The organism is Kitasatospora sp. NPDC096140 (assembly GCF_040303045.1).
GTDB lineage: Bacteria > Actinomycetota > Actinomycetes > Streptomycetales > Streptomycetaceae > Kitasatospora.
Window position 1 is genome coordinate 69,353 of record NZ_JBEOUW010000028.1, and the last position, 46,055, is coordinate 115,407.

Genomic DNA, 46,055 nt, shown 5'->3' on the forward strand with positions numbered 1-46,055 from the left:
GCCTCCCCCCGGGGGGGGTGCCGGCCACTGGCGGCTGGCGACCCTTGCCGTCCGCCCGCTCGGTGCCGCCGAGCGGGCGGGCGATGAGGGTCGCCAGCCTGGAGCGCGAAGGGCCGCCGCCGCACGGACCGGCCAGAACGCGCCCCGCGAGTCCAGCGCTCGGCGTGGGTGGCGGCGCGCTCGACGTGGGCCTCGACGGCCTTGGCGGCGAGGCCGGGGTGGCGACCTGGAGGTCGATGCGCCAGCGGATGGACGCGCCTTCTGAAACGGTCCACCCGTTCGCGTACGGGTGGCTCGGATGCGTCTGCTCGCCTCGGCGGAGGGGCCCCTCGTGGCAGTACGACGGCTCTGGTGCCGGTTCGGGCGGTGGTCGGCGCGAGGCCGGGGCCTCGTCACCGGGTGGCGGCAGCCTCCGGGCGGCAGTGCCGGGAGGCCGCGCCCGGGCGCGTCACTCGACGGGGGCCTCATACCGGGCGGCGGCGGCCGCGGTGACGGAGGCTGGCTTGGACGTTGACTGCGTGTCGTGAGGATGGTGCCCGGGTGAGGGTGGTCGTTGATCTCAATCGTTGTCAGGGGTACGCGCAGTGCGCGTTCCTCGCGCCGGACGTCTTCAGGATGCACGGGGAGGAGGCACTGCTCTACGCCCCCCGGGCGGGGACTGAGCAGCGCGAGCGTCTCGCGCGGGCGGTCGCGGCGTGTCCGGTACAGGCGATCCTCGTCGACGCCGGGGACGAGGAGCAGAGCGCGTCAGTCGACGGTGAGGGCGTCGCCGGCCACGGAGGTGGTGGGCGGTGAACGGAGACGGGTGGCTGGAGCAGCTGCGGCGGGAGGGGCGCATCGTGATCGTGGGCGCCTCCCTCGCCGGGCTGAGGGCAGCGGAGACCCTGCGGGACGAGGGCTTCACGGGTTCGCTCACACTGATCGGCGACGAGCCGTGCGGCCCGTACGACCGGCCGCCGCTGTCGAAGCAGGTACTGCTGGGCATGGCGTCCGCCGAACACACTGCGTTGCCGCGACGGCGGGAGCTGGACGCGCACTGGCGGCTCGGCAACGCGGCGACCGGGCTGGACATGGCCGCGCGGCGGGTGAAGCTGGCCGACGGCGACGAGGTGGAGTACGACCGGCTGCTGATCACGACCGGGGTACGGGCCCGCCCCTGGCCGCACGCGGCCGAGGCCGCCCTGGACGGCGTGTTCGTGCTGCGCGGCCGCGACGACTCCGCCGCGCTGGAGCGCTGCCTGGCGGCGGGCCCGCGCCGGGTGCTGGTGATCGGGGCCGGGTTCACGGGTTCGGAGATCGCCTCGGCGTGCCGGGAGCGCGGTTTGGCCGTCACCGTCGCCGAGCGCGGGTCCGCGCCGCTGGTGGGCGCGCTGGGCGGGGTGATCGGCGAGGTGGCGACGCAGATGCACCTCGACGCCGGGGTCGACCTGCGGTGCTCGGTGACCGTCACCGCCCTGCAGGGCGACGCGGCGGGCCGGGTCCGCTCGGTCGCCCTGTCGGACGGTTCGACGGTCGACGCCGACGTCGTCGTCGTCTCGCTCGGCGCGATCCGCAACACCGACTGGCTCGCCGGTTCGGGGCTGGGCGCCGGTCCGCGCGGAATCGCCTGCGACGCCGGCTGCCGGGCGTTCGACGTGCGCGGCATCGTCACCGACGACGTGTTCGTGGCCGGCGACGTGGCGCGCGCGCCGCACCCGCTGTTCGGCTACCAGTTCCTCTCCCTGGAGCACTGGGGCAATGCCGTCGAACAGGCGAAGATCGCCGCGCACAACATGATCAGCGCCGCCCACGACCGGCGGCCCCACCTGTGGGTGCCGGCCTTCTGGTCGTCCCAGTTCGGGGTGAACATCAAGTCGGTCGGGGTGCCGTCGATGGGTGAGGAGATCATGGTCACCCAGGGCTCTCTCACCGGACGCCGCTTCACCGTGGTGTACGGGCACCAGGGGCGGGTGATCGGCGCGGTCACCTTCGACCACGGCCGCTGGCTCCCCTTCTACGAGGACCTGATCCAGCGCACCGCGCCCTTCCCGCCGCCGTTCCCGACCATGGACCTGCCCAAGGAGGGCGCAGGACCGCGCCCGGCCGGGTTCCCCGACCCGTCCGTGCCCACGCACGGCCCCACGGTCACCGTCAGCGGCTACTCCCCGGCCGACCGGACCGTCGCCTTCACCCCCGGCCGGGCCTGACCGGCGCCCGCCCGCCTGCCCCTGCGCCCGCCGCGTGCCGCCCGCCGCGTACCGCACGACGTGCGTGGTGACCCACCGACCCGAGGACCGCCGTGACCGACCTCTCGCTGTTGCAGCAGATCACCGACTACTCGAACCGCCACGACCCGTACCCGCTGTACGCCCGCCTGCGGGAGAAGCCGGTCCACCACGACGTGACCGGCCCGTACGCGGTCGGCGGTTACCATCTGGTGCGCGCCCTGCTCCACGATCCGCGGATCAGTTCCGAGCGCCGCTACCGGACAGTGCCGGACACGGCGGTGTCCGGGGAGCAGGGGGACGACACCGGCGGCGTGCTGCCGCCGAACTTCCTGCGGCTGGACCCGCCCGAGCACGACCGGCTGCGGGCCATCACCAACCGCCCCTTCGGCCCGCCGCACAGCCCGCACCGCGTCGACGGCATGCGCGGCGAACTGAAGACCATCGTCACCGACCTCATCGACGTCCTGGACGGCGACGAGATCGACCTGGTCGAGCGCTTCTCCTACCCGTTCCCGGTGACCGTGATCTGCCGCCTCCTGGGCATCCCCCGCGAGGACGAGAGCCGCTTCCACGGCTGGGCCGACACCCTCGTCGCCACCCTCGACCCGCTGCCCGGCCAGGACGCCACCGAGCGCGACCGCGCAGCCCAGCAGGCCCGGATCGAACTCGGCCTCTACCTGAACGGGCTGATCGAAGAACGCCGCAAGACGCCCGGCGACGACATGCTCTCCCAACTCGCCGCCGGCGACGGCCCCGAGGGACGGATGAGCAGCATGGAGGTGCTCAGCACCGCCGCCCTCCTGCTCATCGCCGGGCACGAGACCACCGTCAACCTGATCACCAACGGCATGCTCACCCTGCTGCGCCACCCGGAGGTGCTGGAGCGGCTGCGCGCCGACGCGCGGCTGGCGGTGCCGCTGGTGGAGGAGCTGCTGCGGTACGAGCCGCCGGTGCAGATGATCCCCAGCCGTACGCCGATCACCGACATCGAGGTGGCCGGCACAACCATCCCCAAGGGGGCTCCGCTCTGGCTGGTGGTGGCCGCAGGCAACCGCGACCCGAAGCGGTTCGCGGACCCGGACCGCTTCGATCCCGACCGGGTGGACATCCAGCACCTCGGCCTCGGCAGCGGCATCCACAGCTGCTTCGGCGCGCCGCTCGCCCGCCTGGAGGCGCAGCTGGCGCTGGCTGAGCTCGCCCGCCGGCTGGAGCGGCCGAGGCTGGTGGAGGACCCGCCGCCGTATCGCACCAACGCGGTGCTGCGCGGGCCCCGGCAGCTGCGGCTCGCGATCGACGGCGTGCGGCGCTGACGGGATGTCGGGCCCGACCGGCTGCTCATGGACGTCCTTCCGACCTGCCGCTGCCGGCACTCCGCAGCCACCTCGGGTCGCTCCCCGCCGCGGGTCCAGCGTGGTGAGCGTGCCTGATGCCGATGACGTCCGCCGTATCGCGCTGTGCCTCCCGGAGGACCTCATTCGCGGTGCGGTGCCCGAAGCATGAACGGGCGGAGTTGACCGCTGCCGAGCCGGAGAAGTTCCGGGTTCCCGCCCACGAGGCGTCATCCGCCTGGGTGCGCGTGCGGCTCGGAGTCCTGGAGGACGTGAACGAGTTGTACGACATCCTCGTGGACTCCTGGAAGCAGGCCGTACCGGACGGCCTCTTGGAGACCTGCCCTGGGCTGGGACCGGCGTCGGAGGGCCCGGACGAGCGAAGCCGGTGACCCGGCCGGACGGCCCACGCTCAACGTCCGCTGCGCCAACGCCAAGGAGGACTACGCCGAGACCGTCCGGCCGCGGGAGGCGTCCCCCACCAGCTGGCTGTCCGGCGGGACTGATGTGGAAGGACGCGGGAGCGGTCGGCCCCGACGACGTTACCCGCGCCCTGGTCTGCCTCATCGCGGCAGAGATCCGGCGGCTCCTGGCAGGCGGTTGTTCCCACGGTCCGTGTCCACCATGATGCTCCACTTGGCGCCGACAACGCCAGGCCGTCGCCCGACGCTGTCACTACCGACGAAGGCTGCACACGATCGAGGGGCGGTGCGCTGTGGACACTGCGGTCCTACCCGAACGGCACCGTGAAGCTCATCGACGGCTGCCCGGACGCCCTCGTACTGACCGCACCCAACACCTCCGGCGGCCAGGCCACCCTGCGGGCCTTCAACTCCTCCAACGCGGGGCAGGACTGGAAGGTCACCCAGAACAGCAGCGGCGCCTACACGATCACCAACCCCGCGAGCGGATACACCCTCGACAGCGCCTCCGTCACACCCGGCGCCGCCGTCATCGGCAACGCGGCCGGCAAGGCCAACAGCCAGAACTGGGCCGCCCTCAACTGACCGGCCCGGTGATCCGCGGACCCGTGGGGCGACTACCGGTCAACGGCCCTGACTCTGGGGGGCACCAGCGAAACCTTCATCGTGCCTGCCCAGAGCCCGCTGTCCGCCGACGTGGCCCTTGGAGGCCGTCTACCGCCGGACCCAGGCCATGAGCTCCTCAAGCGGACGCGCGATCAGGAGGAGATCAATGGCTCCCGGGGTCGGATCACTGGTGCCAGTACCGTAGCCGCCTTGCGCCAGGACGCGTTGTTCCGACGATCTTTGCCCCGAGCGGGTGTCGATGCCGAGAAGCCCCAGGGCTTCTCGGCGTTCAGCTGAAGATGGGCGGTCCCCATGCACATCACAGCGTTTCCTGCCTCGAAGACTGACCGTGCCTGTCAACACGTCGCCCACGAGAGTCCAGGATTCGCTGATCGGGAAAGCGGCGTTCGGCACCGGCGGACATCCGCCTGCCGGCTGTCCTTCCACCCTACGCCCCATCGCCGGGCCCATACCGAGAGCACGACACGGGACCAAGCCCTACCAGGAGCTCGGGCCTCCTCCGCGCAAGGGTCGTCTGGCCCGACAGTGCGGACATCCAGCTGGACTTACGGAGCGTGATCGACGCTCTCGAAGAGTACGGCAGCCCTGCACTGCCAAAGGCAACCTGAACCACCGCCCTGGGTCGAGACGAACGCTGCCCCGACTGGAAGGACGGGCTGGGCGTGCACAAACGGTACGTACGTCCGTTCTGGCACGCCCTGAAGCATGGTGAACCCGCCCGGGCCGGGCCCCTTGACCGTTCCGCCGTACGGCCGTGGCTGTGCGCTGCCGACCCGACCGGGTGTTCATGGCAGAAGTGCGTGATCCTGGATCTGAGTAGGCCATGCGGCCACGTCGTGGTCCATGCCGCCGACGCGGTGGCCGGCGGCTGACACTGCGGCCCGTCGTGCCTGAAATCGCGCGCCGAGACACGGGCGTACAGACGCGACCGGTGACCCGAGCGGAGGTCATGCGGCTGATGAACGGCATCGAGCACGAGTCGGCAGGAGCGAGGGACACGACCGAGGGCCGGGTCTTCACCGTCACCGGCGGCGACTGGGGCGAAGTGGTCGAGGCGGTCGACCGGGCCGACGACGAGCGCATCATCGTCAACATGGGCCCCCAGCACCCGTCCACCCACGGCGTGCTCCGGCTGATCCTGGAGATCGACGGAGAGACGGTGAAGGAGGCCCGCTGCGGCATCGGCTACCTCCACACCGGCATCGAGAAGAACATGGAGTTCCGCAACTGGGTCCAGGGCACCACCTTCGTGACCCGCATGGACTACCTGACCCCGCTGTTCAACGAGACCGCCTACTGCCTGGCGGTCGAGAAGCTGCTCGGGATCAGCGAGCAGGTTCCGGAGCGGGCGAGCGTGATCCGGGTGCTGATGATGGAGCTCAACCGGATCTCCTCGCACCTGGTGGCGCTGGCCGCCGGCGGGATGGAGATCGGCTCCACCACCCTGATGGTCTACGGCTTCCGGGACCGCGAGGTCGTCCTCGACATCTTCGAGCTGGTGACGGGCCTGCGCATGAACCACGGCTACGTTCGGCCTGGCGGCCTGGCGCAGGACCTGCCCCCGGGTGCGCCGGACCAGATCCGCGAGGGCGTGACGCTGCTGCGCTCGCGGATGCACGAGTACGACAAGCTCGCGACCAGGAACCCGGCCTTCAAGGCCCGGCTGGTCGACGTCGGCTTCCTGGACCTGGCCGGCTGCCTCGCCCTCGGCGCCACCGGCCCGATCCTGCGCGCCACCGGCCTGCCGCACGACCTGCGCAAGAGCGACCCGTACTGCGGCTACGAGGACTACGACTTCGAGGTCGCGATCGCGGACAGTGCCGACTCCTACGGCCGCTTCCTGATCCGGCTGGAGGAGATGAAGCAGTCGCTGCGGATCGTCGAACAGTGCTTGGACCGGCTGCGCCCGGGCCCGGTCATGGTGGCCGACAAGAAGATCGCCTGGCCCGCCCAACTGGCCGTCGGGCCGGACGGGTTGGGCAACTCCCTCGACCACATCCGCAAGATCATGGGCGAGTCCATGGAAGCGCTGATCCACCACTTCAAACTGGTGACGGAGGGCTTCCGCGTCCCCGTGGGACAGGCCTATGCGGCGGTCGAGTCCGCCAGGGGCGAATCGGGTGTGCACGTGGTCAGCGACGGCGGGACGCGCCCGTACCGGGTCCACTTCCGCGACCCGAGCTTCACCAACCTGCAGACCATGGCTGCGATGTGCGAGGGCGGGCAGGTCGCGGACGTCATCGTCTCGGTGGCGGGCATCGACCCGGTGATGGGGGGCGTGGACCGGTGAGAGCTGTCGCACCGCAGCCGCCGTCTGGGCGGCTGGAAGCAGGCGTGACGGCGAAGTCGGTTGCTTCGCGCCGATGGAGGGCTGTTCGTCAGGGCTTCTGGAGCGTCACCGGCCGGCTGCCAGGCGGCGCCGGACCGTTCTCCGCGTGGCACGGCAGGGGTAGCGGGCGCTGCCCTCGCCGCGACCGTCGGCACGGCCACCTGGCCTGGAGCGAACCGTCAGGCCTTCGGCGGGCGCTGCTGCCAGCGGAACGCCTGGCTGTCGTAGTAGTTCTGACTTTGCGTCAACTGGTCTCCGGGTCCCGGATGGTCGGCGGCGGGCCAGTGTTTCAGACCGAACAGCAGGCCGCTGGCGGCGTTGATCACCATGCCGTTGTCGCAGAGCGTCCACACCTGGTCCTTGCCTCCGTTCGCGCAGTTCTCCTGGACGAGCGGGGCACCGTCGGTCGTGCTGCCGCCGGTCCCGACGCACCGGCCGGTGCCGGTGTTCTTGATCTGCGCGCCGCCGGTGACGGGCAGCAGGATCCAGGTCTGCCCGGCGGTGCGGTTGCACGCGTGCTGGGTGAGGGCGCCGCCGGGGTCTGCCTGGGCGCACAGGCCGGTCATGCCGTTGACCATGGTCCGCGAGCCCGGCGGCGGGGTGGCGGCGGTGGCGGAAGGGATGACGGAGACGGAAGGGGTGACGGTGACGGGGGGCTGGGCCGGGGTGGGCAGGTCCTGGCTCGCGGGCACCTCCAGCGGCGCCTGGATCGGGGCGGCCGCCGGAGGATCGGCCTGCGCGGGAGTGTGCTCCGACGGTGGCGCGAGGGCGACGACGGCGAGAGCGGTCGCGCCCGCGACGGCCGTCGCCCAGGCCGCCTTGGTGGTGCCGGCGCGCGCGACGCCCGCCTTGGCGGCCGCCAGGTGGATCCCGTGCCCCGCCGCGGACGACCAGAGGGTGTGGGGGCTCCAGAGCAGGATGCCCGCGGGCAGGATCGCGCCGAGGCGGCCGTTGAGGTCGCGCAGGTCGCGTTCGGCGCGGGCGCAGTCGGCGCAGGACCGGAGGTGGCGGTCGAGGTCGCGGGCGGCCCGCTTGTCCGGTCGGCGTATCGAGGCGGCGAGCAGGGTGCCGAAGTGGCGGCACTCCTCGCCGGCGGCCTGGTCGAGGTGGGTGCGCAGGTAGGCTTCGCGCAGTCCTTCGCGGGCGCGGGCGACGAGGGAGCCGATGCCGCGGGCTGTGATGCCCAGGCGCCGGGCGGTCGCGGCGGCCGGCTCGTGTTCGACCAGGGCGTGCCACAGCACGGCCTGCCAGCGCTCGGGCAGTGAGCGGTAGGCGCGCAGGACGAGCGAACCCTCCTCGGCGGCGAGCACGGCGGCCTCGACGTCCTGGGCGGCGGGCAGGGTGTCGGCCCAGGCCTCGAAGTCGTCCGACAGTCGGGTGCGGGCGCCGTCGCGCGCCCAGTCCACCGCGGTGTGCCGGACACAGGTCAACAGGTAGGGGCGCCAGGCGTGTTCGGGCCCGCCGCCGGCGGTGACCGAGCGGTAGGTGCGGGCGAAGGCCTCGGAGGCCAGGTCGTGGGCGGTGGCGGCGTCCCGGCAGCACGTGCGGGCGTAGGCGAGGACGGCCGCGTGGTGACGGGCGAACACCTCGCCCATCACGTCCGGGACGGCCGGTCCAGCCGCGGCCGCCGGCTCGCGCAGCAATCGGGCGAGTTCGGCATCGGTCAGGTCGGTGAGATCCGTCCGAAAGGCCGTCGTCAGTACGCTCAACGCTCGCTCCGATCTGCTCGCCGAGGGGCGTTCGGGTGGGGGTGAGCGGCATCGTCGCCGCGGGGAGCCGGCGGTCGTCCCGGCCGGATAGCGGGCAAGTGTGCCACGCCCGTCGGGCCACCGGAGTCCGTGCGGCGGACACGCGGCCCGCGCGCGACGGCCCGGAGGCGCGGGACGGGCCGGCCGGGGGCGGGAGTCCTACGGAGCGGACGGTCGCCCTGTGGGCCTAGCCCTGCCTGGCTCATCCGTATACGGACCACTGGCGGGCGGGACCGACGGAAAGCCAGTCAGGTAAAGCCTTGGCAAAGTCGCGGGTCGTCGGGAGCCTGACTCGGTCTCGCCCTCAGGAACCGCGACACAGGAGGCACCACGTCATGACGACCAGTCGGCGCTCGTCCCACCGAGCCGAAGACCCGCGCACGGCAGCCCGCACGTCCCCGACCCACTCGACCGGCCGGCCCTCGGACACCGACCGGGAACCCGTCGGTGCCGCACGCCGCCCCCGGCGCGTGACGCCCGCCGTCCTCGCCGTCACCGCCGCGAGCGTTCTGACGCTCTCCACGACGGCCCTCACCACCCCGGCCGTGGCCGATCCCGGGCTGAAGAAGACCGACCGGCACGTCGTCGTCCTCGTCAACCTCGCCAACGCCCGCCTCGCGAACCCCGACGCTGACCGCGCGGACGCCCGCAGCCACTTCTTCGGCCAGACCGGATCCCTGACCTCGTACTACGCGGCCAACTCCGGAGGACTCCTCGGTGTGGTGCCCGCGAAGGACGACGGCGTCTTCGGGCCGTTCGACCTCGCCATGGACGGCTCCACCTGCGACACCGGCAAGATGGCCGAACTCGCCCGCAAGGCGCTGCCGTCCGACCTGGCCTACGACCACCTGTCGATCGTCATGCCGAGCAACAAGGCCTGCGACTGGTGGGGCCTCGGCTACCAGCCCGGAGCCGTGACCTGGTTCCAGGAGGGGGCGGTCAAGGATGTCGCCGCCATCGCCCACGAGATGGGCCACAACCTCGGCTTCGCCCACCAGGAACGCCAGGTGTGCACGCCGGGCAGCTTTACCTCCTGCACCGCCGACGGCTACAGCAGGCGGACGCCCATGGGCGCGGGCGGTGAGAAGAAGGGCCTCTCCGCTCCCGAACTGATCGCCCAGAAGTGGCTGCCGGAGCAGCAGATCACCACGCCCACCGCCACCGCCACTGTGCACCTCACACCACTGCACGCCGCCGCGAACACCGCGGGAGTGCGTGCCGTCGACCTCCCCCTCGGAAGCGGCGGCGACCGGATCGTCGTCGAGTACCGCACCCCCGACGCCGGCACCCCCGACCTCGACGTCGCGCAGGGCGTCGACGTCTACCGCGTGCCCGAGGGGAAGTACGACCACGCCGTCATGATCGGGAACGGCAAGCACGACGACAAGGCGACCACCGGCTCGTTCACCGGCACCGCGGCCCTCACCGACACCGCGACCGGCTTGTCCCTCAGCGTCACCGACGCGACCGCCACCGGAGCCGACGTCCAGATCCGGCTCGGCGCCGGCACCACCACCCCCAACCCCGGCCCCACCACGAGCGCCACACCGACCGGCCCCGGCTCCGCCCCGAGCGCCACCACCGCCAAGCCCGGCACCGGAACCACCCCGCCCCCGACCCGCACCGCCGTACCGACACCCACCCCCCAGGCGCCCTCCCCGTCCGCCGACGCGGGCGACGGCGCCGCCGACATCGGCACCACGGGCCTGCCGACCCCGCCCGCCGGCACCACCGCCGCCGGCCCCGACTCGCTCGCCCGCACCGGCGCCAAGGTCACCGTCCCCGCCCTCGCCGGCAGCGCGCTGATCCTGGCCGGCGGCACCACGGCGCTCCTCCTGCGCCGCCGCGCCCGGCAGCGCAGGCACTGACCGGGCCCCGCCCGCTCCGAGAAGACCGACGGCGGACCGCCGACCGGCCACGGCCCTCCGGGGCCAGCGGCCGCGGTCCGCCGTCGGGCCCCACGGCCGCCGCCCTGGCGGCCGCCGTCCCCGGCGAAGCGCCCCTTCGTCGGATCGGATCAGCAACCGCTCATCCCAGGATCGAGGCAGTCCGTGTCAGAACCAGCCGCCGACCTGCGCCCGGACACCGAGCACAGCCGCCGGTCGGCAGCCCGAACGCTCACGACCCGTCACCACGACGCCGTCCTCGCCTACGCGCGGCGGCTGTGCCGGCACGACCGGGCCGCGCACGACCGGGCCGCGCACGACCGGGCCGCGCACGACCGGGCCGCGCGCGAACTCGCCGACGAGGTGTTCGCCGTCACCCTCGACGCGGCACGCTCCGGGGCGGGCCTTCGACGACTCGCTCCAGTTGCCGCCGCCGATCCCGAAGAACGAGACGCCGATGCTGCCGCCGAACTGGACGACCTGCTGGCGTAGTTCGCCTGGGACGTGCCGTACTGCTCCTCGGGGGCGATCGCGTTCGCGACCTCGCTGATCGACCGGTTCTGGTCGGTCGTGGCGGACAGCGTGTCGGCCTCGGCGGTGGTCTCGGTGCCGGTGGCCTTGGTGGAACGCTGCCAGTCGACGACCGCGACCTCGGTGCTCTGGCCGGGCGCGAGCGCGAGGCCGTGCAGAAGCCGGCCTAACGTGACGCCCGGGGCCGACCAGCTCTGCTCCGTCGTGACGATCATGCCCTCGGCCGGGCGGTCGTGGAACGGCAGGTTCTCCTCACCGAGGCCGATCGCGCCGGTCAGCTTGCGCGCAGGCTTCGCCCCGGGGATGTCGGTGACCACGACCGAGCGGTAACGGACGCTCTCCGTGGGGTAGTTGCCTTTGGTGGGGAGCAGGTCCTTCGGCGTCGCGCCGTCGAGCGCCGCCTTGTCCACCTCGATCTTGGGCGACGCACTCGTCGGACCCGTCGTGTCGTCGTCGTACTCGTGGGAGCCGTAGCGCTTCCCGAGGTAGACGTTGGCGTGGTGGGGCCGCCAGGACGTGGAGCGCCTGACCCAAGGGCGAATGACGCCTTCCGGATGGGCACCCCGGCTCATCGTCGCCAGGCGCGTCGCCCGCCCCGCGGCTCCGCCCGCCCGGAGTGAAGGGGTCAGGGTGTGGCTCCGATGGGGACGGCCATGGCCGCGGCTTCGCTTGCGTCGGTGGGCAGCGTGGCTTCGGAACGGCGCAGGTCGAGCACGATGAGGACGGCTGCGGCGACCCCCAGGTAGACGAGCAGGGTGGTCAGTGCCTGGCCGGTGCCGTGGCCGTCGAAGTAGATCGTGTGGTGCAGCAGGATGTAGGCGTTGCGGGGCGGCAGGTAGGGTCCGAGGTCACGCCAGAACGCGGGCAGGTACGGCACTCCGGTGGCGCCGCCTGACGACGGGTTCCCGAACAGGATGATCACGACGATCGTCAGCAGGGTGCCGATGGGCCCGAGCAGCTTCTGCAGGATCGCGGCGACGAAGGCGACGACGGCGACGATCAGGGCGCAGATGGGCCAGGTGATCCAGAACTTGCTGCTGGGGAAGCCCTCCAGCCAGTAGCAGACGATCAGGTCGACGACCAGGCCGCTCACGACGGCGAAGCCGGCGAGCTGGGCGGCGCGCCAGCGGCCCGCGGCCCGGCCGGTCCGGGCCAGGAGCAGGGTGGAACTCATGTATCCGCCGATGAGCAGGGGGACCAGCATGAGTCCCTGGACCAGTCCGAACGGGTCCTTGGCCGCCAGCGGCGTCGGGGCGTACTGCTGGACCGTCAGCGGCTGGCCGGTGGCCTTCGCCGCTTCCTCGAACCGCACCGCGAGATCGAGCGGCGCCAGGTCGCTCATGGACGGCACCACGACCAGGGTCTGCGTGGTGCCCGTGGAGATCAGCGCGCCGAAGATCCGCGCTTCGTCCATGGCGGTCTTCGCGGCGGTTTCGTTCTCGTACTGGGTGACCTTCAGTGAGATGTTCTTCTGAGCTGCGGGCAGGACGGGCGAGGATCCGACGGCGCCGAACGGCAGGTCGGTGGCCTTGGGGGCGTGGCCCGCGCTCATGTAGGTGGTGGCGAACAGGCTTTGCATGACGGCGCAGATGCCCAGCGCCACGAGCATGCCGATCAGGGCCCGTCGGCGCCCTGGCGGGTCCGCCGCAGGGCCTGTCGCGGGGCCCGCCGGCGGGGGCGCCCCGGCGTCCTGGTGGCCGGCCCGCGCGGCCGCGCGGGCCGGGCGGATGCGCCCGTACCAGGCGATGACGGCGGTTCCGAGGAGGGCGTAGAGGAACAGGACGACGAGCGGGGTGGAGATGTTCCTCCCGCCGAAGTAGAGCACGTGGTTGATCAGGGTGATGGCGCTCTGCGCAGGGAAGACCACTCCGATGTTGCGCCAGTAGACGGGCAGCAGGTAGGTGCCGAGCCCGCCGGCCGGGGGTCCGCCGACCACGATGAACAGCACCGCCACGAGCATGGTGCCGATCTTGCCCACCATGGCCTGCAGCGCGGCAGCGGCCAGCGTCACCGCCGAGGTGATGAGCCAGAAACACGGGAGCAGTGGCCAGAAGTGGCTGCTGGAGTACGCACCGATCCCCAATCCGGCGATCAGGTCGGTCAGCAGGGCGCCCACCAGCGCGTACCCGACCAGGATGGCTGCGCGCCACGGCGCGGCGGCCACGCCGTGGGCCGCCTTGAAGACCAGCACGGCCGCCAGGTATCCGCCGATCAGCAGGGGGAGGAGCAACAGCGACCCCACTGCGCCGACCGGGTCGCTGGAGGCGAGCGGCGCGACGGTCTGCACCGTCAGCGGCCGGTCCAGTCTGCGTGCCGCCGCTTCGAACGCCGGCTCCAGTTCGGTCTGGGCGAAGAAGCTCTTCGCCGGGACGATGACCAGCGTGTCGCTCGAACCGTCGCTGATGTACCCGCCGTACAACTCGCCCCGGTCGGCTGCGTCCGTCACGGCCGACTGACTCGGGTAGGAGGTCAGGTCCAGTCCCAGCTTCGACGCCACTTCGGCGACGACGGGCGAGGGCGCTCCGGCCACGCCGAACGGCATGTTCCGCGGCACGAGCAGCTGCTGGGCACTGACGAGACACAGCACGAACAGGGCCTGGGCGACGAGCACCAGCCCCAACGTGAAGACGATCTTCGCAGTGACACTTCGCCCGTCCGCAGCCGAAGCAGCCCGAGCCGGTCGTTCCGCCATGCCTGTCCTCCCGCCGGGCATCGTCGAGGGCACCGAGGCAGACTCCTGCGCTCGCGACCGGCGTCCCTGTGTCCTGTGCCGTGGCTGTGGGAACCCGCGGGTATTCGCACCGGGGTGGGTCCCCCACGTCACGCAGTCGGCCTGCCTCGGCTCGGCGTGACTGAGGTGACGTCAGCCCGAGGCCCTTCCGAAGGCAATCACGACACATGCCCGATCAAGCGGCAACTCGGACGGCGCCCGACGGTGACGTGACGTGTCCGGCCTATCCGAGGCTGGGATCTGGACGGCTGGCGGGGCACCCACCGGTTCCCGCCTGAAAGTCAGGACCATGTCTGTGCATGCTCGGGGCATGGCAGGCCTGCACGCGATGCGCCAATCGGGGAAGGGCTCCTCTTGGGAGGGCGGACGGCGCCCCGCACCTACGTGACCTGATCACAGGAGATGTCGCAGCGGCATGCGGTGCGCAGCTGCCGCCCAGGTGAGCCGGTCGAGCGACAGGCTCGGGCTCGGCTGCTCGTCCCGGCCGGGTGACGCGCGTCACACCCGGCTCCTGTCAGCAATCGGGGCGCCGTCTCGTTCAAGGGGTCCGCGAACGAGACAGGAGCAACGCCATGAAGCACCGCATCGTCGTCCTCGGCGCCGGCTACGCCGGGGCCTTCGCGGCCGGTAACCTGGCCCGACGGCTCTCGCCCGCCGACACCGAGATCACCGTCGTCAACGCCGTGCCCGACTTCGTCGAGCGGATGCGGCTCCACCAGCTCGCGAGCGGCCAGGACGTCGCGTTCCGCAAGCTCGCCGACGTCTTCGCCGGCACCGGGGTACGGCTGCGCCTGGCGCGCGTCACCGGTATCGACCCCGAGCGCAGCGCCGTCGCCCTGACCGGCGAGGGCGGCGAGCTCGCGTACGACACGCTTCTTTACGCGCTCGGCAGCTCCGTGGCCGACCACGGCGTCCCCGGCGTGGCCGAGTACGCCTTCGACGTGACCGGCCTGTCCTCTGCGCTGCGCCTGCGCGAGCGCCTTGCCCGACTGGGCGCGGGCGGCACCGTGCTGGTCGTCGGCGAGGGGCTGACCGGCATCGAGACCGCCACCGAGTTCGCCGAGTCGCGGCCCGACCTCTCGGTCGCGCTCGTCGCCCGCGGCGGGCTGGGCGCCTGGCTCTCCCCGAAGGCCCGCCAGCACCTGCACCGGTCCTTCGACCGGCTGGGAATCGTCGTCCACGAGCACACCACTGTCCGGGCCGTCGAGCCTGCCCGGGCGATCACCGCCAACGGTAGGTCCGTCCCGGCCGACGTGACCGTGTGGGCGGCCGGGTTCGCCGTGCGCCCCATCGCCGCCGCCAGCGGCCTGGAGGTCGCCGAGACCGGCCAGGTCGTCGTCGACCGCACCATGCGCTCGATCTCGCACCCCGACGTCTACGCCGCCGGCGACTGCGCCTACGCGATCGGCGACAACGGCCGGCCGCTGCCGATGTCCTGCGCCTCGGCCGGTTTCACCACCATGCAGGCGACCGCCGCGATCATCGCGCGCCTGACGGACGCTGTGGTTCCGACCCTCGGACTGAAGTACTACGGCAACCACATCAGCCTGGGGCGGCGGGACGCCATCTTCCAGATGGTGGACGGGGACGTCCGGTCGAAGTCCTGGTACCTGGGCGGCCGGACCGCCGCGCGGCTCAAGGCGGGTGTTCTCACGGGGTCCGGGTGGAGCATCGCCCACCCGACCTTCGGCATGCCGAAGCGCCGCCGTCACCTGGCCACTGCGCCCGACCGGGCCGGGGTGAAGGGCGCCGCATAGGCTGCTCCGCATGGACAGCGCAGCCATCGATCGCTTCGAGGCCGGCCGGGCCCGGCTGGCCTCGTTGGCGTACCGTCTGCTCGGCTCGGCGGCCGACGCCGAGGACGCCGTGCAGGACGCGTTCCTGCGCTGGCAAGCCGCGGACCGGGAACGCATCGAGGTGCCGGAGGCGTGGCTGACCAAAATCGTCACCAACCTCTGCCTCGACCGGCTCCGCTCGGCGCAGGCCCGCCACGAGCGCGCGGCCGGCGACCGGCTGCCCGAGCCCCTCTTCGAGGGCGACCCGATGCTCGGCCCCGCCGCGACCTTCGAGCAACGCGAATCGGTGTCCCTGGCCGTCCTGACCCTCATGGAGCGCCTCGCGCCGGTCGAGCGGGCCGCCTACGTCCTGCGCGAGGCCTTCACCTACCCGCACGCCGAGATCGCCGGGATCCTCGGCATCAGCGAGTCGGCGAGTCAGCAGCACGTCCACCGGGCCCGGCGCCGGATCGCCGCCGAGCGCCGCGCCGGCGAGGAGGTGGACCGTGCGACGGCGCGACGGGTCGTCGAGGAGTTCCTCGCCGCCGCCGCATCGGGGCGCACCGAGCGGCTGGTGGCGATGCTCACCGCCGACGTGACCATGGTCTCGGACGGCGCCGGACTGGCGAAGCGGCTGCTGCGGTACCGCACACCCGAGCGCGTCGCCACCATCGTCCGGGCCGGCTTCAAGCCCACTCCCGCGAAGCTGCGGCTGGCCGGCGGCGCCCCCTCCTTCCACATCGCGCTGGTCAACGGCTCCCAGGCCGTCCTCGCCGTGGTCGACGACCGGGTCGTGGGCGCAGTGGCGTTCGAGCTCAGCGACGGCAAGGTCGCGTCCCTGTGCGGCATCGCCGCCGAGGACCGGCTGACGCGCCTCAACGAGGCCTGGCAGCAGCACCAACCCAACGCACCGGCCATCACCGCATGGTGATCCGCCGCCCGCCCGTACCCGCGCAGCTCAACATCAGGACGGGCGGAGCCCGTTCCGGCGCTTTGCACCTGATCGACCGGACGGGGTGTCCTAGTTGTTCAGATCGAACACCACCGTGACCGGCGCGTGGTCCGACCAGCGCTCGGCGTGGGTGTCGGCGCGCTCGACGTAGGCCTCGACGGCCTTGGCGGCGAGGCCCGGGGTGGCGACCTGGAGGTCGATCCGCCAGCGGATGGACGCCTTTTCTAAAAGAGTCCACTCGTTCGAGTGTGGGCTGTTCGAGGGTGCCCGCTGGCCTGGGCGGTAGGGGACCTCCTGTGAGCATCATGACGGTTTCGGCGCCGGTTCGGGCGGTGGTTGGTTCGCGTGTGTCGGACACGCACGGGGGATGAGGGCAAGGTCTCGCACCTGGTGCAGGTGGAGTCGGCGACCTGGCACGCGGTCTTGAAGGAGTGGGAGATCGTCGGGTCCTTCGAGGACCTGGACGTCTCCGCGGAGATCACGCCGTGGAAGCGCCCGGACCTGGGTCCGTGGCTGACCGAGCGCCAGGGGGAGTGGGCGCGATGGTGTGGGCCAAGGTCGACCGGGCGTTCCGCTCGGCCAAGGACAGCGCGGACCTCGCCCACTGGGCGGAGGAGAACCACAAGGTCCTGGTCTTCACCGACGACGGGATCACCCTGGACTACCGGGAGGGCCGCGAGTCGTCGTTCGGGAACGAGCTGGCCAAGACCTTCCTGATGCTGGCGTCGATCTTCGCGGAGATGGAGCTCAAGCGGATCAAGGCCCGTGTCACGGCCGCGCACAAGCACTTGCGGAAGACGGACCGATGAGCGGGCGGGCAGCCGCCGTACGGGTACCGGATCGTGGACCGGCCGGGTGGTGGGCGGACGCTGGGGCCGGACCCGGTCACCTCCGAGGCCGTCCGCTACATGGGCAAGCTCCTCGTGGAAGGCCAGAGCCAGTGGATGATCGCCACGGCCCTGGAGGCCGCTGGCTTCGACACACCCGCGACCCACGCGTACAAGAACCAGGGCGACACTTACACGGGCAAGCGCAAGACTGCCCCCTCGAACCACTGGAACCCGACCAGCGTGGGCAAGATCCTGCGGTCGCCGGCGACGATGGGCCTGAAACTGACCGGCCGCTCCGTGAAGGCGCGCAAGATCGCCCGCGACGCCAAGGGCCTGCCGATCCGGATGGCCAAGCCCCTCTTCACCGAGGAGGAGTGGGTCGCGGTCCAGGCGGCGATGGACGAGCGGGCGGTCACGAAGGAGCGCTCGAACGGCGCTTCGCCCTGGCTGTGCGTTGCGCACTGCGACCGCTGTGGCGATCGGTTCTACCGGCAGGTGAACCTCGCCAAGAACGGAAGATCTCGCTCCATGAAGTGCACGTCCGTCCAGTGCAGGCCGAGTACCTCACCGCGCCGCAGACCGGTTCCCAGGATCACCTCGAACAGGTCCCCAGATGGGCGGACTGCCATCAGTGACGGATGGCTACGGACAGACATCGCCATGTCCTTGCTGGGTGACCTGTCTCGACGGACCACAGCTGATTAGCATGCAGAGCATGATGTTATCCGACTTCTCTCAATCGCCTTTGCGGGCCGTGCTCTTCGCCGACGGGGTGTTCGGGCAGCTGGAGGGCAAGACCGCGCAGGGGGTGCTGCGCCACAGCTCGATCCTGGAGACCGTCGCGGTCATCGATCGATCGCTGGCACGAGGGTCCACCGGGACTGTGGTGGTCGGGACGGACATCCCGATCGTTGCCTCGCTGGACGAGGCCATGGGATTCCGGCCCGAAGCCCTGGTTGTGGCGCTGACGGAATCCGACTACGGCGAATGCGTGGATGGGCAGTTCCAGCATGCGCCGCGGGTACCGGGAGACATCCCGGAGTTCTGGTGGGAGCAGATCCACGCTGCGGTACGCGGCGGACTGCACGTCATATCCTGTCTCCATCTGCAACTGCTTGGCACCGACCTCGTGGATCTGCTCGCCGAAGGGCAGCGGATCGTCGACATCAGGCGCCCCTACGATGAACTGCCCAAGTACTCCGGGCGGACGCACCGTAGCCGTGCCCGGCTGCTGCACGTGGCGGGAAGTGACTGCGTCGTCGGGAAGCGGACAACCGCACTGCAGTTGCAGCATGCGGCCCGGTCGCGCGGCGTGGATACCGGTTACGTCGGCACCGGGCAGACCTGCCTGCTCGTAGGCTCCAGTGAGGGCGCGATCATTGACCGGACGCCGGTGTTTCAGGCGGCAGGTCTGGTGGAGCATCTGGTTCAAAAGGCAGATCCGCAGTACGACCTGCTGGTGATCAAGGGGCAGGCGTCCGTGCTGCACCCCGCGTTCGGCGGCCTGGCGACCGCAATCCTGCAGGGATCCCGGCCTGATGTCGTGGTTTTCGTGCACGACCCGCAGCGCAAGGTCCGGTACCACTGGGAGCATCTACCCGTCGCTGACCCTGAGGATGAGATCGCGCTGGTGGAACAGCTGGGCGGGGCTCCGGTGGTCGCGGTCGCGACCCGCGGCCAGGAGAACGTCAGGGCCCTGAGGTATCTGGGGCTGCCCGTTGCCGACATGCTGGTCGATGACGGTGCGGCGCAGTTGATCGACGCCGTGGAGTCCGTTCTGCTGAGGGCGGGCACCCCGCTTCACCGGACGGCGGCGCAGGGTTCGGATCGGGAGTTCTGATGACGGCGGTGGAGGTCGCCCTTGCGGCCAGGGCAGGCTTTGCCGAGTGCCCGACCTGGGACGTGGCGGCGGGCACCCTGTTGTGGGTCGACATGAGTGAGTGCGCCGTTCACCGGTTCGACCCGGCCGACGGGCGCGACACGGTGACGACGTTCGCCCAGCCGGTGGCGGCGGCGAAGCCCCGTGCCGACCGGGGGCTCGTGCTCAGCCTGAGGGACGGCGTTGCCGTGACCGATCGGGACGGAACGCTCCGGTGGCTCGTCGACTGGTCCGAGAGCGGAGTGCGCGGTAACGACGCGGGCGTCGACGACCGGGGCAGGCTGTGGGTCGGCACGATCGCCGGCGAGGCGAGCCCGGGATCGCTGTCCTGCCTGTCGCCGGACGGTCGGTTCGAGGCCGTGGCGACGGACCTCCGGATGAGCAATGGCATCGCCTGGAATCCGGAGGCGTGCCTGATGTACCACGTGGACACCCCGACCCGGCGCATCGACGTCCTCGATTACGACTCCGCGACGGGCCGTGCCACCAACCGGCGGATGTTCGCCGAGGTCACCGGTACGCCTGGAGTGCCGGATGGCCTGTGCGTCGATGCCGAGGGCGGGGTGTGGGTCGCACTGTTCCGCGGGGGCGCGGTGCGGCGCTACGCTCCGGACGGGCGCCTCGACCGGGAGATCGTGGTCCCCGCCTCGCTGACGACTTCCTGTACCTTCGGCGGGCCGGACCTGACCGACCTCTATGTGACGACGGCCCGCCGCGATCTGGGTCAGGTGGAACCCATGGCTGGGAACCTCTTTGTCGTCCCTGGCCTGGTGCAGGGTTGTCCGGCCACGCCGTTCGCCGGGTAGTCGGACGCCACGTCAGGGTGGCGGGCGGCGGGCACCGCCGTCCGCCACCCTGACGAGAGCGGTGGAATCCGTGATCAACGACTCACGCGGGCGTAGGCCTCGGAGACCTGCACCAGCCAGGCCACGTCGGCGGCGAAGTCCTGACTGCCCGGGCCGACGGGGGCGATGGGTGTCTCCGCCTCGGCCGGATCGTCGCACCGGTGGTGTGTCGCGAAGGCGGCTGCGATGAGCGGCGCCTCCTGCTCGGCCCGGCCCGCCTGTTCCGCCTGGCTGCTGCCGCCGACGGCGGCGGGTGGACGTACCAGGACGGCGTCCTTGCGGAGGGCCAGATAGCCGTCCCTGATCTCGATCACCCTGCGGTGCAGATGGAAGGACAGGTCGGAGACGGCGGTCAGGTCGCTGCCGGATGCGGGCTGCAGTGAGATCTCCGGATAAGCCCGCTGCAACGCCGACCAGAGCGGGCGAAGTCGGCGGTAGCTCCGGTAATCCGCACACCATTCGAGTGCCGCGGTCACGCGTGGACCCCACAGCAGGGCCGTCCACCCGACGATGTTCAGGACCATCCCTGCCGTGAGGTCGGTCCGCGAGACGTTCGCCCACCGCGTGGGGTGCCAGCCGTACGGGACGAGGAAGATGTCGGCGAACCTCATGGCTGGGTACACGAGTTCGAGGGCCGCCCCGCAGGCCGCGGTGCGCAGACCTCGCCGCACCCACGGGTCCCCACTCGGCCGGGCGTAGAACCAGCACGCCCGGGCCACGATCACTTTGCCGACGGCGAACGCGGAAAGGTAGGTGACGAGGTAGGCGATGAAGATGGGCTGGTCCCCGGGGTGCTCGAACGAGTTCCGGGGCTTCCCGTGCCTGGAGGCCAGGTAGTACAGCAGGGTCATCGCGATGGGTACGCAGCCCAGGGCGATCAACCGGCGACGGCAGCGGATGCGGGCCTCGGGTCGTGGATGGGTCCAGAGGATCAGCAGAATCTGCTGACAGGTGATCGCGGCGATGATCCACATCTGGACCCCCACATTGTACCAGGTCACGTACCCGAACAAGCCGCCGGTCCAGCGCGACGGTACGGACAGTGCGAGGTACATGCCCTGGCAGCCGAACGCGCCGCACATGGCGACGAGTGCCGGATCCCGCCGATAGCCGCGCAGCAGCGGGATCAGCGTCGAGGTGAAGGCGACCCAACAGGCCAACGAGCCCATCAGATACCGTAGATGGGTCACAACCTGCCCCCTCGACGCCAGTCGAGCGAGCCGTGGATGCGGCCCAGAGTGCTGTCGGGGTCGGGTTTCGAGCGCTTGGATTCCTCGTTCCGCAGGGCCCTGCCGAGGAGGAACGCCATGATCTCCGCTTCCTGCTCCTGTTCGTCCGAGAAGTTTTCACGGTGCATCAGGTCCTGGATCAGGGATGGATCCAGATCAGGGAACAGCAGCGCCCCGATGTCGGTCTCGATCGAGCCGGCGCGGCGGTGTCCGCAGATGAGGTGGGCCAACTCGTGGGCGACGATGTGCTCCTGGTGATGCTGGCTGGTGTTCTCCTCATGGACGATGTAGTCCGCGTCCGGGAAGGCGAGCAGGAGGCCGGACGGGGCTGCGGCTTCCAGCGGCATCGGGATCAGCCGGATGGGCCTGTTCCGTGTGGCGTTGAGGTGGGCGCACAAGGTGACCATGTCGTAGGCCTCGGGAAGCCCGAGGGAGGCAAGCCGCTCCTCACAGGCCCGGCGCAGGGCTTGCATGTCGTTCCCCCGATTGCGGTGTCCGCGCCAGAAGAGCACGGCCATGCTATTCCTCGGCATCCGGTGGCGCGTTGCGTTGCCGGCCCTGCTTTGGCGTGGCCGCGTGCAGCTTGCTGACCTCGCGGATGATCCGGGCCAGGGACTTGCGGCCCGCGTCGTCCATCCGCATCGCCCGGAGCGCGATGTCGCGAACTTGGGCGTCGCGCATGGCTGTGGTGATCGCGAGCTGGGAGTCGACCCGCTCGACCGTCTCCTCGTCGAAGAAGTAGGCCACGGGTACCCGGAAGAAGGCCGCGAGGGCTTCGAGATGACGCTTAGTCGGATTGTCGCGCTGACCGGTCCGCAGCTGCCAGACGTAGCTCTTCGAGAAGGTTCCGCCGTTCAACTCGCTGCAGCCGCGGGCGACTTCCTCATAGGTGTATTCGCGCCCGTCCTTCCGGATGTTGGTGAATAGCTTGTCGATCTTCTCGGCCAGTGAGGGCATCAAGGCTCCTTGCGTGCACCACGGTGAGCTGGCGCGGGGTAGGTGTTCATGCTAGTTGACAGCCTCCGGGCCCGCACCTAGGGTGCCAAGAGTGTCAACGGGTGCGAACGGAGCAACAGTTGACGTTCGCTCAGGTCGTACATGTGGAGCGGCCGAATCCGACGGGACGGGGGGTCAGGTAGTGCGCCACGATCTGCAGGCGGGTCCGCTCGGGACGCTGGTCGTCGAGCCCTGCGGATTCCGCAGAGCCGCCGACATCCCGGGATCGTCTGGCTGAACGACGGGCCGGCAGGCCCGTTCACCGTCTCGACGGGGAGCAGGGAACTGCCCGTCGATGTGTCCGGCCGACTGCCGGGCTTCCTTTGCGGAGGCTTCCGGGTGATCCCTCTTCGGCATCCCGACGTCGGTGCCACGGTGCGCACCAGGTCTGGTGCTCGGGCATCGCCGTGGTAGACCGCCTCGGGCGCTGGCCGACGAGCCTCTTGGCATGCACCTGAAATCGGGAGGAGATGGCATGCGCATCCGAATCCTGGAACCCTTCAGGGTCGAATCGAATGGAAGATCGATCGCACCGACGGCCGGCAAGCCGCGGCAGATCCTGGCCCTGCTGGCCCTCAACGCCGGGCAGACGGTCCGGGTCCACACGCTCATGGCCGAACTCTGGGCGACCGCTCCGCCGCAGAGCGCGCTCGCCACCCTCCAGAGCTACATCTCCCAGCTCCGCAGAGGACTGGACGTCGCGCTCGGCCCCGACGCGCCGCACCACGCCCCGGGCGTCATCGTCCGATGCCACGGCGGCTACCGGTTGGACATCGCGCTGACGGCCGTCGACGTCCACGAGCACCACCGACTGGTCGCCGTCGGCGATGCCCATTTCGCGACCGGGAACGACGTCGAGGCGGCGGCCGCATACTCGGCCGCGTTGGCCTTGTGGCAGTCTCCCGTCCTCGCGGGCGTGCCGTGCGGCAGGGTCCTGGAGGCCGAGCGGCGGCGCCTCGGGGTCGCCAGGATGGTCGCACTGGAGCGACGGATCGACACCGACCTGCGCCTGGGGCGGCATGCTGAGCTGTTGACCGAGCTCGCCGGGCTCCTCGACCGCCACCCGCTGCACGAAGCGCTGCATTCGCAGGCCATGGTCGCCCTGTACCGGTCCGGTCGACGAGCGGAGGCGCTGGGCGTCTACCGCAGGCTGAGCCGGCGCCTGGTCGAACATCTCGGGGTCGAACCGTCGCCGCAGCTCCAGCGCCTGTACCAGGCCATCATCACCGTCGACCCGACGCTGGTCGTCGCGGCCGGCCCTCGGCACACATCGACCTTCGACCTGTACGCGGCCTGAGTCGGGGAGCCGTCAGTTGTGGCAAGTGACGCGGCGCCAGCCACGCGTGAGCGTCCGTTTCTCTCCGCACACGGGAGCGTGACCCATGGAGTTCAGGCTGCTCGGGCCGGTGGAAGTGCTGCGTGACGGGCATTCGATCCCGCTTGGAGGCAGCAAGCCCAGAACGCTCCTGGCCGTTCTGCTCCTCGCGGAAGGACGGGCCGTGTCCGAGAGCCAGCTCAGCGCCGTGCTGTGGGACAGTCGCCCGCCCCGGACACGCCGGGCACAGATCCACACCTACGTATCCCGGCTGCGCAAGCTCCTCGGCCCCTGCGCCGACATCGTGCGCACCCGGACCGGGTACCTGTTGCGTTGCCCGGAGGGAACCCTCGACGTGGCGGAGTTCCGGCGGCGGGTCGGGCTGGGGTACGACGAGGCCCGCCGCGAGCGGCACGCGGAGGCCTCTGCGGAGCTGGCCGCGGCGCTGGCGATGTGGCGGGGTCCGGCCCTGGAGGGGACCACCGAGTTCCTGCTGGAGGAGGAACAGTCGCGGCTGGAGGAAACCCGGCTGGCGGCGCTGGAGGAGCGAATCGCCGCGGACCTCGCCCAGGGGCGGCACAGCCACGTCCTCGCGGAGCTCTACAAGCTGGTGGAGGAGCACACCACGCGCGAGCGGATGCGGGCCCACCTGATGACGGCGCTGTACCGCAGCGGCCGGCAGGCGGATGCACTGGAGGTCTACCAGCGCGGGCGTGATCGGCTGGCGGCGGCGGGCTTGCGTCCCGGGCCGGTCCTCGACAGGGTCTTCCATGCGATCCTCGCTGCCGACCTCGCCCTCGATGCCCGGCCGGTCGGCCCGCTGCACGCAGGGGCGCGGCGCGCAGACCGCCCGTGCCTCCTGCCCCCTGACACAGCCGACTTCACCGGTCGCACTACGCATGTGGAGCAGCTCGGCGCACGGCTGCGGTCGACGCACCCCGACACCCTGGTGATTTCGGGTGCCGTCGGCGTGGGCAAGAGCGCACTGGCCATCCACCTCGCTCACCGATGCCTGGACGCCTTCCCTGACGGTCTGATCTACGTCGACTTCGACGGCATGCTCCCGTACCGGGACCGGACCAGGGCCGCATTGGGCCACCTGATCGAGGCCCTCGACCCGAGCAAGGCGCTGCCGGATTCGATGGAGGCGCGCAGCGCGATCTACCGAACCGCCCTCGCCGGGAGCCGGGTCCTGGTGCTCATCGACGGAGCTGTCGATGAGGCTCAGGTACGGCCACTGCTGCCGGGCCCCGGGCCTGCACGGGCCTTGGTGACCGCGCGGGCCCGGCTGGCTGCGTTGGGCGAGACACACCGAACCGACTTGGTCGGCTTCACCCCGCAAGAGGCGTTGGAGTTGCTTGGCCGGATCGTCGGACCGCACCGGATCGCCGCCGAACCTGAGGCGGTGCAGCGGTTGCTGGCCTCGTGCGCGTACCTCCCGAGGGCGGTGCGCGCCGCCGGGGCCAGGCTGGTGGCACGCCCGCACTGGACGGTGGGTCAGCTCGCCGACCGGCTCGCCGACCCGTCCCGCAACCAGCTCGACGAACTACGGATAGCCGACCTGGACCTGCGGGAGTCGCTGGCCAGGGCCTACCGGGAGCTGCCCGCGGAGTCCCGGTGGGCGGTGACCCAGCTGGCCCTGTTGTGCCCGCCCCGGATCTCGGTACGCGAGGCGGCCATGGCCCTCGACCTGCCCGAGCGCGCGACGGAGGACCTACTGGAGGGCCTGGTCGAGGCCCGCGCCCTCGAACTCGTCCCCGGGGAGGACCCGGGCGGCGCCGGCTACGCCATCCCGAGATTCTTCGGGCTGTTCCTGGCCGAACGGCACGGCAAGGCGGCGGGAACGGCCTCGTCGGATCGCCTGGTGCAGGGTGGGCCACTGCGCCGTGTGGCTGGGTGAATGCGCAAGGCGCCGCGGCGCCGAGGGAAATCGCCCCGGCTCCTCCAGTCCCTGTATAGCGCCGGCCCCGCCGGATATAGCGAGGTTCGGCAACATGGCGGGAGACGGGGGCCGAAACAGAACATCGAGGTTGCGCTCAGTATGCGGTCCCGGGGTCAGAAGCTAATCCGGTGACAAAGCTGAGGTGGTCGAGTGCAATTCCGTTTGCTGGGGAATCTCGAAGCGACGCCGGCCATGGGCGGCGAACCACTGGTATTCGCGCCCAAGCTGCGCGCGGTACTGGCACTGCTGCTCATCTCCCGGGGACGAACCGTCCCCATCAGTCAGTTCGTCGAGGAAATATGGCTGGACCGGCCGCCCACCGCGGTCTCGGCCACGATGCAGACCTACATCTACCAGCTGCGCAAGTTGCTCGGGGCCGAGGGTGAGACGGGCGCGGCGAGCCTCGTCACGGACTCCGCGGGGTACGCCCTCAAGGGGTGCGCAGGGGACGTCGACGTGCACGTCTTCGAATCCTTCTTCGAGGAGGGCAAGGCGGCCCTGAAGGCGGGGGACCACGAGCAGGCCATCGAGTGCTTCAGCCGAGCGCTCGCGGTATGGCGCTCGACGGCGGCTCTGGCCGACGTGCCCAAGGGGGCCTGCCTGGAGGCGTTCGCCGTCCGGCTGGAGGAGGCACGGATGCAGGCGATCGAGCTGCGCATCGAGGCGTGCCTCCGGCTCGGCCGGGAACTGGACGTGCTGCCCGAACTGCGGGCGCTCGCCGTGAACCACCCGCTGCACGAAGGCCTGCACGGCCAGCTGATGCTGGCCCTGCACCGGGCCGGCCGGCGCCACGAGGCACTGGAGGCCTACCGGGCGTTGCGCGAGGAGTTGTCGCGGGAGCTCGGGCTGGAGCCCTGCGCGGCTCTCCAACGGCTTCACCGCTCGCTGCTTGCTGGTGACCTGGAGCCCGTTCGCACCGCTGGTGGGGTCGTTGCGGCGCCGTCCGTCGTACCAGCTCAACTTCCGCCTGAAATAACAGAGTTCTGCGGCAGAAAGGCGGAGCTGGCGCAGCTGGAGCAGCTCCTCACCGCCACCGGCGGGCCGGGTCCGAGGATTGCGGCGCTCAGTGGCATGGCCGGCGGCGGCAAGACCGCGCTCGTCGTGCATGCAGCGCACCGGGTGCGCCGACGCTACCCGGACGGGCAGTTCTTCGCGTGCTTCCAGGGCAACCTCGGCGTGCGCAGTGGCCGACCGCCGGACCCGTACTCGGTGATCGGTTCCTTCCTCCGCGGCATCGGCTTCCTGCCGCACCAGATCCCCGACGACCTGGCCGGCCGCAGCCAGCTGTTCCGCAGCTGGTGCGCGGACCGCAGCGTGCTGATCGTGCTGGACGACGTCTGCTCCGAGGAGCAGGTCTGGCCACTGCTGCCGGCCGGACCGCACTGCGCCGTCCTGGTCACCAGCCGTGCCCCGCTCTACGCGCTCGGCGGGGGCCGGGGCATCGAGGTCGGTACGCTGCCCGCTGCCGACGCGGTGGAGCTGCTGTCCCGGGTCTCCGGCTGTGCCTGGGACAGCCACGACCGGCCCATGGCCCGCCTGATCGCCGACAGATGCGAGCACCTGCCGCTGGCGGTTCGGGCGGTCGGCTCCCTGCTGGCTCAGCCCTCGCGACTGTCGCTGCGCCGGGCGGTGGACCGGCTGACGGATCGCCGCCAGCGGTTGCAACTGCTCCGCAGCGGCAACGCCGACCTGTGCGGACGGCTGGAGCACGCGTACGGGCGCCTCGACCCATTGGCGCGCCGCGTGCTGCGCAGTATGGCCGACGTCCCGGCTGAGGGGTTCACCGCAGGCGCGGTCGCGCGGCTGCTGGGGCTGGCCGAGTGCGAGGCCGAGGCTGCCCTGGAGCGGCTGTACGACGCCCGGTTCGTGGTGGCCCGGGCCGACCAGGGCGGCGCGGCGACGCAGTACGGCCTGATGGAGCTCGTGCGGCTGTTCGTCGACCAGCAGCAGGACGAGGAGGGCCTGCGGGCGGAGCTCGTCGACTGTGTGGCCGGCTCGGCGGTCTTCACCACCCCGTGAGGGTTCCTTCAGGGGGCCTTGGCACGCTCATTTCGGAAACACTCGTGGAAATCCAGAAAGCATCTCTGCTGACGGGAGGCTGGAGTGCGGGAATTTACCCTCGGGGACCTGGTGGATCTCACCCGGACCCACGCCGGTGAGTCGGAGGAGGGCGCGCTCGACGGTGACATCGTCGACGTCCTCTTCACTCACCTCGGTTATGACTCGGTTGCTTTGATGGAGGTTCTGGGCCAGATCAAGTACCAGTACGGAATCGACCTCGCGGAGGACGCCGTGACGGCGCTCCGCACTCCCCGTGCGGTCATCGAGATGGTCAATGCGGTAATCCTGTCCAAAGACGACAACGGAAAGAAGGTTCTGTCGTGAGTGAGGCCGAGAAGACTGCCGCGGAGCAGTTCCTCCCGAACGACCTGTACGGTCTGCAGCTGGTCCTGCTCGCGTCGGGCAGCCGCCTCTTCCAGGTCGTCAACGCCCTCGCGGAGCTGGGCATCGCCGACCACCTGGCAGGCGGACCGCTGCCGATCGCGGAGCTGGCCGAGCGGGCCGGCGCCCACGAGCAGGCGTTGCAGCGGGTGCTCCGGGCCACCGCCATGCTGGGCATCTTCGCCGAGGGGCCGACCGGCGTCTTCAGCTCCACACCGGTCACCAAGGCGCTGACCCAGGACAACCCACACGGAGTGTTCCCGCTGATCCGCTACAACCACATGGAGCTCACATCCCGTCCCTTCGAGCACATGGTGCACAGCCTCAGGATCGGCGAGCCGGCCTTCCAGCAGGCCTTCGGCACCACGTTCAACACGTACCTGGAGCAGAACCCGGAGGCCGACCGGTTCTGTGACGAGTTCCAGACCTACTGGGCCAAGCAGTTCGCCGAGGAGGAGCTCGACCAGTGGGACCTCGGCCGCTTCGCCAGCATTGCCGACCTCGGCGGCGGTGACGGCTACTTCCTCGCCCAGGCGCTCCGGCGCTACCAGCAGATGACGGCGCACCTGTTCGATCTGCCCTGGATGGCGAAGAAGGCGGAGCAGATCTTCGCGGACCACGGTGTCGGCGACCGCGCGGACATCATCGGTGGCGACCTCCTGACGGACCGGCTGCCGCGAGGAGTCGAGTGCTACTTCGTCAAGGCCGTGTTCATGCGCTTCTCCGACGAAGAGGCCCTCACGGCGCTGCGCAACATCCGCGCGGCGATCGGGGACGACGCCAGGGCGCGCCTGCTGATCGTCGACTCCGTGCTCAAGCCCGGCAACGAGTGGGACCACGGCAAGCTGCTCGACCTCGACATGCTCGTGTTGCACGGCGGGCGTAAGCGCACGCTGGACGACTGGAACGCGCTCTTCTCGCGCACTGGCTTCGAGCTGCTGAACGAGCCGATCTACCACTGGGACCTGCTGGAGTGCCGACCGGTCTGAGGCCCCCGTGGCCCGGCTCGAAGCGAGGTCTCCGGTCCAGCCCCCAAGGAGGAATGACATGGCGCCGACAGGCGTGTCCCGATCGACCCTGCACGACATCCTGACCACCCGGATCGGCCTGGAGTCGGAGGCCGTCGACGAGGCGGGCTCGGCCACGCTGGCCGACCTCGGCGTCGACTCCATCGGCTTCATCGAGCTGCAGAAGGCCGTGTCCGACGAGTACGGCGCGGAGCTGCCCGAGGAAGCGCAGGCCTGGAGTGTCGGCAAGATCTTCGACCACCTGAATGACAGCCCGAGGGGGACGAACTGATGGCGAGCAGCACCGACAACTCGGTCCACATCGCGGCACCCCTGGACGTGGTGTGGCGCCTGACCAACGACGTCCGGACCTGGCCCGGGCTCTTCACTGAGTACGCCGCGGTCGACGTTCTTGACGAGGACGGCCCCACCGTCCGCTTCCGGCTGACCATGGTGCCGGACCATGACGGCACGGTGTGGAGCTGGGTCAGCGAGCGCACCACGGACGAGGCGACCCACTCGGTGCGCGCGCACCGAGTCGAGACCGGTCCATTCGTGTACATGCGCATTCACTGGACGTACCGGAGCGACGACGAGGGCACGTTGATGCGCTGGCGTCAGGAATTCGAGGCCAAGCCCGAAGCGCCCTTCGATGACGCGGGCATCACCAAGCGCATCAACGACAACACCCGCATTCAGATGGATGTGATCAAGCAGAAGGTTGAGACGGCCGCCGCCGCCCTGCGGGTTTGAACCGGCCCGCGGTGCGGCGACGGACCAGCTCGACCGCGGCTGGAGGGGGAAGAGGATGACAGACCGAACGCTGCACGACTGGTTCGTCGGCTCCACGGCCCGGTGGGGGGAGGCGGTTGCCCTCGAAGTCGACGGACAATCCCTGACGTACCGACAGCTCGACCAGGAAGCCGATCGAATCGCCCGGGTGGTCCTGGCCGGCGGCGAAATCGCGCCCCGGCGGGTCGGGCTGTACGCCGCCCGGTCGGTGCTCGCCTATGCCGGCTACCTGGCTGCGCTGCGGCTGGGGGCCACCGTCGTACCGCTCAACCCGTCCTTCCCCGCAGCGCGCAACGAGAGGATCGTCCGCGCCGCCGGTCTGGACGTGGTGATCGCCCAGGACACCGATCCGGGGCTCCCGGCGCCCGTCCGCGGCGTGGGGTCGCTGCCCGCTCTGCCGGCGGCGGCTCCACCGGACCGGCTCCCGGCCGGTGCCGGGCGCCGGTCGGACCCGGAGGAGGCGGCGTACATCCTCTTCACCTCCGGGTCGACGGGCGCACCCAAGGGCGTCCCGGTTGCACACCGCAACGTCGACGTGTACCTGCGGCACGTCATCCCGCGGTACCGGCTGGAGCCCGGTGCCCGGCTGACGCAGAACTTCGACCTCACCTTCGATCTCTCGGTGTTCGACCTCTTCGCCGCCTGGGGATCGGGTGCCACGCTCGTGGTGCCCACCAGGGGCGAACTGCTGTCGCCCGCGAAGTTCGTTTCCTCGCGCGGCATCACCCACTGGTTCTCGGTACCATCCGTGATCACTGTGGCGCAGCGCCTGGGCCGGCTGGGCGAGAACTCCATGCCCGGGCTGCGCTGGAGCTTGTTCTGCGGGGAGCCGCTGACGGTCGAACAGGCCCGCGCATGGCAGCGGGCGGCGCCCGGCAGCACCGTGGAGAACCTCTACGGTCCGACCGAACTCACGCTCAGCTGCGCGCAGTTCCGGCTGCCGACGGACTGCACCGGATGGCCGGAGACGGCCAACGGCACGGTGCCGGTGGGTGAGCTGTACCCCGGGCTGGAGGCCCTGGTCCTCGGAGAGGACGGCCGCCCGGCCGCGACCGGAGAGCTGTGCGTCCGTGGCGCGCAGCGGTTCGCCGGCTACCTCGACCCGAGTGACAACCGGGGCCGCTTCGTCACCCTCGACAGCACCGGGGCGAGCATGTGGGACCGGTCGGCGCCTCCCCCCGGCGAGGCCTGGTACCGCACCGGCGACCGGGTCCGCGACGAGAACGGATGCCTGGTTCACCTCGGCCGCCTCGACGACCAGGTCAAGGTGCAGGGGTACCGGGTGGAGCTCGGCGAGATCGAGGCCGTGCTGCGCGGCCATCCCCGGGTGGCCGAGGCGGTCGTGGTCGCGATCCGGGAGGACGGCGGACCGGTGGTGCTGCACGCGGTGTGCGTCGGCGATGGCGATGGCGATGGCGATGGCCACAACGAGGAACTGCTGGCGCTGCTGCGGGCTCGGCTGCCGCAGCACATGGTGCCCCGGAGCGTCGTCTTCCGGCCCCGGCTCCCGCTGAACCCCAATGGAAAGGTCGACCGCAACGCGATCAGGACAGCTGTTGCGGGCGCATGACGGCAAGGAGGGCATTGATGCAGCGAGTTCTCTTTATCGACCGGATGAACCCGCACGACGCGGACGAAGTGGCGCGGATCTGGCAGGCGCACGACGCGACGGGCCTGCCCGAGGAGATCGGGGTCGCGCGCCGGCAGTTGTACCGGTTTCACGGCCTGTACGTGCACCTGGTCGAGGGTCGCTCCGACCTGACGGACGACCTGACCGACCGGATCCTCGCGGCTCGCGGTGCCCGGGAGTTCATCGAGACGCGGGACGAGCTGGGGCGCTTCTTGACGCCCTACTCGCCCGAGTTCAGGAACCTCACGGCCACCAGGGCGGAGGAGTTCTACCACTGGCAGGCCTGACCTGACCCCCCGCGCGTCCGACCCGCCTCGCGGGCACCGGCCCGCACCCTGTTCCAACCCTTGTGAACCCCTACGAGAAGGAGAGTTATCCCTGTGTCCGGTCCGGTCAAGATCTCCATGGCAGACGCACCGGTGAGCACACGGCTGGGCGGGGCCATCCGCCCGCTGCTGACCCCGAAGTCGGTCGGGGCGAGTTCGGGGTTCCTCGGCACGATGACCCTGCAGCCCGGTGAGTTCATCGCTGAGCACTACCACCCGTACTCGGAAGAGTTCATGTTCGTCGCCCAGGGCGAGGTCGTGGTGCGGATCGACGGCGAGGAGATCGTCGCACGTGCCCACGAGGCCGTTCTGGTACCCAAGTTCCGCTCCCACCGGTACGAGAACCGCGGCGCCGAGCCGGCGCTGATGGTCTTCCAGATGTCACCGCTGGCGCCCAGCCCCGAGGAGGGGCACGTCGAGGTGGAGAAGCCGCCGTTTCCGTCGGCGATACCGCCGGTCGTGGGGAAGTGACCATGCCACGTGCCGTCATTACCGGTATGGGGGTCGTCGCCCCGGGTGGGGTGGGCACCAAAGCCTTCTGGGAGCAGATCACCTCCGGTCGTTCCGCCACCCGTACGCTGTCCCTCTTCGACGCCACCGGGTACCGGTCGCAGATCGCCGGGGAGGTCGACTTCGACCCGATCGCGGCGGGGCTGACCGCGCGGCAGGCTGAAGAACTCGACCGCATGGAGCAGTTCGCCCTGGTGGGGCTGGCCGAGGCGGTCGCCGACAGCGGCATCGAACTCGACGCGGTCGATCCCGCCCGGATCGGCGTCAGCGTCGGCACGGCGGTCGGCCTGACCATGGGCCTGGAGCGTGAGTACGCGAAGACCAGTGATCGCGGCCGGAAGTGGCTGGTGGACCACACCCTGGCCGCTGCCACGCTGTTCGACAACTTCATCCCCTCCTCGCTCGCCCGTGAGATGGCTTGGGCGGCTGGGGCCGAGGGCCCCGCGACGGTGGTCTCCACCGGCTGCACTTCCGGGCTGGACGCCGTCGGCTACGCGCTTGACCTGATTCGCGAGGGCTCCGCCGACGTCGTGATCACCGGTGCGACCGACGCGCCGCTGTCGCCGATCACCTACGCCTGCTTCGACGCCCTGCGAGCCACCTCGCCGGACAACCACGACCCGGCCGGGGCGTGCCGGCCCTTCGACCGGACCCGCAACGGCTTCGCCCTCGGCGAGGGCGCTGCGATCTTCGTCCTGGAGAGCGAGGAGCACGCCCGCCGGCGGGACGCGCACATCTACGCCGAACTGGCCGGGTTCGCCACCCGGTGCAACGCTTACCACATGACCGGGCTGCGGCCGGACGGCGCCGAGATGGCGGAGGCCATCCGCTCCGCCATGGCGCAGGCGAAGCTGCCCCGCGACGGGTTCCAGTACATCAACGCACACGGCTCCGGCACTCGGCAGAACGACCTGCACGAGACGGCCGCGTTCAAGGACGCTCTCGGCGCCGCCGCCTACGACACCCCGGTCAGCTCCATCAAGTCGATGATCGGTCACGCGCTCGGGTCGGTGGGCTCTATCGAGATCGCGGCCTGCGCGCTGGCGATCGAGCACGGAGTCGTACCGCCCACTGCCAACCTCCACGCGCCGGACCCGGAGTGCGACCTGGACTACATCCCACTGGTCGCCCGCGAGCTGCCGGTGCACACCGCGCTCACGGTGGGCAGCGGCTTTGGAGGGTTCCAGAGCGCGGCGATCCTGCGCCGAGTGACGGAGGGCCGGGCATGAACGAGCGGATCGTCGTCACCGGCCTTGGCGTGGTAGCCCCTAATGGGGTGGGAACCGACGAGCATTGGGACGCCACCATCGCCACCCGCAGCGGCCTGGGCACCATTTCGCGGTTCGACCCGACGCCGTACCCCGTCCGTGTGGGCGGCGAAGTCGCCGCGTTCGCCGCCGCAGAGCACGTCCCCGGTCGGCTGATCCCGCAGACCGATCGGACCACCCGGTTCGCCCTCGCTGCCGCCCAGTGGGCGGTCGACGACGCGAGCGTCGACTTCGCCGCGCTCGGTACATACGACGCTGGGGTGATCACCGCGAGCGGGTGCGGCGGCTTCGAGTTCGGCCAGCGTGAACTGCAGAAGCTGTGGAGTCAGGGCCCGCAACGGGTCAGCGCCTACCAGTCGTTCGCCTGGTTCTACGCGGTCAACACCGGTCAGCTGTCCATCCGCCACGGCGCCCGCGGCGCCGGCTCGGTGGTGGTGACCGAGCAGGCCGGCGGCCTCGACGCGCTGGCGAGCGCCCGGCGTCGGCTACGCAGCGGAGACCTCTCGGTGGTGCTCAGCGGAGGAGTGGACGCCCCGCTGTCTCCATGGGGCCTCACCGCACAGATCCCGGTCGGACTGCTCAGCACCCGCCGGGACCCGGAACGCGCCTACCTACCCTTCGACGTGGACGCTGCGGGCTACGTTCCCGGCGAGGGCGGAGCCATCCTGGTGGTGGAGGAGCTGGTGGCCGCCCGCCGACGCGGAGCCCCGACGGTGTATGGCGAGATCGCCGGCTACGCGGCGACGTTCGACCCCCGCCCCGGCTCCGGGCGCCCCCCGGCCCTGGCCCGCGCGATCCGCGGCGCGCTCGCGGACGCCCGTACGGCTCCCGCGGACGTCGACGTCGTCTTCGCCGACGCGAGCGGGGTCCCCGAGCGGGACACCGCCGAGGCGGCCGCCCTGCGGGAGGTCTTCGGAGCACGGGGCGTCCCGGTGTCCGTGCCCAAGACGATGACCGGCCGACTCTACGCCGGCGGCGCCCCGCTCGACGTGGCCGCGGCCCTGCTGAGCATCCGGGACGGTGTCGTCCCGGCCGCCGTGCACCTGCACAGGATTCCGGACGGCTACGGACTCGACCTCGTGCTCGGCGAACCCCGCGAACTGCCCGTCCGTACAGCCCTCGTCGTGGCCCGGGGCCATGGTGGCTTCAACTCGGTACTAGTCGTTCGCGCCGTCTGAAGGAGACGAACCCGATGGCAGTCATCACCCCTGAGAACGGTTACTACACCCTCGTCAACGTCTTCACGGTAGCGCCCGAGGACCAGGAGCGGATCTACGGCGAGGTCCTCGACGCCACCGACGTCATACAGGAGTTCCCGGGTTTCGTCTCGGCGAACGTCCACAAGAGCTACGACGGCACCCGCGTCATCAACTACGCCCAGTGGCACAGCAAGGAGGAGTTCGACGCGATGCGGTGCCACCCGGACGTCCAAGACCACTTCAAGGCCTGCCGGGCCATCACGGACGACATCACGCCGATCTTCTGCGAGGTCGTGCACGTACACCGGTCCCCGTCCGCGGAGGCGGAGCGTGTCGCCTGACGCCCACGGTCGGTGGTTCCTGGGCGGTGGGCCGCCCGAGCCCGCCCGAACCGTCCTGTACTGCCTCCCCAACGCGGGCGGCGGTGGCACGCAGTACCTGTCGTGGCGGCGCCTGATGCCCGACACCCTCTGGGTTCAGCCGGTGCAGCTCCCCGGCCGGGAGAACCGGGTCCTGGAGGACCCGCGCTTCGAGGCGGAGGAGGTGGCCGAGGCCTTGGCGGGGCACGTGGATCGGCCGTACGTCCTGTACGGGCACAGCATGGGCGGCCGGCTCGCCTGGGAGGTGGCCGTCGAGCTGATCCGCCGGGAAGCCCGCCTGCCGGAGCGGCTCTACGTGGCGGCGAACCCGGCACCACGGGAGAACTCACCGTGGGCAGGGCGTTGGGCGGCGCTCAGCGAGGAGGAGTTGTTCGAGGAGGTCGTCGCTCTGGGAGGGGTGCCACCGCAGGTGCAGGAGCACCCGGCGCTGGGCCGACGCGTCGCCAGGATCCTGGCTGCGGACGTGGCCTGGCTCGCCGGCCGGGGATCCGGTGGCCGGGACGCCCCGCTGCCAATCCCTATCGTCGCCCTGGCGGGGGAGGGTGATCCGTTGGTCCGGCCCGCGCACATGGCCGGTTGGGCCGACTGCACGTCCGAAGAGTTCCAACTGCACATGATCGCCGGCGGCCACCTCTTCCACGCGGAGAAGGCCGAGGCCGTCACGTCGTCGATTCTGCAGACTGTTGCTGCCACGAGAGGAGATCTCCATGGGGTCCGTTGATACAGATGCCCAGCTCCAGTCGGTGATGGACATCGCCAGTGGGTTCTGGCGGGCGCGTGCGCTCTTCAGCGCCGTGGAACTGGACCTGTTCACCCACCTGGCCGAGCGGTCCGCCGGCCGGGAGGAACTGCAGGCCTCGCTCGGCCTGCATCCGAGTGCGGCAGCGGACTTCCTCGACGCGCTCGTCGCCCTCGGCCTGCTCCAGCGCGAGGACGGCCGGTACGCCAACACTCCGGCGGCCGAGCGCTTCCTGGACAAGGGCAAGGACTCGTACGTCGGCGGGTTCTTCACCTTCATGAGTCACTCCCTCTACCCGGCCTGGGGCCGGCTGACCGGGCTGCTGCGCAGCGGTGGCCGGCAGGAGGGACTGGACGACTTCGGCGATTGGTACAAGGACCTCGACCAGGTCCGCGGCTTCATGCATGCGATGGACAGCGTGTCCGCGCCGGTGACCGAGGAGCTCGTCCGCCGCTTCGACTGGTCCACGTGCCGGACGTTCGCCGATCTCGGCGGCGCCCGTGGCAACCTCGCCGGCCACCTGGTCAAGGCCCACCCGCACCTGCGCGGCACCACCTTCGATGTGCCCGCGGTCAAGCCGCTGTTCGAGGAGCATGTGGCGAAGCTCGGCGTCGTCGACAAGGTGTCCTTCCAGGGCGGCGACTTCCGCTCCGACCCGCTGCCCGAGGCCGACGTTCTGATCTTCGGTCACGTCCTGCACGACTGGGACACCGAGACCCGGGCCCTGCTCGCCCGGCGCGCCCACGACGCGCTGCGCCCGGGGGGAGCCCTGCTCATCTACGAGGAGCTGCTCGACGACGACCGCCGCGGGCCGGCCCGTTCGCTGCTGATGAGCCTCAACATGCGGCTCGTTCGCAGCGGAGGTTCGGAGTACACGGCGGCCGAGAGCCGGGTCTGGTTGGCCGAGGCCGGGTTCGCCGAGGTCACGGTGGAGGAGCTGACCGCGACAGAGCGCCTGATCGTGGCCCGCCGCAAGTAGGGCCATCCGCAGTCCGGTCCCGGTGGGATGCCCCGCGGGGACCGGACGCGTCGGCATGTCAGCGACACGGTGTGCAGATCTCCGGCGACCAGATAGCGTCAGTGGATGGATTCTCCCGTATTCGACAAGCTGGACCGGGATCTGGCGCACGCGTTGCGGATCGACGGCCGGGCCCCGTTCAACAAGATTGCCGACGTGGTGGGCGTCTCCGACAGCACGATCGCCCGGCGCTACCGCCGGCTGTACTCGGCGGGGCTGCTCCGGGTGGTCGGGACGGTCAATCTGGGACGGCTCGGGTACATGCCGTGGACGATCAGGTTGCAGTGCCCGCCGGACGCGTCGGGTGCCATTGCCGCGAACCTCGCCCGCCGGAGCGACACGTTCTGGGTGCACCTGCTCTCGGGAGGCACGGAGATCGCGTGCAGCACCCAGGCCCGAGCCGGCGGCAGCGGCGACACCCTGCTGCTCCAGCGGCTGTCCCGGACGGCCCGGGTGACTTCGGTGCGGGCGCACTCGTTACTTCAGGGCTTCACAGCTCCGGGGGAGTGGTCCGGTCTGGACTCGCTCGACCCCGAGCAGGCCGAGGCGTTGCGGCCGGCCCGGGTCGAGGCCGACCCCGCGCCGCCGGTGCTCGCCCAGGAGGACCAGCCGCTGCTGGAGGTGCTGTCCCGGGACGGCCGGGCCGGGTACGGCGAACTGGCCGATGCCACGGGCTGGTCAGAGTCGACGGTTAAGCGCCGCATGGAGTTCCTGCGGCGCACCGAGGTGCTGCGCTACGAACTCGACCTGCCGGTGTCGGCGCTCGGCTACCAGGCCGAGGCGAGGCTGTGGCTGTCGGTTCGGCCGTCCGCCCTGGTGTCGGTGGCGCAGGCGTTGGGCGCCCACCCGGAGGTCTCCTTCGCTGCCGTCACGACCGGCCCCACCAACCTCATGGCCTCCGTCATCTGCCGTGACGCTTCCGACCTCTATCGCTATCTGACCGAGCGGATCGGCGCGCTGGAAGGGGTCCACACCGTGGAGACGGCCACCGTGGACCGCACCCTCAAGCGGGCCGGCGCCGTCCTGCCGAGTGCGGCGTTCCGGCGGACCGACGCCGACTGACCGCCCGCCCCGGCACCTTCCCGGGGGCGCCCTGGGTGCGAGCAGGGCTTTCAGAGACGTTTCACCAGGTCGAGAGCGATGCTTCCGAGACTGCAACGGGCCTCCCGGGTGCCGTGGACGAACCACGCGGTCGGGAGCGGGGGATGCCCTTCGCCGATGACGACGGCATCCACGCCCGCATGCAGTCATGTCGTTCTCGGAGGTGATCCTCATGGCAGTACCCGCGGTGGTGCGTTCAGCGACGCGGCCGGGCGGCGAGTGTTCCGGCGCCCGGTTGCCATCGCTCACGGGGCTGCGGTTCGTCGCCGCGGCGCTCGTCTTCGCCGCGCACGCCTCGTTCGTCTTCCCGTCCCGAGATCCCGCAGTGGCCGGGGACTTCGCACACGTTGCCGCGCAGGGCGGGCCGGTCGGTGTCGGGTTCTTCTTCGTCCTGAGCGGATTCGTGCTCACCTGGACGGCCCGGAGGACCGACACGGCCGGGCGGTTCTGGCGCCGGCGCGCCGCCAAGATATTCCCGAACCACCTGATCACCTGGCTGGCGGCGCTGATCCTCATGATCCGGGCGGGGCAGGCGGTCACCGCCGGGACTGCTCTCCCCAACCTACTTCTCATCAATTCATGGGTGCCGAAGGCCAGTTGGGTCAACAGCATGAATGACGTCAGCTGGTCGCTGGCCTGCGAGGCGTTCTTCTACCTGATGTTCCCGCTGGTCCACCGCCTGGTGGCGAGAATCCCGGAGCGATGCCTGTGGCCGTCCGCGGCGGTGGTCGTCGCGATCGTCTTCATCCTGCCCTCGGTTGCGCTGCTGCTTCCCGACCAGCCGATGTTCGTCTTCGCCCCGATGCGGCAGCTGTGGTTCGTCTACTTCCTGCCCCCGGTAAGGCTGTTGGACTTCGTGCTCGGCTGCCTCATGGCGCGGATCGTCCGTGCCGGGCGGTGGATCCCCGTCGGGACCTTCCCCGCTGTGCTCCTGGCTGCCGTTGCCTACGCGGTCTCGCTGCACACCCCGCCGCTCTACAGTGCGGCGGCGGTGATGCTCGTCCCGCTCGCCTTTGTCGTGGCCGCGGCCGCCGATTCCGACCTGCGGGCGCGGCGCTCCCTGCTGCGGCATCGGGCACTGGTGTGGCTGGGCGAGATCTCGTTCGCCTTCTACATGGTCCACCACCTGGTGATCCGGTTCGCGGGCGGCGCCCTCGGGCTGGGCGGGAAGTGGGGCATCGTGGCGGCGTCCGCAGTGGTGGTGGCGGTTTGCGTGGTGAGCGTACTCGTCGCGTGGCTGTTGTACGCCCTCGTGGAGCGGCCGGCCATGCGATGGTCGGCCGGGGCGGGTACCGACCGCGTCGGTGTTCTTGTTCAGCCGGAGAGCCCGGGCGAGACGTCCACGAGCAGCTCGCGCGCGTGGAGCAACGAGTAGTTCAAGGGCACGTCAGCGAGAGCGTGGTGAAGGGCCCCGGGAGTCCCGGGGCCCTTCACCGCACGGTGGCGCGCACCGGTCAGGGAATCAGGACCACGCCGCCCCGGGTCCCGCCCGAGGCAAGAGCGGAGTGCGCCGCGCCGGCCTGCTCGAAGCCGTACGTCCGTGGTGTGCGCAGCGTCAGCGCGCCCTTCTCCACGAGGGTCGCCAACTCGGCGAGCTGGCGGTCGATGCCGCGCGCCAGCACCACCGCGGTCCTGATGCCGCGCTCGCCGGGCGGCGGGAAGGGCGGCGTCACGCCGGTGTAGGCGCCGTTGTCGCGGACCGCACCGAGCGCGGGAGCCCCGATCGCCGCCGCGTCCAGCAACCCGTCGACCCCGGCGGGGGCCACCGTGCGCACGGCCGAGGCGACGTCCGCCGAACGCGGGACGAACCGCGCCCCCCGGCCGGTGACGAAGCCCTCGTCCTGCGGGCCGGCTATGCCCACCACGTCGAGCCCGCGCTGACGAGCCAGTTCCAGGGCGAAGCCGCCGACCCCGCCCGCGGCGCCCGTCACCGCAAGGGCCTGTCCGGGAGCCAGGGCGAGCAGGTCCAGGCCCTGGAGGGCGGTCAGCGCGTTGAGTGGGAGGGTGGCCGCTCGGGCCGGGTCGAAGCCGGCGGGGGCGGGCGCGAGCACCGCGGCCGGCAGGACGACGTACTCGGCCTGCGTGCCGGTCTTGGTGTCAGGCCAGTTCGACATGCCGATGACTGTCTGCCCCGAAGTGAAGCCGGTCACGTCCTCGGCCACCGCGTCCACCACGCCGACCACGTCGGCGCCCAGGACGTAGCGCGGACCGGCCGGCAGCATCGGTCCGAGGAACCCGGATCGGGCAACGACGTCCAGCGGGTGGACGGCGGCGGCCTGCACACGCACGCGCACCGAGCCAGTGGTCGGCTCCGGTAGGGGCAGGTCGGTTACCGCCAGGGCTTCGGGGCCCCCGAACGATGTGATGGTGACTGCTCGCATCATGACTCCTCTGAGGTATTCGTGCGGAAAATGCCAAGAGCCGGGGTCAGGACCGCTCGTGGGTGAAGGCGACCCAGCAGGGGATGGCGTCGACAGAGGTGACCAGGCGCCCGACCTCGGCGAAGTGTCCCTGGGCGTCAGGGCGGGCCCGCATGGCTTCGAAGGCCTGCCGTGACTTCCACTGGACGTAGACCACGACCTCCTTGCCGTCGTGGCCCCGGTGCACGCTCGTGGCCACGAACCCGGGCTGCTGGTCCAGCAGCGGCATGCCCTTCAGCAGCACCTGGACGAGCTCGTCCTGCCTGTCCGGGGTGGTCCGGAAGATGTTGACGGTGGTGAAGTACTTCTCCCGGGTGATGACGGCGCTCTCCACAGGGGCGGACTCCTGGCGTTGACGGGGCAGTGGGTGGGTTGTCCTGCGGGCGCGGGCGGTGACGGTCCTGAGCACGTCCTCGAAGACGTCGGTGCCTTCGCCGTCCTCGCTGCGCCAGGCGACGAAGCCGTCGGGCCGCACCAGCAGCGCGCCGTGCGGGCCGATGCGGCTCGCCTTGCAGAACTCGTCACGCGGGTCGCGCAGCCGGCCGTCGGCCGTGAGCGGATGGTGCCGGAGCGGTACTCCCAGCCGCGCGGCGGCCGTCACGGACTGCCGGCTGAAGTCGTGCGCCCGGCCGCCGGTGAAGAGCAGGAAGGACTCGCCGGTGAGGTCGATGGGGGACACCTGCTCGCCGTCCTCGGCCGTCAGCCAGGCGTGCGGCACGCGCGTGCCGGGCCGGCCGTCCATGACCAGGTCGTGGCCGAGCGGCTCGTCGAAGGCCTCGCCGACGATGACCGGGGAGGTGTAGCGGTAGGCGGTGGTGACGATGGTCTGTTCCCGCTCGTCGCGCTCGGTGGCATCCTCGGGATTGCTCCAGCGCACGTGCCGCATCCAGGCCTGGTCGATGGTGGCCCGGCCGACGGGTCGGCGCTCGGCCTCGTAGGAGTCGAGCAGTTCCTCGTCCGCCCAGCCGTTCAGGACGGCGGCGAGCTTCCACGCCAGGTTGCCCGCGTCCTGTACACCGCAGTTGGCGCCGAATCCTCCGGTGGGGGGCAGGACGTGCGCGGAGTCGCCGACCAGGAACACCCGTCGGGAGCGGTAGGCGTCGGCGATGCCGTGGCCGATCCACCAGCCCTTGGCCTCCTGGATGTGGGCCTCCAGGCCGGGGAGGCCGGTGGCTGCCCGGAGCAGTTCCAGACACTGCTCATCAGTGATCTTCGAGGCGTCCAGGACGCGCGGATCGCCGAAGATGCCGTAGATCCACCGGGTGTCGTCGACCTTGAACAGCATCCCCGGGGCTTCGCGGTTCTGCAGATAGAGGATCATGAACCGGCGGCCGTCAAGTATCGAGTCGAGGTCGGCCGTGAAGAGGATGTTGAGCACGTGGCCGAGCGCGCCGTGGCCCTCACGCCCGATTCCCAGCTGCTTGCGCAGCGGGCTGTGGGCACCGTCCGCGGCGATCATGTACTGCGCCCGGACGGTCTGGGTGCGGCCGGAGGCGAGGTCTCGGACCCGGGCGGTGACGCCCTTCTCGTCCTGGACGAAGGAGTCGAGCTCCGTACTGAACCGGATCTCCGCGCCGCGGCGCAGCGCCTCTGCCGACATCACCGGCTCGACCTTGTCCTGGCCGCACCAGACTGCCTCCGAGGGGCCGATGTCGTGGAAGTCGTTCTCTCCCTCGGCCATGACCACCACGTCGCCCCGCACGATGTCGGCCAGCGCGCGGGCGCTCAGGATGGCGCGGGGCAGGTGGTGCGGAGGGAGGTCGCGGTCGGCCCAGTGCTTGCCGAGGACGAACTTCTCCGCGACATCGAGCACTCCCTGTTCGATCCCGAGCGAGCGGAACAGCTCCATGGTGCGCGGGCTCACGTGAGTGGAGCGCAGCATCTGGGAGACACCCGAGTTGCGCTCGACCACGAGACAGTCGATGCCCTGCTGGCGCAGGAACAGGGCCGAGGCGAGGCCGGACATTCCGCCGCCGACCACCAGAACCGGAACGTGAACGTCCTGCGACATGTCTTTCCCATCCGATGTCACTCGACCACACCTCTCTCCACGACACGACAGCGACGAAACTCTGAAGGGAGGGTCACCGGCCGGGCTCCACAGGTCCTGAAGAGCTGATGAAGCGGCACGTCACTTTCGTGTGCGGCGGGGCGCCACCAGGCCGCATTCAGTGACCCGACAGCGGATGTCGAGCAGGCTGGACGACGGTGTGGCGACTATGCCAACTCACCGACAGGAGCTCGACAATGGGCAATCTCACGGGTAGGACGGCCCTGGTGACCGGAGCCTCACGCGGTATCGGGCGGGCCATCGCCGAACGGCTCGCAGCCGATGGGGCGTTGGTCGCCGTGCACTACGCCACCAACCGGACCGCGGCCGACGACACGCTGAAGGCCGTGGAGACGGCCGGCGGCCACGGCTTCCTCGTCCGGTCGGAGTTCGGCACCGTCAACGACGTCGAGGAACTGTTCGCGGGCCTGCAGCAGGGGTTGGACGGTCGGCGGTTGGACATCCTCGTCAACAACGCGGCCGTCGGCCACACCGGTTCGCTGGAGAGCGCGACCCCGCCGGACTTCGACCGGGTCTTCGCCGTCAATCTGCGGACACCGTTCTTCGTCACCCAGCGGGTGCTGCCCCTGCTGAACGACGGGGGGCGCATCATCAACATCAGCTCGTCGGTGACCAGGATCGCCGTCTCCCACGAGTTGGTCTACGGGATGACCAAGGCCGCCCTGGACGTGATGGCCAGGACCCTGGCGCACAGCCTCGGCGTCCGCGGCATCACGGTGAACTCGGTCGCAGCCGGCGTCACCGACACCGACATGATCACGATGCTGCGACAGTACCCCGAGGCCGTCGATGCGGTCCGCTCGGCCACGGCGCTCGGCCGGATCGGGCAGCCCGACGACATCGCGGGCACAGTGGCGTTCCTGGCCTCCGACGACGGGCGCTGGGTCACCGGACACCTGCTGGATGCCACCGGCGGAATGTGCCTCGGTCTGGGGATCTGAGTCCGCCCCGGTGGCTGCCGGTCGTGGATCGTCGGGGATTCAGACGAAGGGGTCCGGAGCCCTGCGCAACCTCCTCGGTAGTTTCTTGAGCAGGGCCCGTTCGGCGGCAGTGAGCGGCAGCTCCGGGCGCAACCGCTCGGGGTGAGCGCCGAGCGGGCCCCGGTGCGGGGCAGGCCACCACGCGGTGGCGAACCAGGTGGTACCTACGGCGGCCAGCCGGCCGATGAGCCACCACATGCACCGTCCGGGTCCACCAAGCCGTCGACCAGGCCTCACACGACACCTCCGATGCGGCGGAACCTCGGTCGGGGCACGGTGGGCCTCGGCCGAGTGGGTTCAGGTGCCGGCAATGTTCCGGTCGGTGCGTCCACATGTGCTGGGGAACAGCTGAACGGGCCTCTCAGGACGACGAGTTGAGCCGCCGGCCGTTGCGGGCCGGCGGCTCGTCCGCGCGCGGCGCGACGGGGGTTTGACGCCGCGTGCGGAGTCGGAGGGGCGGATCAGTGCGCCTCGGCCGGTTCCCTCGCCGGAACCCGTGGGGCGTCTGTGCCGCGATTGCGGATGAGGGTGACCGTCAGGACGGCCGTCGCCAGGGCCAGCCCGGCGGCGAAGAAGTAGACGGTGGTCAGGCCATGGGCGCCGGCGTCGTGCAGGACTGGGAGGGTGGTGCGCTGACCACTGGTCAGGGCGGCTTCGGCGGCGTCCGGGGCATCAACCCTGCCGTGCAGGTAGCTGCGGATGGTGTCGACGAAGACCACACCAAGGACGGCGACACCGAGTGCCTGGCCCAGCTGGCGAAAGGTGGCCATTGCGCCCGAGCCCATGCCCGCCCGCTGCGGGGGGACGGCGGCGAAGACGGCGGCGCCGGTCGCCGGCACGCCGATCCCGACGCCCGATCCGATGACGACCAGGCCGGGCAGTACCGCGGCCCAAGAGGACCGGCCGTCGACGACCAGGCCGTTGAGCGCGCACCCCACACCGATGAGGACCAGGGACAGCGTGATCGTCACCCTGGATGACACGCCGTGCAGGCGCTTGCCGGACAGCGTCGACACGACGAAGGTCGTCGCGGCGAGCGGCACCAGCGCCAGGCCCGCCTTGACCGGGGACAGGCCGACCACCGACTGCAGCCAGAGCGAGGTGAAGACCAGGCTGGCGAAGCCCCAGGCGGATGCGACGGTGCTCAGCATGATCGCCAGGAAGGATCCGTTGCGCATCAGTGCGAGGTCCAGCATCGGGTTCGGGTGCCGCTGCTCGGCGACGACGAAGAACGCCACGCCCAGTGCCGCGACAGCGAGGAGCCCGATGACGGACGGCGCCGTCCAACCCTTTTCGCCGGCCAGGATCAGAGCGTAGGTGAGGGCGCCGGAGGCGAGTGCGAAGCTGAGGAGGCCGGGGGCATCGATCCGGGCGCCCTTCGGCTTCTTCGACTCCGTGAAGCCCGCCCTGGTCATCAGTATCGTCACCAGGCTGATGGGGATGTTGACGTAGAAGATGGCCCGCCAGCTCATGCTTTGCGTCAGCAGACCTCCGAAGATCGGGCCGACCGCAGCTGCGGCGCCGATGACGGCGGACCACACGCCCATGGCCGTGCCCCGGTCCTTGCCCTCGTAGGTGGTGCCGAGGAGGGCCATGCTGGTGACGAACATGGCCGCGCCGCCGACGCCCTGGAGACCGCGGGCAGTGATCAGCAGGCCGAGGTTCGGGGCAACGGCGCAGAGCAGTGACGAACCGCCGAAGATCGCCAACGACAGCAGGTACACCTTCCGCTGCCCCAGCAGGTCGCCGACGGAGCCCGCGCTGAGCGTGAGCGCCGCGAGCACCAGGGTGTAGATGTTCATCACCCACTGGAGGCTGGACAGGGAGGCGTTCAGGTCCGTGCCGATGTCGGGCAGTGCGATGGTCACCACGGTGGTGTCCACGATGAGCATGAACGACCCAAGGCTCACTGCCACAAGAGGTAACCACTTGCGCATGGGATGTCCTTTCGTTTCCGGGAGCAGTCACAGCGTGGGGCCGCAGGCTCTTTCTCCCTAGCCGGATCGGCGATCCTGATGGATATCGGCATGGGACGCGCTGCTTTCCGTGAGAATCCTCAGCGCGTCTCGCCGGAAGCCAGGTTGTCGCTGCCTGGCAGGGCGCGGGTGACCCAGTCGTCGATGTGCTGCGGCCGAAGGTCGAGGAGCCGGAGGTGGCCGAAGGCGGGGACGAGGTCGCGCTCGACTCATGCTGCGTAGCCGGCGTATGTGTTCGGTGAGAGGTGCGGCTTCCTCGTGGCGAGCCAATCGCGCAGGTAGCTCACGACGGTCGTGCGGCGGTTCTTGTAGACCCCGCGCAGCTCACCGTCCAACACGGATGCCATCTCCCGGGTGGCCTCGGTACGGCTCGCGAACCCGCCACGGCGACGGACACGACGCCCGCCCTCCTTCCGCGCGAGATCGGCCGCATGCGTCCACGTCCCGTGCTTGCGGTCCCCGGCCAGCCGGGAATGCCAGGGTCCCAACAACGCGGTGGATGTCGTGAGGTAGGCCTTATGCGCGGGGCGGCGACTCCCAGTCACTGGCGAGGGGTCCCGTATTGATGTGCTGACCTGAAGCCTACGCGTTCCCCGCTGGCGTACTCTCGCCGGCGAGAGTACG

General features: G+C 70.7%; 40 protein-coding genes and 3 pseudogenes. 31 read left to right on the forward strand and 12 right to left on the reverse strand.

Translation table 11 applies throughout. The annotated features are described in order from the left end of the window. Positions 1–149: 149 nt before the first annotated feature. Positions 150–244 (reverse strand): annotated as a pseudogene (locus tag ABT048_RS26680) (exodeoxyribonuclease III); the annotation flags it as partial. Between the two features lie 296 nt (positions 245–540). On the opposite strand from ABT048_RS26680, the gene ABT048_RS26685 reads away from it, so the two are divergent. The 6 genes and pseudogenes from ABT048_RS26685 to ABT048_RS26710 all read left to right on the forward strand — a co-directional run bounded on the left by ABT048_RS26685 (position 541) and on the right by ABT048_RS26710 (position 6,874). Then, entirely contained in the window at positions 541–795 is a 255-nt protein-coding gene (locus ABT048_RS26685; RefSeq protein ID WP_350524039.1) for a ferredoxin, read from the forward strand. Beyond that, positions 792–2,186 carry an NAD(P)/FAD-dependent oxidoreductase gene (locus ABT048_RS26690; RefSeq protein WP_350524040.1) on the forward strand — a complete coding sequence of 465 codons (1,395 nt, stop codon included), beginning with the start codon at positions 792–794 and terminating at the stop codon, positions 2,184–2,186. Before ABT048_RS26685 ends, ABT048_RS26690 begins: the two co-directional genes overlap by 4 nt. Positions 2,187–2,278: 92 nt before the next feature. Continuing rightward, positions 2,279–3,517 carry a cytochrome P450 gene (locus ABT048_RS26695; protein WP_350524041.1) on the forward strand — a complete coding sequence of 413 codons (1,239 nt, stop codon included), beginning with the start codon at positions 2,279–2,281 and terminating at the stop codon, positions 3,515–3,517. A gap of 158 nt (positions 3,518–3,675) precedes the next feature. Beyond that, positions 3,676–3,927, forward strand: a pseudogene (locus ABT048_RS26700) (MmcQ/YjbR family DNA-binding protein); the annotation flags it as partial. Between the two features lie 330 nt (positions 3,928–4,257). Further along, complete coding sequence (locus ABT048_RS26705) at positions 4,258–4,542, forward strand: RICIN domain-containing protein (RefSeq protein ID WP_350524077.1); 285 nt, start codon at positions 4,258–4,260, stop codon at positions 4,540–4,542. A 1,000-nt stretch (positions 4,543–5,542) separates the two neighbouring features. Then, on the forward strand, positions 5,543–6,874 hold the full coding sequence (locus tag ABT048_RS26710; RefSeq protein ID WP_350524078.1) for an NADH-quinone oxidoreductase subunit D: 1,332 nt from the start codon (positions 5,543–5,545) through the stop codon (positions 6,872–6,874). 218 nt (positions 6,875–7,092) lie between these two features. Here the strand turns inward: ABT048_RS26710 and ABT048_RS26715 are convergent, their stop codons facing one another. Further along, entirely contained in the window at positions 7,093–8,622 is a 1,530-nt protein-coding gene (locus ABT048_RS26715; protein WP_350524042.1) for a sigma-70 family RNA polymerase sigma factor, read from the reverse strand. 374 nt (positions 8,623–8,996) lie between these two features. Here ABT048_RS26715 and ABT048_RS26720 point away from each other — a divergent pair, with 374 nt between their 5' ends. Continuing rightward, positions 8,997–10,529: a metallopeptidase domain-containing protein gene (locus ABT048_RS26720; protein WP_350524043.1), complete on the forward strand. Its 1,533-nt coding sequence runs from the start codon at positions 8,997–8,999 to the stop codon at positions 10,527–10,529. Positions 10,530–10,810: 281 nt separating this feature from the next. On the opposite strand, the gene ABT048_RS26725 is transcribed toward ABT048_RS26720, so the two are convergent. Further along, positions 10,811–11,650: a hypothetical protein gene (locus tag ABT048_RS26725; protein WP_350524044.1), complete on the reverse strand. Its 840-nt coding sequence runs from the start codon at positions 11,648–11,650 to the stop codon at positions 10,811–10,813. Positions 11,651–11,703: 53 nt separating this feature from the next. After that, positions 11,704–13,698, reverse strand: coding sequence for a hypothetical protein (locus ABT048_RS26730; protein WP_350524045.1), 1,995 nt, complete (start codon positions 13,696–13,698; stop codon positions 11,704–11,706). Between the two features lie 683 nt (positions 13,699–14,381). On the opposite strand from ABT048_RS26730, the gene ABT048_RS26735 reads away from it, so the two are divergent. Together ABT048_RS26735 and ABT048_RS26740 are read left to right on the forward strand one after the other, a co-directional pair. Then, positions 14,382–15,566, forward strand: a complete 1,185-nt coding sequence (locus ABT048_RS26735; protein ID WP_350524046.1) for an NAD(P)/FAD-dependent oxidoreductase — start codon at positions 14,382–14,384, stop codon at positions 15,564–15,566. A 10-nt stretch (positions 15,567–15,576) separates the two neighbouring features. Then, the gene (locus ABT048_RS26740; RefSeq protein ID WP_350524047.1) at positions 15,577–16,515 is read left to right on the forward strand and encodes a sigma-70 family RNA polymerase sigma factor; all 939 of its coding nucleotides are present in this window, start codon (positions 15,577–15,579) and stop codon (positions 16,513–16,515) included. Between the two features lie 90 nt (positions 16,516–16,605). On the opposite strand, the pseudogene ABT048_RS26745 reads toward ABT048_RS26740, so the two are convergent. After that, a pseudogene (locus tag ABT048_RS26745) lies at positions 16,606–16,743 on the reverse strand (exodeoxyribonuclease III); the annotation flags it as partial. A gap of 335 nt (positions 16,744–17,078) precedes the next feature. Here ABT048_RS26745 and ABT048_RS26750 point away from each other — a divergent pair. From ABT048_RS26750 to ABT048_RS26765, 4 genes are read left to right on the forward strand one after another with little or no spacing between them, the layout of a single operon-like run. Beyond that, positions 17,079–17,345, forward strand: coding sequence for a recombinase family protein (locus ABT048_RS26750; protein WP_350524048.1), 267 nt, complete (start codon positions 17,079–17,081; stop codon positions 17,343–17,345). Between the two features lie 33 nt (positions 17,346–17,378). After that, positions 17,379–18,071 carry a recombinase family protein gene (locus tag ABT048_RS26755; protein ID WP_350524049.1) on the forward strand — a complete coding sequence of 231 codons (693 nt, stop codon included), beginning with the start codon at positions 17,379–17,381 and terminating at the stop codon, positions 18,069–18,071. A gap of 10 nt (positions 18,072–18,081) precedes the next feature. Then, positions 18,082–19,206, forward strand: a complete 1,125-nt coding sequence (locus tag ABT048_RS26760; RefSeq protein ID WP_350524050.1) for a DUF1611 domain-containing protein — start codon at positions 18,082–18,084, stop codon at positions 19,204–19,206. After that, positions 19,206–20,051, forward strand: coding sequence for an SMP-30/gluconolactonase/LRE family protein (locus ABT048_RS26765; protein ID WP_350524051.1), 846 nt, complete (start codon positions 19,206–19,208; stop codon positions 20,049–20,051). Before ABT048_RS26760 ends, ABT048_RS26765 begins: the two co-directional genes overlap by 1 nt. 74 nt (positions 20,052–20,125) lie before the next feature. Here the strand turns inward: ABT048_RS26765 and ABT048_RS26770 are convergent, their stop codons facing one another. From ABT048_RS26770 to ABT048_RS26780, 3 genes are read right to left on the reverse strand one after another with little or no spacing between them, the layout of a single operon-like run. Further along, on the reverse strand, positions 20,126–21,259 hold the full coding sequence (locus tag ABT048_RS26770) for an MAB_1171c family putative transporter (protein ID WP_350524052.1): 1,134 nt from the start codon (positions 21,257–21,259) through the stop codon (positions 20,126–20,128). 17 nt (positions 21,260–21,276) lie between these two features. Continuing rightward, positions 21,277–21,837, reverse strand: coding sequence for a toxin (locus tag ABT048_RS26775; protein WP_350524053.1), 561 nt, complete (start codon positions 21,835–21,837; stop codon positions 21,277–21,279). A 1-nt stretch (position 21,838) separates the two neighbouring features. Then, positions 21,839–22,276, reverse strand: coding sequence for an XRE family transcriptional regulator (locus ABT048_RS26780; RefSeq protein ID WP_350524054.1), 438 nt, complete (start codon positions 22,274–22,276; stop codon positions 21,839–21,841). A gap of 514 nt (positions 22,277–22,790) precedes the next feature. Here ABT048_RS26780 and ABT048_RS26785 point away from each other — a divergent pair. The 17 genes from ABT048_RS26785 to ABT048_RS26865 all read left to right on the forward strand — a co-directional run bounded on the left by ABT048_RS26785 (position 22,791) and on the right by ABT048_RS26865 (position 39,359). Continuing rightward, positions 22,791–23,612, forward strand: a complete 822-nt coding sequence (locus ABT048_RS26785; protein ID WP_350524055.1) for an AfsR/SARP family transcriptional regulator — start codon at positions 22,791–22,793, stop codon at positions 23,610–23,612. A gap of 85 nt (positions 23,613–23,697) precedes the next feature. Next, complete coding sequence (locus ABT048_RS26790) at positions 23,698–25,530, forward strand: AfsR/SARP family transcriptional regulator (protein WP_350524056.1); 1,833 nt, start codon at positions 23,698–23,700, stop codon at positions 25,528–25,530. Positions 25,531–25,764: 234 nt separating this feature from the next. Further along, positions 25,765–27,591 carry an AfsR/SARP family transcriptional regulator gene (locus ABT048_RS26795; RefSeq protein ID WP_350524057.1) on the forward strand — a complete coding sequence of 609 codons (1,827 nt, stop codon included), beginning with the start codon at positions 25,765–25,767 and terminating at the stop codon, positions 27,589–27,591. Positions 27,592–27,702: 111 nt separating this feature from the next. After that, complete coding sequence (locus tag ABT048_RS26800) at positions 27,703–27,957, forward strand: phosphopantetheine-binding protein (protein ID WP_350524058.1); 255 nt, start codon at positions 27,703–27,705, stop codon at positions 27,955–27,957. Continuing rightward, a complete protein-coding gene (locus tag ABT048_RS26805; RefSeq protein ID WP_350524059.1) occupies positions 27,954–29,003 on the forward strand; it encodes a methyltransferase in 1,050 nt (349 codons plus the stop codon). Before ABT048_RS26800 ends, ABT048_RS26805 begins: the two co-directional genes overlap by 4 nt. A gap of 58 nt (positions 29,004–29,061) precedes the next feature. Continuing rightward, complete coding sequence (locus tag ABT048_RS26810; RefSeq protein ID WP_350524060.1) at positions 29,062–29,313, forward strand: acyl carrier protein; 252 nt, start codon at positions 29,062–29,064, stop codon at positions 29,311–29,313. Then, a complete protein-coding gene (locus ABT048_RS26815; RefSeq protein WP_350524061.1) occupies positions 29,313–29,774 on the forward strand; it encodes an SRPBCC family protein in 462 nt (153 codons plus the stop codon). Before ABT048_RS26810 ends, ABT048_RS26815 begins: the two co-directional genes overlap by 1 nt. A 55-nt stretch (positions 29,775–29,829) precedes the next feature. Next, positions 29,830–31,383, forward strand: coding sequence for an amino acid adenylation domain-containing protein (locus ABT048_RS26820; protein ID WP_350524062.1), 1,554 nt, complete (start codon positions 29,830–29,832; stop codon positions 31,381–31,383). Between the two features lie 17 nt (positions 31,384–31,400). Further along, complete coding sequence (locus ABT048_RS26825) at positions 31,401–31,730, forward strand: TcmI family type II polyketide cyclase (RefSeq protein ID WP_350524063.1); 330 nt, start codon at positions 31,401–31,403, stop codon at positions 31,728–31,730. A 117-nt stretch (positions 31,731–31,847) separates the two neighbouring features. Continuing rightward, the gene (locus ABT048_RS26830; RefSeq protein ID WP_350524064.1) at positions 31,848–32,240 is read left to right on the forward strand and encodes a cupin domain-containing protein; all 393 of its coding nucleotides are present in this window, start codon (positions 31,848–31,850) and stop codon (positions 32,238–32,240) included. 2 nt (positions 32,241–32,242) lie between these two features. Continuing rightward, entirely contained in the window at positions 32,243–33,508 is a 1,266-nt protein-coding gene (locus ABT048_RS26835; RefSeq protein WP_350524065.1) for a beta-ketoacyl-[acyl-carrier-protein] synthase family protein, read from the forward strand. Further along, positions 33,505–34,725, forward strand: a complete 1,221-nt coding sequence (locus ABT048_RS26840) for a ketosynthase chain-length factor (protein WP_350524066.1) — start codon at positions 33,505–33,507, stop codon at positions 34,723–34,725. The genes ABT048_RS26835 and ABT048_RS26840 overlap by 4 nt, the downstream gene beginning before the upstream one ends. A gap of 14 nt (positions 34,726–34,739) precedes the next feature. Continuing rightward, on the forward strand, positions 34,740–35,087 hold the full coding sequence (locus tag ABT048_RS26845; protein ID WP_350524067.1) for an antibiotic biosynthesis monooxygenase family protein: 348 nt from the start codon (positions 34,740–34,742) through the stop codon (positions 35,085–35,087). Further along, positions 35,077–35,847: a thioesterase II family protein gene (locus tag ABT048_RS26850; protein WP_350524068.1), complete on the forward strand. Its 771-nt coding sequence runs from the start codon at positions 35,077–35,079 to the stop codon at positions 35,845–35,847. Before ABT048_RS26845 ends, ABT048_RS26850 begins: the two co-directional genes overlap by 11 nt. Continuing rightward, entirely contained in the window at positions 35,834–36,844 is a 1,011-nt protein-coding gene (locus tag ABT048_RS26855; protein ID WP_350524069.1) for a methyltransferase, read from the forward strand. The genes ABT048_RS26850 and ABT048_RS26855 overlap by 14 nt, the downstream gene beginning before the upstream one ends. 105 nt (positions 36,845–36,949) lie before the next feature. Then, positions 36,950–37,945, forward strand: a complete 996-nt coding sequence (locus ABT048_RS26860) for an Lrp/AsnC family transcriptional regulator (RefSeq protein WP_350524070.1) — start codon at positions 36,950–36,952, stop codon at positions 37,943–37,945. A 187-nt stretch (positions 37,946–38,132) separates the two neighbouring features. Beyond that, complete coding sequence (locus tag ABT048_RS26865) at positions 38,133–39,359, forward strand: acyltransferase family protein (protein WP_350524071.1); 1,227 nt, start codon at positions 38,133–38,135, stop codon at positions 39,357–39,359. 79 nt (positions 39,360–39,438) lie between these two features. Here ABT048_RS26865 and ABT048_RS26870 read toward each other — a convergent pair whose 3' ends face one another. Both ABT048_RS26870 and ABT048_RS26875 read right to left on the reverse strand, forming a co-directional pair. Further along, on the reverse strand, positions 39,439–40,278 hold the full coding sequence (locus ABT048_RS26870) for an alcohol dehydrogenase catalytic domain-containing protein (RefSeq protein ID WP_350524072.1): 840 nt from the start codon (positions 40,276–40,278) through the stop codon (positions 39,439–39,441). A 133-nt stretch (positions 40,279–40,411) separates the two neighbouring features. Beyond that, positions 40,412–42,415, reverse strand: coding sequence for an FAD-dependent oxidoreductase (locus ABT048_RS26875; RefSeq protein ID WP_350524073.1), 2,004 nt, complete (start codon positions 42,413–42,415; stop codon positions 40,412–40,414). A gap of 266 nt (positions 42,416–42,681) precedes the next feature. Between ABT048_RS26875 and ABT048_RS26880 the strand changes: the two genes are divergently transcribed. Beyond that, a complete protein-coding gene (locus tag ABT048_RS26880) occupies positions 42,682–43,416 on the forward strand; it encodes an SDR family oxidoreductase (protein WP_350524074.1) in 735 nt (244 codons plus the stop codon). 39 nt (positions 43,417–43,455) lie between these two features. Here the strand turns inward: ABT048_RS26880 and ABT048_RS26885 are convergent, their stop codons facing one another. Together ABT048_RS26885 and ABT048_RS26890 are read right to left on the reverse strand one after the other, a co-directional pair. Then, positions 43,456–43,653: a DUF6059 family protein gene (locus tag ABT048_RS26885; RefSeq protein ID WP_350524075.1), complete on the reverse strand. Its 198-nt coding sequence runs from the start codon at positions 43,651–43,653 to the stop codon at positions 43,456–43,458. A gap of 263 nt (positions 43,654–43,916) precedes the next feature. Continuing rightward, positions 43,917–45,392: a DHA2 family efflux MFS transporter permease subunit gene (locus ABT048_RS26890; RefSeq protein ID WP_350524076.1), complete on the reverse strand. Its 1,476-nt coding sequence runs from the start codon at positions 45,390–45,392 to the stop codon at positions 43,917–43,919. Positions 45,393–46,055 lie beyond the last annotated feature (663 nt).

Excerpts from the sequence above, each read along its gene's own strand:
- ABT048_RS26720 (WP_350524043.1), top strand. The coding sequence starts at position 8,997 with ATGACGACCAGTCGGCGCTCGTCCCACCGAGCCGAAGACCCGCGCACG.
- ABT048_RS26765 (WP_350524051.1), top strand. The coding sequence starts at position 19,206 with ATGACGGCGGTGGAGGTCGCCCTTGCGGCCAGGGCAGGCTTTGCCGAG.
- ABT048_RS26815 (WP_350524061.1), top strand. The coding sequence starts at position 29,313 with ATGGCGAGCAGCACCGACAACTCGGTCCACATCGCGGCACCCCTGGAC.
- ABT048_RS26725 (WP_350524044.1), bottom strand. The coding sequence starts at position 11,650 with ATGAGCCGGGGTGCCCATCCGGAAGGCGTCATTCGCCCTTGGGTCAGG.
- ABT048_RS26780 (WP_350524054.1), bottom strand. The coding sequence starts at position 22,276 with ATGCCCTCACTGGCCGAGAAGATCGACAAGCTATTCACCAACATCCGG.
- ABT048_RS26860 (WP_350524070.1), top strand. The coding sequence starts at position 36,950 with ATGGATTCTCCCGTATTCGACAAGCTGGACCGGGATCTGGCGCACGCG.
- ABT048_RS26840 (WP_350524066.1), top strand. The coding sequence starts at position 33,505 with ATGAACGAGCGGATCGTCGTCACCGGCCTTGGCGTGGTAGCCCCTAAT.
- ABT048_RS26750 (WP_350524048.1), top strand. The coding sequence starts at position 17,079 with ATGGTGTGGGCCAAGGTCGACCGGGCGTTCCGCTCGGCCAAGGACAGC.
- ABT048_RS26855 (WP_350524069.1), top strand. The coding sequence starts at position 35,834 with ATGGGGTCCGTTGATACAGATGCCCAGCTCCAGTCGGTGATGGACATC.
- ABT048_RS26820 (WP_350524062.1), top strand. The coding sequence starts at position 29,830 with ATGACAGACCGAACGCTGCACGACTGGTTCGTCGGCTCCACGGCCCGG.
- ABT048_RS26770 (WP_350524052.1), bottom strand. The coding sequence starts at position 21,259 with ATGGGCTCGTTGGCCTGTTGGGTCGCCTTCACCTCGACGCTGATCCCG.
- ABT048_RS26735 (WP_350524046.1), top strand. The coding sequence starts at position 14,382 with ATGAAGCACCGCATCGTCGTCCTCGGCGCCGGCTACGCCGGGGCCTTC.
- ABT048_RS26875 (WP_350524073.1), bottom strand. The coding sequence starts at position 42,415 with ATGTCGCAGGACGTTCACGTTCCGGTTCTGGTGGTCGGCGGCGGAATG.
- ABT048_RS26785 (WP_350524055.1), top strand. The coding sequence starts at position 22,791 with ATGCGCATCCGAATCCTGGAACCCTTCAGGGTCGAATCGAATGGAAGA.
- ABT048_RS26795 (WP_350524057.1), top strand. The coding sequence starts at position 25,765 with ATGGGCGGCGAACCACTGGTATTCGCGCCCAAGCTGCGCGCGGTACTG.
- ABT048_RS26845 (WP_350524067.1), top strand. The coding sequence starts at position 34,740 with ATGGCAGTCATCACCCCTGAGAACGGTTACTACACCCTCGTCAACGTC.
- ABT048_RS26760 (WP_350524050.1), top strand. The coding sequence starts at position 18,082 with ATGATGTTATCCGACTTCTCTCAATCGCCTTTGCGGGCCGTGCTCTTC.
- ABT048_RS26740 (WP_350524047.1), top strand. The coding sequence starts at position 15,577 with ATGGACAGCGCAGCCATCGATCGCTTCGAGGCCGGCCGGGCCCGGCTG.
- ABT048_RS26825 (WP_350524063.1), top strand. The coding sequence starts at position 31,401 with ATGCAGCGAGTTCTCTTTATCGACCGGATGAACCCGCACGACGCGGAC.
- ABT048_RS26710 (WP_350524078.1), top strand. The coding sequence starts at position 5,543 with ATGAACGGCATCGAGCACGAGTCGGCAGGAGCGAGGGACACGACCGAG.
- ABT048_RS26835 (WP_350524065.1), top strand. The coding sequence starts at position 32,243 with ATGCCACGTGCCGTCATTACCGGTATGGGGGTCGTCGCCCCGGGTGGG.
- ABT048_RS26775 (WP_350524053.1), bottom strand. The coding sequence starts at position 21,837 with ATGGCCGTGCTCTTCTGGCGCGGACACCGCAATCGGGGGAACGACATG.
- ABT048_RS26810 (WP_350524060.1), top strand. The coding sequence starts at position 29,062 with ATGGCGCCGACAGGCGTGTCCCGATCGACCCTGCACGACATCCTGACC.
- ABT048_RS26865 (WP_350524071.1), top strand. The coding sequence starts at position 38,133 with ATGTCGTTCTCGGAGGTGATCCTCATGGCAGTACCCGCGGTGGTGCGT.
- ABT048_RS26790 (WP_350524056.1), top strand. The coding sequence starts at position 23,698 with ATGGAGTTCAGGCTGCTCGGGCCGGTGGAAGTGCTGCGTGACGGGCAT.
- ABT048_RS26885 (WP_350524075.1), bottom strand. The coding sequence starts at position 43,653 with ATGTGGTGGCTCATCGGCCGGCTGGCCGCCGTAGGTACCACCTGGTTC.
- ABT048_RS26830 (WP_350524064.1), top strand. The coding sequence starts at position 31,848 with ATGGCAGACGCACCGGTGAGCACACGGCTGGGCGGGGCCATCCGCCCG.
- ABT048_RS26890 (WP_350524076.1), bottom strand. The coding sequence starts at position 45,392 with ATGCGCAAGTGGTTACCTCTTGTGGCAGTGAGCCTTGGGTCGTTCATG.